Source organism: Micromonospora sp. WMMD956 (genome assembly GCF_029626125.1).
Classification (GTDB): domain Bacteria; phylum Actinomycetota; class Actinomycetes; order Mycobacteriales; family Micromonosporaceae; genus Micromonospora; species Micromonospora carbonacea.
In genome coordinates this window covers 3045476-3102490 of sequence record NZ_JARUBI010000005.1, presented here as the reverse complement: position 1 = coordinate 3102490, position 57015 = coordinate 3045476, and the positions used below count along the sequence as shown (strand labels likewise).

The window sequence follows — 57015 nt, the reverse complement described above, 5'->3', positions numbered from 1 at the left end:
AACGCCTTCTTGCCGGCGGTGGCCGCGCTCGGCCGGCCGTACCAGAAGGAGATCAGCAGGTACGACGCCAGGCCGACGCCCTCCCAGCCGAAGTAGAGCATCACGTAGTTGTTGCCGAGCACCAGCAGGAGCATCGCGGCGACGAAGAGGTTGAAGTAGGCGAAGAACCGCCGCCGCCCCTCGTCGTGCGCCATGTACTCGACCGCGTACAGGTGGATCAGGAAGCCCACCCCGGTGATCAGCAGGACGAAGACCGCGGCCAGCGGGTCGAACAGCAGGCCGAAGTCCACGTGCAGGTCACCGACGGCGATGAAGTCCCACAGGCTCAGCTCCGCCGACTTGTTCTCCAGGCCGCGGAGCTGGAAGAAATAGGTCAGGCCGAGCACGAAGGCGGCCCCGATCGCGGCCACCCCGAGCCAGTGCCCCCACCGGTCGGCCCGCCGACCCAGCAGCAGCAGGACCGCCGCGCTGGCCAGCGGGATCGCCACCAGCAGCCAGAAGCTGCCCAGCAGGCCGCTCGCCGCAGCGTAGGCGACTTCACCTGCCGGCTCAGCCGGGGCGTTCATCAGAATCGTTCCCACCGCAGGGCCCCTTAGTACTTCAGCAGGTTGGCGTCGTCGACGCTGGCCGAGCGCCGGGTCCGGAAGATGGACATGATGATCGCGAGGCCGACCACGACCTCCGCCGCGGCCACCACCATCACGAAGAACGACATGATCTGGCCGTTCAGGTCACCGTTGATCCGGCTGAAGGTGACCAGGGTCAGGTTGGCCGCGTTCAGCATCAGCTCGACGCACATGAACAGCACGATCGCGTTCCGGCGGACGAGCACCCCCACCGCACCGATGGTGAACAGCACCGCGGCGAGCACGAGATAGTAGTCCGGGGTCACCGGTCCGTCCCCTTCAACGTGGTCTCCTCGGCGGTCAGCTCCCGGGCCGGCAGGATCTCCGGGATGCTGCGCTCGGTCAGCCGGCCGTCGGGCAGGCGGGCCGGCGTGGCCACCGAGGACGAGGTGGCGAAGACACCCGGGCCGGGCTTCGGGCCGGGGTAGTTGCCCGGGGCGAAGCGGGCCTTCATGGTGGCGATCTGGTCCATCTTGTCCTCCCGACGCCGCTCGATGTGCGCCAGCACCATCGCGCCGACCGCTGCGGTGATCAGCAGCGCCGAGGTCAGCTCGAAGGCGAAGACGTACTTGGTGAACAGCAGCCGGGCGATGCCCTGCACGTTGCCCTCGGCGTTGGCCTGCTCCAGGCCGACCGCCGAGACGCCGCCGAGGCCCCGGTAGAGGCCGCCGCCGACCAGGCCGGCGAAGCCGAGGCCGAGCACCACGGCGGCGACCCGCTGGCCGCGCAGGGTCTCGATCAGCGAGTCCGAGGAGTCCCGGCCGACCAGCATCAGCACGAACAGGAAGAGCATCATGATCGCGCCGGTGTAGACGATGATCTGCACCATGCCGATGAACGGCCCGGCCTGGAGGACGTAGAACACGCCCAGGCAGAGCATCGTCAGCACCAGCCAGAGCGCCGAGTGCACGGCGTTGCGGGCCGCGATCATGCCGATCGCGCCGAGCAGCGCCAGCGGGGCGAGGATCCAGAAGGTGACCTCCTCGCCGCCGGAGACCCCGCCCGCCGCGGCGAGCACCGTCTGCGTGGTCATGCCTCGTCCCCCTTGCCCGCCGCCGCCCGCTGGGCCTGCTGCTCGGCGCCGGGGAAGGTCACCCCGGGGTGCTCCTCGACCTGGTAGCGACCGGGGCTGTTCGCCGCGTGCTCGGCCCCGGCGGAGGTGCCCGGGTTGCTGAGCGCGCCGACGTAGTAGTCCTTCTCGCTGTCGCCGAGCCGCATCGGGTGCGGCGGCTGCTCCATGCCCGGCAGCAGCGGCGCGAGCAGCTGCTCCTTCGTGAAGATCAGGTCCTGCCGGTTGTCCCGGGCCAGCTCGTACTCGTTGCTCATGGTGAGCGACCGGGTCGGGCAGGCCTCGATGCAGAGCCCGCAGAAGATGCAGCGGGCGTAGTTGATCTGGTAGATCGACGCGTGCCGCTCACCCGGAGACAGTCGGTTCTCCTCGGTGTTGTCCCCGCCCTCGACGTAGATCGCGTCGGCCGGGCAGGCCCAGGCGCACAGCTCGCAGCCGATGCACTTCTCCAGGCCGTCCGGGTGCCGGTTGAGGATGTGCCGCCCGTGGTAGCGCGGCGCCGAGACCGGCGGCTTGAACGGGTAGTCGGTCGTGACGACCTTCCTGAACATGTGCGAGAAGGTGACCCCGAAGCCCTTGAACGTTCCGGTGATCGCGCCCACGTCACACCTCCCTGGAGTCCGAGCCGGCGGCGACGTTGGCCGGCTCCCGCTCGGCGACCACGCGCTTGGTGCGCGGGCTCGGTGGCACTTGCAGGTCCATCGGTGGCAGCGGGAAGCTGCCGTGCGGACGGCTGTTGACCTGCTCCTGGAGCGTCGGCTGCGGCTCCTTCTTGCGGCTCGGCCACAGCAGCGTCACCAGCAGCAGCACGCCCGCGCCGAGGCCCGTGGCGAGCAGCCGGTCCCGGGTCTGCCAGCCCTCGATCGAGCGCAGGCCGGCCAGGACCAGGATCCAGACCAGGTTGATCGGCAGCAGCACCTTCCAGCCGAACCGCATGAACTGGTCGTAGCGGAGCCGGGGCAGGGTGCCCCGCAGCCAGACGAAGACGAAGACCAGCGCCAGCACCTTGCCGAAGAACCAGAGCATCGGCCACCAGCCGGTGTTGGCGTCCGCCCACAGCGTGATCGGCCAGGGGGCCCGCCAGCCGCCGAGGAACAGCGTCGTGGTGACCGCGGACATGGTCACCATCGCCACGTACTCGCTGAGCATGAAGAGCGCGAACTTCAGCGAGCTGTACTCCGTCATGAAGCCGGCGACCAGCTCCGACTCGGCCTCGGGGAGGTCGAACGGCGCCCGGTTGGTCTCACCGACGGTGGCGATGAAGAAGATGATGAAGCTCGGCAGCAGCAGGATCGCGTACCAGCCGGGGGCCGGCACCTCGACGCCGGCGACGGTGAACCGGGTGGCGTCGCCCTGGGCGGCGACGATCCCGCTGGTCGACATCGTCCCGGCGGTCATGAACACCGCCACGATGCTCAGCCCCATCGCGACCTCGTAGGAGATCATCTGGGCGCTGGAGCGCAGGCCGCCGAGCAGCGGGTACGTCGAGCCGGAGGCCCAGCCGCCGAGCACGATGCCGTAGACGGCCAGCGACGAGCAGGCCAGCAGCACCAGCACCGCCACCGGCACGTCGGTGACCTGCAACGGCGTCCGGTGACCGAAGATGCTCACCATCGGGCCGAAGGGGATCACCGACAGCGCGGTGACCGCGCAGACCACCGAGATGACCGGCGCGAAGAAGTAGACGACCTTGTCCGCCGCCTTCGGGAGGATGTCCTCCTTGAAGGCCATCTTCAGGCCGTCGGCGAGGGTCTGAAGCAGGCCGAACGGGCCGACCTGGTTGGGGCCGGGCCGCACCTGCATGTAGCCGACGACCCGCCGCTCGAACCACACGCCGAGCAGCGTGGCCAGCAGGCCGAAGACGAAGGCGAACAGGACCTTGATCAGGACCAGCCACCACGGGTCCTTGCCGAAGTCGGCCAGCGTCGGGTCCTGCGCGAGGTAGACCGCGTTCACTGGGAAACACCCCCGGAGTTGAGGAGGGGACCCGGGCGGCCGGCGACGTCGGCGGCGACCGGGGCGGTCGCGGCGGGCGCGCTGATCCGTACCACCGTGCCGGACGTCGCGCCGAGGCCGCGCCGGACGGTGGAGCCGGGTGAGTTGGTCGGCAGCCAGACGACGCCGTCGGGCATCTCGGTGATCGCCGCCGGCAGGGTGATCGCCCCACGGTCGGTGCCCACCGTCACCGGGTCGCCGTCGGCGACGCCGAGGGCCTCCGCGGTGCCCTTGCCCAGCCGGGCCACCGGCGGGCGGGCCGTGCCGCCGAGGTGCTCGTCGCCGTCGGTCAGGCTGCCCAGGTCGACGAGCTGGTGCCAGGTGGCCAGCACGGCCTCCCCGGCACCGGGCTGCGGCACCGTGGCCGGCTGCACCGACGGCGTGGACGGCCGGTCGGCCCGGGTCGGCGGCAGGCTGCCCAGCTCGCGGCGGACGCTGAGCACGTCGCCGGTGCCGAGCTGCACGTCGAGCAGCGCGGCGAGGGCGTCGAGCACCCGGCCGTCGGTCATCGCGGCGGTGTGCAGGACCGCCTCGAAGGGCCGCAGGCGGCCCTCCCAGTCCAGGAAGCTGCCGGCCTTCTCGACCACCGGGGCGACCGGGAGGACCACGTCGGCCCGGCGGGCCACCGCGCTCATCCGCAGCTCCAGGCTGACCAGGAACGGCACCGCGTCCAGGGCCTGCTCGGCCAGCCGGGGGTCGGCCAGGTCGGCCGGGTCGACGCCGGCCACCACCAGCGCGCCGAGCTGACCGCCCGCCGCCGCCGAGAGGATGGCGTCGGTGTCCCGGCCGGCCTGGCTCGGGATCACGCCGGCCGGGATGTCCCACGCCTCGCCCAGCTCGGCCCGCGCGGCCGGCTCGGTGACCGGACGGCCGCCGGGGAGCAGGTTGGGCAGGCAGCCCGCGTCGACCGCGCCCCGGTCGCCCGCGCGCCGCGGCACCCAGGCCAGCTTCGCGCCCGTACGCCGGGCCACGTCCGCCGCCGCCGACAGGCCGCCGGGCACCTCGCCCAGCCGCTCGCCGACGATCAGGATCGCGCCGGGGGTGCTCAGCGCCTCGGCCACCGTGGCGTGCTCGGCGAGCACGCTCGCCTCCTCGCCCGGCACCACCCGGGCCAGCTTGGCCCCGAGCTTCTCCAGGCCGCGCGTGGCGAACGGCGCGATCGCGTACACCGTCAGCTTCTTCTTCAGGTACGCCTTGCGCAGCCGCAGGAAGAGGATCGGGCACTCCTCCTCCGGCTCCAGGCCGACGAGCACCACGGCGGGGGCGTTCTCCACGTCCGCGTAGGTGACGTCGGTGCGCCCGGCGACCGAGCTGGCCAGGAAGTCGGACTCCTCACGGGAGACCGGCCGGGCCCGGAAGTCGATGTCGTTGGTGCGCAGGGCGACCCGGGCGAACTTCGCGTACGCGTAGGCGTCCTCGACGGTGAGCCGGCCGCCGGTCAGCACCGCCGTGCCCCGGGCGGAGTCCCGGGCCGCGGCCAGCCCCTCGGCGGCGACGGTCAGCGCCTCGCTCCACGACGCCTCGCGCAGCTCACCGGTCTCGGCGTCGCGCACGAGCGGGTTGGTGATCCGGTCGAACGCGCGGGTGTACTGGAAGCCCCAGCGGCCCTTGTCGCAGTTCCACTCCTCGTTGACCTGCGGGTCGTCGCCGGCCAGCCGGCGCAGCACCTTGCCCCGCCGCCAGTCGGTGCGCTGCGCGCAGCCGGCCGAGCAGTGCTCGCAGACGCTGGGGCTGGAGACCAGGTCGAACGGGCGGGCCCGGAACCGGTACTGCGCGCCGGTCAGCGCGCCCACCGGGCAGATCTGCACGGTGTTGCCGGAGAAGTAGGAGTTGAACGGGACGTCGCCGCTGTCCTCGCCGGCCTCCGCGCCGTACTCCTCGTCCCGGTAGATGTTGATCTCCTCGGCGGACGACCGGCCCATCAGGTCGATGAACTTGTCGCCCGCGATCTCCTCGGAGAACCGGGTGCAGCGCTGGCAGAGCACGCAGCGCTCGCGGTCGAGCAGCACCTGGGTGCTGATCGGCAGCGGCTTGGGGTATTCCCGCTTGTGCTCGTGGAACCGGGAGTCCGTGCGGCCGGTGGACATCGCCTGGTTCTGTAGCGGGCACTCGCCGCCCTTGTCACACATCGGGCAGTCGAGGGGGTGGTTCATGAGCAGCAGCTCCATGACCCCCTCCTGCGCCTTCTTGGCGACCGGCGAGGTGAGCTGGGTGCGCACCACCATGCCCTCGGCGACGGTCTGGGTGCAGGAGGCCACCGGCTTGCGCTGGCCCTCCACCTCGACCAGGCACTGCCGGCACGCGCCGGCCGGGGCCAGCAGCGGGTGGTCGCAGAAGCGCGGGATCTCGGTGCCCAACTGCTCGGCGACCCGGATCAGCAGCGCGCCCTTGGGTGCGGTGACCTCGACGCCGTCGATGGTGAGCGTGACGGTCTCGGTCTGCTTGGCTACGTCGGTCATCAGTGCGCTCCCACCAGCTGCTTGTCCGACAGCTTCGGCGCGGTACGTCCCTCGATGTAGTCGAGGTAGTCCTGCTTGAAGTACTTCAGCGACGAGGTCACCGAGCTGGTCGCACCGTCACCCAGGCCGCAGAACGAGCGGCCGAGGATGTTGTCGCAGGTGTCGAGCAGGGTGTCCAGGTCCTCGTGGGTGCCCTGGCCGGCGAGGATCCGCCGGTAGACCCGGACCATCCAGTAGTTGCCCTCGCGGCACGGGGTGCACTTGCCGCACGACTCGTGGTGGTAGAACTCCAGCCACCGGTAGGTCGCGTAGACCGGGCAGTCCTGGTCGGAGAAGAGCTGGGTGGCCGTGGTGCCCAGGATCGAGCCGGCCGCCGCCACCCCCTCGAAGTCCAGCGGCACGTCCAGGTGCTCGGCGGTGAGCAGCGGGGTGGACGAGCCGCCCGGGGTCCAGAACCGCAGGTTGTGGCCCGGCTGCATCCCGCCGGCCAGCTCCAGCAGCTCGCGCAGCGTGACGCCCATCGTGCACTCGTACTGGCCGGGGTTGGCGACCCGGCCGGAGAGCGAGTAGATCATCGGTCCGGACGACTTCTCCGTGCCCATGGTCTTCCACCAGTCGGCCCCGCCGAGCACGATGTACGGCACGCTGGCGATGGTGCCGACGTTGTTGACCACGGTGGGGCTGGCGTAGAGGCCGTGGGTCGCCGGGAACGGCGGGCGCAGCCGGGGCTGGCCCCGGAAGCCCTCCAGCGAGTCCAGCAGCGCGGTCTCCTCGCCGCAGATGTACGCCCCCGCGCCCGAGTGCACCACCAGGTCCAGGTCGAATCCGGAGCCGAGGATGTTGCGCCCGAGGTAGCCCTTGGCGTACGCCTCCTGGACGGCGCTGCGCAGCCGGCGCGCGGCGTGCACCGCCTCGCCCCGGATGTAGATGTACGCCCGGCTGGCCCGGATCGCGTACGACCCGATGATCACGCCCTCGACCAGCGAGTGCGGGTCGTGGGTCATCAGCGGCAGGTCCTTGCAGGTGCCCGGCTCGCCCTCGTCGGCGTTGACCACCAGGTAGTGCGGCTTGCCGTCGCCCTGCGGGATGAAGCCCCACTTCAGGCCGGTCGGGAAGCCCGCGCCGCCGCGACCGCGCAGCCCGGAGTCCTTGATGAGCTGGATCAGGTCGTCCGGGTGCGCCTTGAGCGCCTTGCGCAGGGCGGCGTAGCCGTCGAGCTTCTCGTAGGTGCCGATCCGCCAGGCGTCCGGCGACAGCCAACGCTTGGTGAGCACGGGGGTGAGCTTGGCCAGGGTCTCCGGCCGGGGAGTCGTCACTGCTGGGCCTCCGCTTCCTTGAGGGAGCGCTCCTGGGCTTCGGCGTCGTCGCCGGCGGGCTTGCGGTCGCCGGCCGGCGGGTTCGCGGCGGCGCCCGCGGCCTGGGCCTGCTGGGCGTCGCGCGGGACCGGGGGCGCCCCGTCGACCGGCACCGCCACGCCGGGCGCGGCCGGCGCGGGCTCGGCTGCCGGAGCCGGCTTCGCGGCCTTCGCCTTCTCGGCGTCCGCCTGGGCCTTCGCCTCGGCAGCGGCCTTGTCGGCCTCGGCCTTCGCCTTCTCGGCGTCCGCCTTCGCCTTCGCCTCGGCGGCGGCCCGGTCGGCCTCGGCCTTGCTCCGGATCGGGGTGTTCGGGTCGTAGCCCGGCACCGAGATGCCGTGCTGCTCGGCCAGCCGCAGGCCCCGCAGGGTGGGCTCGCCCGGGCCGCCGTCGGCGACCGCGCCCTCGCGCTCGTCGGCGAAGCCGGCGAGCTGCACCGACATCTCCTTGAGCGTGCAGAGCCGCGCGCCCCGGGTCGGCATCGGCCGGCCGCCGGCCCGCAGCTCCTCGACCACCCCGACCGCGGTCTGCGGGTCGACGCCGTCGAAGAAGTCGTAGTTGACCGTCATGACGGGGCCGTAGTCGCAGGCCGCGAGACACTCGGCGTGCTCCAGGGTGACCTTGCCGTCGGCGGTGGTCTCGTCGTGCCCGACGCCCAGGTGCTCGGCGAGGGTGTCGTAGACCTCCTGCCCGCCCAGCACGTTGCACATCGTGTTGGTGCAGACGCTGACCAGGTAGTCACCGGTCGGCCGGCGCTTGTACATCGTGTAGAAGGTGGCGACCGCGCCGACCTGGGCCTTGTTCAGGCCGAGCACCTCGGCGCAGAACTCGACGCCGGCCGGGGAGACGTACCCCTCCTCCGACTGCACCAGGTGCAGCAGCGGCAGCAGCGCCGACCGGGACCGGTCGGCCGGGTAGCGGGCGATGATCTCGCGCGCCCGCTCCCGCGTCTCGTCAGTGAAAGTCGTCATCGGTCACAACCACCCATCACGGGGTCCAGCGAGGCGCCGCCGGCGATCACGTCGGCGATCAGGCCGCCCTCGGCCATCGCCGGGAGGGCCTGGAGGTTGACGAAGCTCGGCTCCCGGTAGTGCACCCGGTAGGGCCGGGTGCCGCCGTCGGAGACCGCGTGCACGCCCAGCTCGCCCCGGGGCGACTCGATGCCGACGTACACCTGGCCGGGCGGGACCCGGAAGCCCTCGGTGACGAGCTTGAAGTGGTGGATCAGGGACTCCATCGACTGGCCCATGATCTTGGCGACGTGCTCCAGCGAGTTGCCCATGCCGTCGACGCCGATGGCGAGCTGCGCCGGCCAGGCGATCTTCTTGTCGGCCACCATCACCGGGCCCGGCCTGAGCCGGTCGAGCGCCTGCTCGACGAGCTTCAGCGACTCCCGGATCTCGGCGACCCGCACCAGGTAGCGGCCCCAGACGTCGCCGTCCGGGTGGGTGGGCACGTCGAACTCGTAGGACTCGTAGCCGCAGTAGGGCATCGTCTTGCGCAGGTCCCAGGCGAGGCCGGCGGAGCGCAGCACGGGGCCGGTGACGCCCAGCGCCAGGCAGCCCGTCACGTCGAGCACCGCCACGTGCTTGGTGCGCTCGGTCCAGATCGGCTGGCCGGAGAGGAGGTCCTCGTACTCCTTGAGCTTCTTCGGCATCATCTTCAGGAAGTCGCGGATCTTGCGGATCGCGTCGTCCGGGACGTCCTGCGCCACGCCGCCCGGCCGGACGTACGCGTGGTTCATCCGCAGGCCGGTGATGGTCTCGAAGATGTCGAGGATGTACTCCCGCTCGCGGAAGCCGTACAGCATGATCGAGATCGCGCCCAGCTCCATGCCGGTGGTGGCCAGCCAGACCAGGTGCGACGAGATCCGGTTGAGCTCCATCATCAGGACCCGGATCGTGGTGGCCCGCTCGGTCACGTCGTCGGTGATGCCGAGCAGCTTCTCCACCGCGAGGCTGTAGGCCGTCTCGTTGAAGATCGGGGAGAGGTAGTCCATCCGGGTCACGAACGTCGAACCCTGCACCCAGTTGCGGTATTCGAGGTTCTTCTCGATGCCGGTGTGCAGGTAGCCGACGACCGACCGGGCCTCCCGGACGGTCTCGCCCTCCAGCTCCAGGATCAGCCGGAGCACGCCGTGCGTCGACGGGTGCTGCGGACCCATGTTGACGACGATCCGCTCGTCGTTGATCGGGTCCGTGCCGGAGACCACCTGGTCCCAGTCCCCACCGGTGACGGTGAAGACCTTGCCCTCGGTCGTCTCGCGCTCGGTGGCGTAGTTCGACGTCGTCACTGGTACGACCTCCGTCGGTCCGGCGGCGGGATCTCCGCGCCCTTGTACTCGACGGGCACGCCGCCGAGCGGGTAGTCCTTGCGCTGCGGGTGCCCCTCCCAGTCGTCCGGCATGAGGATCCGGGTCAGGTTGGGGTGGCCGTCGAAGACGATGCCGAACATGTCGTACGCCTCCCGCTCCTGCCAGTCGGCGGTCGGGTAGACGGCGGTGACGCTCGGCAGGTGCGGGGCCTCGGCGGAGACCGCGGCCTCCAGCCGCAGCCGGCGGCGGTAGGTCATCGAGGTGAGCTGGTAGACCACGTGCAGCCGGCGCTCGTCCGCGCCCAGGTAGTCGACGCCGGACACCGAGGAGCACAGCTCGAAGCGGAGCGCGAGGTCGTCGCGCAGCACCTGGCAGACCTCGGCGATGCGCTCCGGGCGCACGTGCAGGGTCAGCTCGCCCCGGTCGACCACGACCTTCTCGATCGCGTCGCCGAAGTCCGGGTACGCCTCCTCCAGCGCGTCGCGGACCTCGTCGAAGTAGCCCCCGTAGGGCCGGGGGGTCTCCTCGATCGGCTGCTGCCGGCGGACCAGGCCGCCGAAGCCGGAGACGTCGCCGGTGCCGTGGGTGCCGAACATGCCGCGCCCGGCCGGGCTCGACGGCGGGTGCTCGGCCGGCGCGCCGCTGCTGGCGCCGGCCGGCGTCACCGGCACGGGCAGACCGCCGGTGCTGTTCCTGTCGTTCGGTGCGGTCACTGTGCCTGCCCTCCGATCGCGACTGCGGGGCTCCGCTCCGCTGCACTCCTCGCGCTCACTTGGGGCCCCCGTGCGGGTGGAGGTGGTTCTGCGCGTTCATCCAGTTCTCGATCCGCAGCTGCTCCTCGCGCCCCTCGCGGACCGCCCGGGTCCACTCGGCGCGGCGGGCCTTGTCGTTGCGGTACGACGAGGGCATCGAGCCGTACGGCACGACGGGGACGTCGCCGCGCTCCTGGCGGGCCTGGAGCATCTTGCGGCCGTTCGGGCCCAGCGGCTCATACATGATCTTCTCGCGGAGCTTGAGGATCGCGTCGATGAGCATCTCCGGCCGGGGCGGGCAGCCCGGGAGGTACATGTCGACCGGGACGATGTGGTCGACGCCCTGCACGATGGCGTAGTTGTTGAACATGCCGCCGCTGCTGGCGCAGACGCCCATCGAGAGCACCCAGCGGGGCTCGGCCATCTGGTCGTAGATCTGGCGCAGGACCGGGGCCATCTTCTGGCTCACCCGGCCGGCGACGATCATCAGGTCCGCCTGGCGGGGCGAGGCGCGGAACACCTCCATGCCCCAGCGGCCCATGTCGTAGTGCGGGCCACCGGCGGCCATCATCTCGATGGCGCAGCAGGCCAGGCCGAAGGTGGCGCCCCAGACGGACGACTTCCGCGACCAGTTGACCAGCTTCTCCACGGAGGTGAGCAGGACGCCGGCGGGAAGCTTCTCCTCGATACCCATCTGACGTACCTCCCTCAGTCCCAGTCCAGGCCGCCGCGCCGCCACACGTAGGCGTACGCGACGAAGACCGCGACGATGAACAGGACCATCTCCACGAAGCCGAAGATCGGCAGGGCGTCGAACGAGACCGCCCAGGGGTAGAGGAAGATGATCTCGATGTCGAAGACGATGAAGAGCATCGCCGTCAGGTAGAACTTGATCGGGAACCGGCCGCCCCCGACGGGCTGCGGGCTGGGCTCGATGCCGCACTCGTACGCCTCGAGCTTCGCCTTGTTGTAACGGCGGGGGCCGGCGAAGCGGGCGGCGGCCACGGAGAACAGCGAGAACGCCGCGGCGAGGGCGAACAGCCCGATAATGGGTGCGTAAGGCGAGAGCGTCATCGTGGTCTCCTGCTCGTCCTTCCCTGCCCTCGGCGGTGGTGGGCCAAAATCACACTATTCACGTCCCTCACGACGGCTGTCGGCGGGGGTCGATCTCTGCCTGGCCGGTGTCCTCGTCGACCTCGGCCCGATGGCTCACACGGCGGGTGCCGCCTTCGTCATCGCGTTGATGACCCGGTCCATCGCGTCCCCGCCGCGCGGGTCGGTCAGGTTGGCCAGCAGCTTGAGCACGAAGCGCATGAGGGCGGGGTGCGGCATGCCGTGCTTCGTGGCGACCCGCATGATCTCCGGACGGCCGATCAGCTTCACGAAGATGCCGCCGAGCCGGTAGTAGCCGCCGAAGCGGGCCTTCAGCTCCTGCGGGTAGGCCTGTAGCGCCCGCTCCCGCTCGGTGCCGGCCGGCCGGGCGAGGGCCTGCACCGCGACCTCGGCGGCCAGCTCGCCGGACTCCATCGCGTAGGCGATGCCCTCGCCGTTGAACGGGTTGACCATGCCGCCGGAGTCGCCGACCAGCAGGACGCCCCGGGTGTAGTGCGGCACCCGGTTGAAGCCCATCGGCAGCGCCGCGCCGAGGATCGGCCCCTCGGCGTTCGTCTCGTCGGTCAGCCCCCACTCCTCGGGGGTGTTGGCCAGCCAGTCGGTGAGCAGCCGCCGGTAGTTGGTCTTGCCGAAGGCGGTGGAGGAGTTGAGGATGCCCAGGCCGGCGTTGACCCGCCCGTCGCCGAGGCCGAAGATCCAGCCGTAGCCGGGCAGCAGCTCGCCGTTGCCCTTGCCGCGCAGCTCCAGCCACGACTCCAGGTAGTCGTCGTCGTGCTTGGCGGGCGAGCGGTAGTAGCGCCGGACGGCCACGCCGATCGGCCGGTCCTCGCGCTTGGCCAGCCCGAGGGCGAGCGGGAATCGGCCGGAGACGCCGTCGGCCGCGACCACCAGCGGCGCGCGGAAGGTGGCGGGCTCCTTCTCCGGGCCCACCTCGGCCACCACGCCGATCACCCGGTCGTCGGCGTCGAGCACCGGGCCGGTCACGTTGACGCTGGTGCGCAGCTTCGCCCCGGCCGAGACGGCGCGCTGGGCGAGCAGGTCGTCGAAGTCGAGCCGGGTGCGGACCAGCCCGTAGTTGGGGAAGCTGGCCAGGTCGGGCCAGTCCAGCTCCAGCCGGACGCCGCCGCCGATCACCCGCAGGCCCCGGTTGTGCAGCCAGCCCGCCTCGGTCGAGGTGTCCACGCCCATCCGGATGAGCTGCCGGACCGCGCGCGGGGTCAGCCCGTCGCCGCAGACCTTCTCCCGGGGGAACTCGGTCTTCTCCAGCAGCAGCACCCGCACGCCGTGCCGAGCCAGGTGGTACGCCGTCGCCGAGCCGCCGGGACCGGCGCCCACGACGATCACGTCGGCGTCGTTCTCCACCGCGGTCATCTGCGCCTCCTCCCCATGCTCGTGAAATGCTTCACAAGCCAGTCGGGTGGAGTCTATGACCGACGTGACACGCGCGCCCGGTTAGGTGGCCCTAACTTGCCGAGGTGAGGGCCACCAAGGTCCACTTCGGTCGTCAGCGCGGGACGGGAACGGTGACGTTCAGCCCGGCATCGGCCACGGCGTCCAGTCCGGCGTCGGCCCGGATCGACTCGGGTAGGTGTTCGCGCAGCGCGCCGCCGGCCACCCGGTCGAGCGCGGCCAGCACCTCGGCGACCACGCGGCGCACGTCGGCGGGATCGGCCCCGGCGAGGTCCCGGAGCTGCGCGACCAGCTCCGCCGCGTCGTCGTCGGGCGACACGCCGCCCGCCTGATCTGCTCCGGTCATGCCGCGAGCCTAAGCGGCAAAGTGGACTATTTCCGCACAATTGGGAAAGGTGTGGGCGACTCGGGTCAGGCGCGGCGGGTCGCGCGGTGCAGCGCCACGACGCCGCCCGTGAGGTTGCGCCACGCCACCCGCTCCCAGCCGGTCGCGCCGATCCGCCCGGCCAGGGCCGGCTGGTCCGGCCACGCCCGGATCGACTCGGCCAGGTAGACGTACGCCTCCGGGTTGCTCGCCACCGTGCGGGCCACCGCCGGCAACGACCGCATCAGGTACGACAGGTAGATCGTCCGGAAGGCGGGGTTGACCGGCGTGCTGAACTCGCAGACCACCAGCCGGCCGCCGGGCCGGGTGACCCGGGCCAGCTCGCGCAGGGCGGCGTCGGTGTCCGACACGTTGCGCAGCGCGAAGGAGATGGTCACCGCGTCGAAGCTGGCGTCGGCGAAGGGCAGCCGCAGCGCGTCACCGGCCAGCAGCGGCACCGTCGGGCGGGACCGCTTGCCGGCGTGCAGCATGCCGAGGGAGAGGTCGACGCCGACCGCGTACGCGCCGGGCTGGGACAGCTCCTCCGTGGAGACGCCGGTGCCCGCGCCCACGTCCAGCACCCGGTCGCCGGGGCCGAGCCCCAGGGCCGCCCGGGTGGCCCGCCGCCACGAGCGGTCCTGCCCGAAGGAGAGGACCGTGTTGGTCAGGTCATAGCGGGCCGCCACCCCGTCGAACATCGCGGCGACCTCGTGCGGCTGCTTGTCCAGGCTGGCGCGCTGGCCCTGCGGGGTACGGCTCACCCCTCCACTCTGCCAGCCGCCGCCCGGACGCGGTACGGGCGGGGTGGTCGCCCACCCCGCCCGTACCGTCGTGCCCGGTCGCTGACCGGCTGTCGTGCCCCGGGTCAGTCGGTCGACTTCTCGTCGCCCGGCGTGACCAGCACCACCCGGCGACGGCGGGCCAGCATGAGCAGCACGCCGCCGGCCAGCAGCACGGCCGCGCCGACGCCACCGATCAGGCCGGCCTGCACACCGGTCACCGGCAGCCCGCCGCCGCCACCGCTGCTGCTCGGCGAGGGGGTGACGCCCGGCCCGCCGGAGGGCGACGCGGTCGGCGTGGCGCTCGGCTCACCGGTCGGGGTCGGCGTGGGGGTGGGCTGGGCCGACAGGTCCACGAACACGTCGAAGACGGCCTGGTTGTCGACCTCGTCCGTCTCGGCGAAGGCGCGACGCTGCGCCGAGGAGGCGACGCGCGGCTCCTCCTCGGGCTCGCCCTCCGCCCCGTCCAGCCCGTACGCGAACAGCTCGCCCGGGCGCAGGACCGGCTCGGCCGCGTCCTCGGCGACCTTCACCTGCACGTCGTCGGTGTAGTACTCGCCCGGCTTCACCACCGCGCCCGCGTCCTCGCAGAGCGCCTGGGCCAGCCCGCCGATCTCCTGCTCGACGCAGTTGTCGGGGAGCTTCGCGAAGCTGACCTTCGCCGGCAGGGTGAGCATGTAGAAGATGCCCGTCGCCCGGCGGCTGCCGTCGTTGTAGACCGCCCAGTCCAGCGGGGCGGTGCCGCCGCGCGGGATCGGCTTGAGGTCCGGCTCGCTGTTCTGCGCGCCGTCGACCACGACATTGGCGTACCCGTCCTGCACCCAGGAGGTGAGGTCGTAGCCGGGGCGGGTCACGGTGATGTCGACGGTCTCGGAGTTGTCGTCGGCGTTCGGGTCGGCGGTCGCCGAGGTGATCGTCACCTTCAGCGAACCGCCCTTGCCGCGGAGGCCCGTGCTGAACAGCGGGATGCCGAAGTCCTCGGTGGTGCCCCCGGCCAGGTCGCCGAGCAGGCAGGTGAACGTGGTGCCGGCGACGTCGCAGCCCTGCGGGACGACGAAGCCGACCCGCTGGGTCAGCCCCTTCGTCTCCACGGTGACCCGGACGTCGCGGGCCACGGCCGAGCTGCGGGTGTTGTCGACGGTGAACTTGAAGGGCTTGGCCTTGGCCGCCTGCACGCCCCGGGCCAGGTTCTGGCTGAGCGGGACGAGCGCCAGGTCGGCCTGGTCGGCCGCCTGCGCCGGGGCGGCGGCGGTGGCGAGGCCACCGGCGGCCAGCAGCGCCGCGGCGCCGACACGGGCCAGCGCCGAACGGTGGAACGAGGTCATTGATCCCCCGAGACAGGAAGAGGGAGGTTGCGGAATCGAGCGGACGTTATCCGAGGTAGATCGTTCGCGCCAGCGGCGGCACGGGTTGTTCACCGCTTCGACCACGGCCCGTACCGACAGTGAGGGCGGGATGGTCGCCCATCCCGCCCTCGCTGCGGTGCGTTATGTGAACGGCCCTCATGGGCCGATGGAGGATGTGGCCCGCCGGCCGTTCCACCTCGGCCGACCCGCTCCGACCTGCGTCGGAGGGTGCGCGCCGCACGTTATCGGCCGCTGGGCGACGCCGCCACCCCCCGCGCCGACGATGCCCGGACCATACGTTCGGTCACCTTCAGGGATTGTCGGGATTCGCCGCTTGTGGGGCGGGCCCGCAACCAGGCGCGTCCCCCGAACGGCGACCACTAATGGCCTCCCGACGACCGGTCACGGGACTTTCGGGCGGTCACGCTGCGGACCGCCGTCGACACCGTGCGTCACGGCCGGGTGCGGCCCGGGGATCGCCCTCCCGTCAGCGGGCGTCGACCAGCGGCAGGGTCTTCCCGACCCCGCCGCCCGGCAGCGCGATCGAGGAGAAGTGCGAGACCACCCGGTCGTCGGTCGGGTCGTCGGCCGGGGTGTGGTGCACCGCGAGCCGGCGGTAGAGGGTGTCCCGCTGGGCGGGGATGCGGTCCGCCGACCGGATCATGCCGATCAGCTCGTGCAGGTTGGACCGGTGCCGCGCGCCCGCCGAGGAGATCACGTTCTCCTCCAGCATGATCGAGCCGAGGTCGTCCACGCCCATGTGCAGGGCGAGCTGGCCGACGTCCTTGCCGGTGGTCAGCCAGGACGCCTGAAGATGCGGCACCGTCTCGAAGAAGAGCCGGGAGACCGCAACCAGGCGCAGGTATTCCAGCGTCGTCGCCTGGGTGCGCCCCTTGAGGTGGTTGTTCTCCGGCTGGTACGTCCACGGGATGAACGCCCGGAAGCCCCTGGTGCGGTCCTGCACGTCGCGGATCATCCGCAGGTGCTCGATCCGCTCGGCGGCCGTCTCGCCGGTGCCCATCATCATCGTGGCGGTCGACTCCAGGCCCTGCCGGTGGGCCAGCTCCATGACCTCCAGCCAGCGCGCGCCGGACTCCTTGAGCGGGGCGATCGCCTTACGCGGCCGGTCCGGCAGCATCTCCGCGCCGGCACCGGCGATCGAGTCGAGCCCGGCCGCCTTGATCCGCGCGATCGCCTCGTCGAGGCTCACGCCGGAGACCTTGGCCATGTGCAGGATCTCGCTCGGCCCGATGGAGTGGATGGCGAGCTGCGGGTACGCCTGCTTGACCGAGGAGAACAGCTCCTCGTAGTACTCCACGCCGTAGTCGGGGTGGTGGCCGCCCTGGAGCATGACCTGGGTCGCGCCCAGCTCGACCGCCTCGCCGCAGCGGCGCAGGATCTCCTCGGTCGGGTGGGTCCACCCCTCCTTGTGCTTGGGCGCACGGTAGAAGGCGCAGAACTTGCACGCCGTCACGCAGACGTTCGTGTAGTTGATGTTGCGGTCGATCAGGTAGGTGACGATGTTGTCGGGGTAGCGCCGCCGGCGCACCGCGTCGGCCGCCTCACCGAGGGCGTGGAAGGGCGCCTCGGTGTAGAGCAGCAGGGCCTCCTCGGGCGTGATCCGCCCGCCGTCCGCGCCGCGTTGCAGGATGTCGTCGATCTCCCGGCTCACCGTCACGCCTCCGAGCGTACGTCGCACGCGCCGACAGCCGCCCGCACCCTACCCAGAGCCGTTCCGGTGAGCCACGACACGTGGCTCCATGGGCCACCAGCAGGCCCTGAGCGTCACTTTCTGACGCGCAGGGGGGTGAGAGGAGGTAAAGTATCCACTGTTAGTGGATTGGGGGTGCGGGCGATGCTTCTACGCTTCCGGGTGACCAACTTCGCCTCGCTGCGGGACGAGGCCGAGTTGAGCCTCGTGGCGACCGACCCGCATCCAGGCCTCGCCACCCGCCCGGTGCCGCGAGAGAAGTTGGATGCCCTGCCCGTCGCCGGCATCTTCGGGCCGAACGCCTCCGGCAAATCCAACGTGATCAAGGCCTTGGGGTTCGCCCGCGACGCGGTGCGCCTCTCCCACCAGCGGTGGCTGCCAGAGGAGCCGATCCCGGGCAGGTGGCCGTTCCGGCTCGACGACGACAGCGGAACCCGACCGAGCGAGTTCGTCTTCGACCTCGTCGTCGACGACGTCAGATACGAGTTCGGCTTCGCACTGGATGACGAGGCGATCCAGCAGGAGTGGCTGTACGCGTTCCCCAAGGGGCGGCGGCAGGTCTACCTCGAACGCGAGGGCAGTTCCCTGCACTTCGGCAACCACCTGACGGGGCCACGTGAGCTGATCGCGGAGACGGTGCGGCCCAACAGCCTGTTCCTCTCCGCCGCCGCCACCCACAACCACGCCCAACTCGGCCGCATCTACCGCTGGTTCAGCCCACGGCAGATGATCGCGCCGGGAGACGAGCCGCCTTCTCGGCGTCCGCCGCACACCCTGCCGGACGAGCGGATGCTTGCGCTACTGCGCTTCGCAGACCTGGGCATCGTCGGCGCGGCGGTCGTCCAGAGCGATGCGACCAGGGGGCCTGCGCCGTTCGAGCCGCAGATCGAGTTCCTGCACTCCGCGTCCACCGAGAACGGCAGGGCCACCCTGCCCTGGCAGTGGGAGTCGGCAGGCACGCGCAGTTGGTTCGATCTGCTGCAACTGGCGGTGCGAGCCCTCGACGTCGGCGGTCTACTGGCCGTCGACGACCTGGGCACCGAGCTGCACCCACTCCTCACCGCCGCGCTGATCCGCCTGTTCCATCAGCCGGAAACCAACCCTCATGGGGCTCAGCTCATCTTCAACAGCCACGACGTCGGCCTTCTCGGCCGCCACCGCGAGATCCGGCTCGCCAGGGACCAGGTGTGGCTCACCGAGAAGGACGGCTCCGGGGCAACCCGGCTGTATCCCCTCAGCGAGTTTCGGGTGCGTGGGGGGCTCGACGATGTCGAGGGCAGGTATCTGAAGGGCCGCTACGGGGCGGTGCCCTTCCTGGATCACGAGTTGCTGGACCTCCTGGTCCCGCCGACGCGAGCGGCCTGACCCCCGCGAAAACTTTAACCACTGAAACATCCGACATTGATGCCTAAGGCTAGGGCGCGTAAGGTTAGGGGCATGTCCACCGAACCGTGCCGCTCTCGAACCGTCCGGCAATGACTCGGGCCGGCAGGCCGTTACGACGTCGACCAGGTCGCCGCGACGAGCGGAAGACCTATCTGATCTGCTGCGAAGGCGAGAACACCGAAACCCTCTACTTCAAGGGGTTACGGCGTGAGCTTCGGCCAGCACGATCCGGGTCGAGGTCTTCTCGGGCCGGGGTGAGCCGTACGGCGTGGTCGAGAAGGCCATGGCCGAAGCGGCCCGGGCCGCAGCCAACGGTGACGAGTACGACGAGGTGTGGTGTGTCTTCGACGTGGAAGCTCCCCGCGCGCACTCCCGGCTCGCTCCCGCGCTCGCGTTGGCGGCACGCCACGACATCAGGTGCGCCATCTCGAATCCGTGCTTCGAGGTCTACCTGCTCCTGCACTACGAGGAGCTCACCGCCTACCTGACCACCAGCGAGGCGTCCCGTCGGCTCGAACAGCACCCGTGCGGATACAGCCTGCGAGGCAAGCAGGTGGACTTCGAGGCCCTACGGCCTGGCCGCGCGAAGGCATTCAGCAGGGCGGCCATGCTGGATCGCCTGCACCTGGGGAAGCCGGTGACCGCCCGCAACCCCTCCACCTCCGTCCCAGGCCTGGTGACCGTTCTCATGTCACACACCGGCCTCCACTCCACCAGATGACCGTCGATCAAGAGGAGCGGGCAGTGGCAATGCACAGGATCGAGATCGACGACGAGGTGTACGCCCTGCTGCAACGACACGCGCGACCGTTCGTCGACCGCGAAAACGACGTTCTTCGCAGGTTGTTGCAGCTCGATGCCGGCACCGTGGCGGCAGCTGCCCGGGGTGCCGGCGACCTCGCCGACCTTGTCAAGGCCGGGCTGCTGAAGCCGGGCGACGAACTCGAACACGTGCAGACACGCAAGCGTCTGACTCATCGCGCCGTCGTCACGGCGGACGGGAAGATCAGGCTGCCCGACGGGTCCACCTTTGCCAAGCCATCACCCGCGCTCAAGGCCTGCGTGGGCCACGACATCAACGGCTGGGGGCAGTGGACCCACGTCCGCAGCCGTCGCACCCTCCAGGCGCTCCGCGAAGAGGTGAGGGGTCGATGAGCACGACCTGAGCGTCGCCGCCGGACGGACCTGCCCGAGAGCACAAACCAGGCCCACACGCAGACGGTCAGGCCCGGCCCGGCAGGCCGGCGACGAAGGCGGTCCAGGCCCGCCGGTCGAAGGCCAGCACCGGCCCGGTCGGGTCCTTCGAGTCGCGTACGCCCACCGCCCGCGCCGTCTCCGCCACCTCCACGCAATCACTGTCGGATCCGCTGTGGGACGACTTGCGCCACGTCGTTCCGCGAAGGTCAGGCGTCGTCATCGGAGACTCCCTCTCGCTCGTGCTCCGCCGCGATCCGCGCGACGATGTCCTTCGAATCGGCTGGGCTCAGGGCGACCGCAGCCAAGGCGTCCACCGCCTGGCGGAACACGGCCACCTGATCAGGTTCCTCCAGAAAGATGCCCGAGATCTTGTGCTCCAAGTGCACCACGGATGGATGACGGTGGAAATCGAACAGGACGAACCCGCCATCCAGGCCGGTGTGTCCGCCGCACGCGAGGGGCAACACCTGGAGGCTGAGGTTGGGCCGCTCGGACATCTCGATGAGGTGTCGAAGCTGACGAGTCATCACCTCATGACCGCCGAGCGGCCGGCGCAGCGCGGTCTCGTCGATGATCATGTGCAGCTCCGGCGGCTCGTCCCGAGCGAGGATCGCCTGACGCGCCAGCCGGGCAGCCACGCGGGTCTCCGCCTCCGCCGCATCGACGTTGCAGCCCTTCATCAGGGCGGTGGTGTACTCAGGTAGCTGGAGCAACCCCGGCACCAGCAACGGCTGCCAGCTCACGATCCGCGTCGCCTCGGCTTCGAACAAGTTGAAGGTGCGCGACCAAGCAGTCAGACCCGTCCCGTGAGTCTCCCACCAGCCCTTGTCGCGGGATCGCTCAGCCATCGTCAGCAACCGCTCGCGCTCCTCCCCGACGACGCCGTAGACCGTCAGCAGCGCGGCGACCTCCTCCACCCGAACACCCTGCTGGCCGGTCTCGATCCGGGAGAGCTTCGACGACTGCCAACCAAGTTGGGCAGCCACCGATGCCCCCTTCAGCCGCCTGGCTCGGCGCAGCTGCCGCAACTCGCCACTCAACCCGCGTCCGGCCACCGACGGCACACTCCGCTTCGCCACCGAACCCCTTACCGAGAGCTATTGACACAGAACCCTACGCGAACCATCATAGTCGCAAATTGCGATTCTTAGAAGCAATATGCGATCGATCGCGAAGGAGTCTCGAAGTGGACACTCTCGGCGCAAGGCCCGCCCCGCCCCCTCCCACCTGGCTTCGCCCGTACGATCCGGCGGACTCGCCCGGCCCCATCCCGTCCGTGGTCGAACGCTTCCGCCGCCGACGGCGGGACGAGCCGGAGCCACCCACCGAGGCGGAGCGGGAAGCCGCCCGCTACACGGTGGTGCTGGTGCCGCCCGACGCAGCCGAGGCGCTCGGCGACGACCGGGGCGAGGTCGGCCTGCACCTGTTCTGCGACGACGACTGGGATCACCAGCCGGCACACCTGGACGACGCGGCCAAGATGATCGGGGAGGCTTGTGGCGAGCCGGTCGTCCTCACGGAGCACCACTCCGACCTCACCTACTGGACCGCACACGTACGCAAGGGTTGAAGCCCGCGCCGCGCCTCTCACAAAGAGGAGATCTTGGAAGAATGAGGCCCCTCCGGGGGCCGGAATCTTCCAAGATTCACCCCGACCCCGACCCCGGGTGCGGCGCGGGCCGGCCGCGCCGTCCAGACCTTGGACACTTGCTGTCAGCTCCTCGCAGCAACTGTCCAAGATTCGGAGGGCCACGCCCGGCGTCGGGTCAGGGCGATGATGGGAAAGTCGTACCAGGACAGTTCGAGCAGCGAGCCGGTCGTCCTCACGGAGCACCACCCCGACCTCACCTACTGGACCGCACACGTACGCGAAGGCGCCTGACCACCCGCAGCCTGAAACGCCTCCATGATTCCTGCATGCTGTACGCGACGCCGAGGCTGACCAGCGAGGACCACCGCGTCCTAGCCGAGCTGGAGACAATGCGGGAGGCTCTTCGCTATCAGGCCGCCGAGCCACGCCGGTGGATCAGGCACCTGCGCAGGTCCCTGATCGCCCACGCCATCCAGGGGTCCAACTCGATCGAGGGCTATCAGGTCGGCCTGGACGACGCCGTAGCCGCGGTGACCGGGGAAGACCCGATGGAGACCAGTCCGGGCACCTGGGACCTCATCACCGGATACCGGGACGCCCTCACCTACGTACAGCAACTGGGGCATTCCCGGGAGTTCGCCTGGCATCACATGCTCCTCAACGCCCTGCACTTCATGATGATGCGCAACGAGCTGGCCAAGTGGCCGGGTCGGTACCGCCCCGGTGACATCTACGTCGACGAGGCCCACACGGGCCGACGCGTCTACACGGGGCCCGACGCCGACGAGGTGCCGGGCCTGGTCTCCGAGTTGGTCGACTGGCTCGCCGACGGAGAGCCCGACAGCCCGCTTCTGGTGCGCGCGTCAATGGCGCACCTGAACCTGGTCAAGATCCATCCGTGGCGCGACGGGAACGGGCGCATGTCGCGGTGCCTGCACACCCTGGTCCTGGCCCGCGACGGCGTCCTGGCCCCCGAGTTCTCCTCCATCGAGGAGTGGCTGGGCAACGGGCGGAACACCTACGCCTACTACGACGTGCTGGCCGAGGTGGGTGGTCCGAGCTGGCAGCCGGCCAACGACACCGGGCCGTGGATCAGGTTCTGCCTGAGCGCCCACCACCAGCAGGCGCAGTTGGTCCGGCAGCGCCTCGACCAGGCCGCCCGTCTGTGGGAACTGCTCGACGACCGGGCCCGTCAGGGCGGGCTCCCCGAGCGCGTGGTCAGCGCTCTGCAACTCGCGGCGACCGGCGGTCGGGTCCGCCGCACCGTCTACCAGCGCGACGAGGCCCTTACCGACGACCAGGCAGTTCGTGACCTTCGCGCCCTGCTGAGGGCGGGGTTCCTTCAGCAGCACGGTCAGACGCGCGGCAGGCACTACGTCGCGTCGGCCACGCTGCGCGAACTCGCCGCCCCCGCGCTCCGACCCCAAGGGATTACCGACCCATACCGGCGCTGACGGTCTTCGACCACCCGGCCAAGGTCGCGGTATGCACCGGACATTGGAACTATATTCACATTACCAGAATACGACATCCTTCATAACTTGACATGTTGTTGGCAGCTCGCCAACATAATGCGGTGCGCCGATGGGGGAGGAAGCATGAGCGAGGACATCGCTTCGGGCATTGCTGCCCGATGCCGGGCCAACGGCGGACTAACGGAGGCCACCCTCGGCGAGTTACGGGACGAACTTGGCTACCGAAAGCTCGGCCGTTGGGTACTGGCGGAAATCGCCGAGACGCTCAGGACGACCGGTTTCGGCTTCTTCCCGCCAGACCGGCTCAGAGCAGAGCTGAATACCGAGCCACGTCAGTGGCAGACGGTTTGGATCTACGACCGCGATGGGGGACCACGGGCACGAATGATCGATGCCGTGCTTCAGCCTGACGACTGCGACGTTCGAGGAGAACTTGAAGCCCTCGGCACCGATAACCTGGCGGGGCTGACCCCTCGGCAAAAGCTGGAAAGGATCCGAGACATCGTCAACGCCTGAACCGAGCCTGTCGGCCCACGCAGGGAAAGGCCTGGCCCGGTGAACAGGCACATCTTTGTAGATGAGACGAAGGAGCGGGGCCTCCTCGTTGTCGCCGTCGCCGTGCTCCCGTCGGACCTGACCGCTGCCCGCCGGACGATTCGCAGCCTCATACTGCCCGGACAGCGACGAATCCACTTCCACAAAGAACGAGACGACAGGCGACGGCAGATCATCGACGCCATCGACACGCTCTCCGCCCAAGTTGTCATGTTCGACGCCAAGCGTCACACCAATGCCAGGGCAGCTCGCGAAGCCTGCCTAGTCGAACTTGTGGAACATTCCGCGAAGATCAACGCTGCCCGCCTCATTCTGGAACGAGACGATTCGACCTTCTTGGCCGATCAGCGCCTACTCTTCGAGCAGGTCAGAAGGGCGGGCATATCGGACACGTTCCGCTACGAACAGATGCGAGCGCATGAAGAATGCCTGCTCGCCGTTCCCGATGCGCTGGCTTGGTGCTGGGCCAAAGGCGGACGATAGAGAAGTTCCATCCGGCACATGATCAGTGAGTTGCGGCAGGTCTGACAAGCTTAGGAAGCGCGAAACCCGGCCCACCCACCGTCCGGAAGGCTGCCGGGTCCACTTCCAGAGGCTACTGCCCCTGGCAGACACAGCTTACCTTCAGCCAAAGCTCCCGGACAAGGAAACTGGGTCAGGCACCGCAGTCGATCGTGAAGGTATCAGTGGCCGGGTGCAGCAACCGTCCAGGATTCGGAGAGCCGTGCCCGCCCCGGTGCCGGGTGGCGCGTCAGCGGAGGGTGAGGTCGGTGGCGGGGAAGTCGTACCAGGACAGGTCGAGCGACGAGCCGGCCTGCGGCGCGACCGGGAACACGGCCCAACTGGCCAGGTCACGGCCGGGCGCGAGCTCGATCGACTCGCCGGGCCGGGTGGAGCAGTAGGTGCTCTCCGGGCGCACGGTCCGGCCGTCGGCCAGGGTGAGCAGCACCAACTCGCGGTCCTCGTCGACGGGCGAGCACTCCAGCGCCCAGGGGGCCGTCGCCGAGCCGTTGCGGTAGCGGACGTTCAGCCGCAGCTTGCTCCCGGTCACCTCGGCGCTGACCAGGGTGACCGTCATCGACGACTGGTTGTAGAAGGTCCGGTCGAGGCGGTACGTCCGCGTCCCCCCACCCGACGAACCCGATGAGCCCGAGGAGTCGGAGGAATCGGGCGAGGCCGTGGTGGCGCCGGACGACGGGCGCGCCGGCTGGGCCGGGGCGGCTCCCCCGTCGGCTTCGGGTCCGCCCGTCTGCCGGCCCGCGTCCATGGTGCTGCCGGCGTCCACGGTGCGGTCCGTCGTCGCGCTGTCGCCCCGGGTGGCCAGGTAGGTGCCGCCGACCGCTCCGACGACCGCCACGACAGCCAGTACGACGACCAACGTGCCGACGTGCCTCTTCTCCATCATCGCTCCCAGTCCGACCGACGCTGCTGGCGTGACCGTAACAAAGCCTGGCCAGCCGCCGTCGCGGCCGACTTCACCGCTGCGGCCGATCTCACCGGCGCGCCCGCACGTTCAACACCACCCCGCCGGTACGCGCCAGCGCCGCCATCCGTCGCGGCCGTGAGACGACCGCCGCGCGGGTACGCAGGCAGTCCAGCACCACGTCGGCGGCCTGGTCCACCGACAGCATCATCGGCTTGACCCGCGCCTTGGCCATCTTGGTGTCGACGAAACCGAACCGGACGACGCTGACCCGCACCCCATGGGACCGCAGGGCCCCGCCCAGCCCCAGCAGGTACGACGACAGCCCGGCCTTGCCGGCGGCGTAGCCGGGCGCCTCGGCCGAGGGTGCCACGTCGGCGAGGCTCGACAGGCCGACCACGTGCCCCGCCCCGGCGCGGGCCATGGCCGGCACCACCACCTCCACGGTGCGCGCGGCGCCGACGAGGTTGACCTCCAGCGCCCTGGTCTGCGCGGCCAGGCCGTCCACGTCGAAGAAGTCACCGATCCCGGCGGCGTAGATGCAGACCTCGACCCCGCCGAGGGTGTCCAGCGCCCCGGCGAGCACCTCGCGGTAGCCGGCATCGGTGACGTCGGTGCGGTGGTGGGCGTAGCCGTTGCCCGTCAACGGGCTGCTGCTGCGCGACAGGCCCGCCACCGTCCAGCCGTCGGCCAGCAGCCGACGGGTGACCGCCAGCCCGATGCCGTCACTGTTACCGACCACGATGGCCCGTCGCTTGTCCACGCCGCCTGTCATACCAGCACGGCGGTCACTCCACGAAGCCGCCAGCGGCCCCGCCGCGCCGGCTACGCGTCGTAGTCGACGGTGAGGGTGTCGCTGGTGGGGGTGGACTGGCAGGTCAGCACGTACCCGGCGGCGACCTCGTCCGGCTCCAGGGCGTAGTTGCGGGCCATTGTCACCGCGCCCGAGACCACCTTCGCCCGGCAGGTCGAGCAGACCCCGCCCTTGCACGCGTACGGCAGCTCGCCGCGCACCCGCAGCGCCGCGTCGAGGACCCGTTCCTCGCGGCCCATCGGGAAGGTCGACGCCCGGCCGTCCAGCACGATCGTCACCTCGGCGTCCCCGGTCGGCCCGGCGGGGCGGCGCTGCGTCGGCGCGGGCGTCTCGGCGACGTGGAACAGCTCCGCGTGCACCGCCGACTCCGGCAGGCCCCGCGCGGCGAGCACCGCCTTCGCGTCGACCACCATGCCGTACGGGCCGCAGAGGAACCACTCCTCGATCGCGTCGCCCGGCACGATCGTGTCCAGCAGGCGGCCCAGCCGGTCGGCGTCGATCCGCCCCGACAGCAGCGGCGACTCGCCGGGCTCCCGGGACAGCACGTGCACCAGGTGCAGCCGCGTCGGGTAGCGGTCCTTCAGGTCGGCCAGCTCCTCGGCGAACATCACGGAGTTGGCCGTGCGGTTGCCGTACACCAGGGTGAAGGTGCTGGCCGGCTCGACGGCCAGGGCCGTGGCGACCAGCGCGAGCACCGGGGTGATGCCGGAGCCGGCGGCGACCGCGCCGTAGCGGCGGGTCCGGCCCGGGTCGAACGCCGTGGTGAAGTGCCCGAGCGGCGGCAGCACCTCGACGGTGTCGCCGTGCCGCAGCACCGAGCAGGCGTAGGCCGAGAACGCGCCGCCGGGGACCTCCCGCACCCCGATCCGCAGCCGACCGTGCCGGGCCAGGTCGTCGGGCGTCGAGCAGATCGAGTACGACCGCCGCACGTCCGCCCCGCCGGCCGCGCCGGAGCCGGTAGCGCCCGGGGCGCTGGCGGGCAGGCGCACGGTGAGGTGCTGGCCGGCGGTGAACGTGAAGAGCGCCCGCAGCTCCTCCGGCACGGCGAAGGTGATCGCCACGGCGTCGGCGGTGAGCCGGTCGACGGCGGCGACGGGCAGCGGGTGGAAGGCCGGCCGGCGGCGGGCCGGGCGGGTGATCGTGACAGTCACAGCGCCTTCAGGTGGTCGAAGGGTTCGCGGCAGGCGCGGCAGCGCCACAGGGCCTTGCAGGCCGTGGAGCCGAACCGGCTGACCTGCTCGGTCTCCGCCGAGCCGCAGAGCGGGCAGCGGACGGCGAGGGTCAGCGGCACGACCGTGCCGGCCCCGGCGGCCGGGGCGGCCCCGCCCGGGGTCGCGGGCGGCGGGGCGATGCCGGCGGCGGCCAGCTTGGCCCGGCCCGCGGCGGAGATCCAGTCGGTGCTCCACGCCGGGCTGTAGACCGTGCGGACGTCGGCGTCGGGGTGCCCGGCGGCGGCCAGCGCCCGCCGGATGTCGGCCCGGATCACGTCCATCGCCGGGCAGCCGGTGTAGGTGGGGGTGATGGTCACGGTGACCCGGCCGGTGGCCGGGTCCTTCTCGACCGCCCGCAGGATGCCCAGCTCGTCGATGGTGATCACCCGGATCTCCGGGTCCACCACCGCCGCCACGGCGTCCCTCGGGTCTACCACGTCGCCCCCGGGTGGGCGCGGTGCAGCACCTGCATCTCCGCCAGGAGGTAGGACAGGTGCTCGGTGTGCACGCCGTCCCGCCCGCCGGCCGGGGCCCAGCCGTCCGCCGGCCGGGTCAGGGTCGCCTCGGCCAGCACCGGCCCGACGTACGCGTCGAAGTCGCCGCGCAGGCCGGCCGGGTCGACCGGGGCGCCCGGCCACGGCGCGAACAGCTCGTGCGCGTACGGCCAGACGTGGTCGACGGCGGCCTGCATGCGGCGGTGCGACTCGGCGGTGCCGTCGCCGAGCCGGCGCACCCACAGCGCGGCGTGGTCCCGGTGGTAGGCGGACTCCTTGCGCGCCTTCGCCCCGATCGCGGCGAGCCGCTCGTCGGCGCACCCGGCCAGCGCGGAATAGAGCGGGAGCTGGTAGGCGGACAGGAACAGCAGCTTTGCCATGGTCACCGCGAAGTCGCCGTTGGGCAGCTCGACCAGCAGGCAGTTGCGGAACTCCCGGTCGTCGCGCAGGTATGCCAGCGCGTCCTCGTCGCGGCCCGCCCCCTCCAGCTCGCCCGCGTAGGTGAGCAGGAGCCGGGCCGCCCCGAGCTGGTCGAGGGCGATGTTGGCCAGCGCGACGTCCTCCTCCATCTCCGGGGCGCGGCTGGTCCACTCGCCGAGGCGCTGCGCGGCGACCAGCGCGTCGTCGCCGAGGGCGAGGGCGAAGTCGAAGGGCTGCCTCACAGGTGGGCCACCCCGTCCGGCACCTCGTAGAAGGTGGGGTGGCGGTAGACCTTGTCGGCCGCCGGGTCGAAGAAGGCGTCCTTCTCGTCGGGGCTGGACGCGGTGATCGCGGCGGCCGGCACCACCCAGATCGACACCCCCTCCTGGCGGCGGGTGTAGAGGTCCCGGGCGTTGCGCAGGGCCAGCTCGGCGTCGGGGGCGTGCAGGCTGCCGACGTGGGTGTGCGCCAGGCCGCGCCGGGCCCGCACGAAGACCTCCCACAGCGGGTTCGGGCTGTCGATGCCGCTCATGCCGCCACCACCTCTCTCGCGGCCGACCGCTTCGCGGCGTACGCGGCGGCGGCCTCGCGGACCCACGCGCCCTCGGCGTGGGCGCGGCGGCGGTGCTCCATCCGCTCCCGGTTGCACGGGCCCTCGCCGGAGATCACCCGCATCAGCTCGGCGTAGTCCGGCTCGGTGAAGTCGTAGGCCTGGCGCTGCTCGTTCCAGCGCAGGTCGGGGTCGGGCAGGGTGAGGCCGAGGATCTTTGCCTGCTGCACGCACATGTCGACGAAGCGCTGGCGCAGCTCGTCGTTGGAGAACCGCTTGATCTTCCACGCCATCGACCGGGCGGAGTGGGTGGAGTCGCCGTCGGGCGGGCCGAACATGGCCAGCGACGGATACCACCAGCGGTCCACCGCGTCCTGGGCCATGGCCTTCTGCTCCGGGGTGCCGTGGGCGAGGGTGTGCAGGATCTCGTAGCCCTGGCGCTGGTGGAACGACTCCTCCTTGCAGACCCGGATCATGGCCCGCGCGTACGGGCCGTAGGAGCAGCGGCACAGCGGCACCTGGTTGACGATCGCCGCGCCGTCGACCAGCCAGCCGATCACCCCCACGTCGGCCCAGCTCAGGGTCGGGTAGTTGAAGATCGAGCTGTATTTCTGCCGCCCGTCGAGCAGGAGCTGCACCAGCTCGTCCCGACTGACGCCGAGGGTCTCGGCGGCGGCGTACAGGTAGAGGCCGTGCCCGGCCTCGTCCTGGACCTTGGCCAGCAGGATGGCCTTGCGCTTGAGCGAGGGGGCGCGGCTGATCCAGTTGCCCTCCGGCTGCATCCCGATGATCTCGGAGTGCGCGTGCTGGGCGATCTGTCGGATCAACGTCTTCCGGTACGCCTCGGGCATCCAGTCACGGGGCTCGATCTTCTGGTCGGCGTCGATGACGTCGGCGAAGTATGCCTCCAGGTCGGCGTCGGGGCCGGGGGCGTCGCCGCCCCGCTGCCGGGCCGCCGCCTCGCGCAGCGCCGCCTCCGCCGCCGCCACCTCGCCGAGCAGGCCACCGCCGGGCGCGTCCTCCGGGGCGGAGAAGTCGTTGCCATACATGACCACAAGTGTTACAGCTCGCACCCGTCGACACCAGAGGGTGTCACAGGTTTCCAAACACACCTTCCGTCACGGGTCGACCCCTTTTCGTATTGACCCAGGCCAGCGCGCAGGTATGACATGGGTCACTAAGCAGAGATGAATCCCCCCAAGACCGGCATAACAGGTCACAATCCCGCCTTCATAGCGACTTGACAGGCGTCGGTTCCTGGCGTGTCGGCCATCCGGACGTAGACTTTCCCGGTCACACCGACCGGCTGCGACGACCGCCGGCGTGTGACGCGGGCCACTCCCCCGGCCCCCAGCGATCAGGACGAACCAGTTCGGAAAGCAGTCGGTCCCCCCGGCCCCTGACATCTGGAGCTCACCCACTCATGCGACCTCGCGTGGCCCTGGTGCTCGCCGTCGTGGCGATCCTCGTCGGCAGCGCCATGCTGGTGCCCGCCGCGTACGCCAAGCTCTCCGGCGACGACGACGGATCCGGCGGGGGCGAAGCGGAAGCCGTGGCGGCCCCCGAGCCGACCGCCCCGCCGCCGCCGACCCTGGCCGCCGGCCCCGTCTCGGTGAACTTCACCGGCGAGTTCTTCTCCTGGGCCCTGATGGACCGCGAGAGCGGCAGCATCTCCGGCTCGAAGAACCTGACCAGGACCAGCTCGACCGAGTCGATGATCAAAGCATGGTTCGCGGCCGACTACCTGCGGCAGCTCGGCGGCAGGGAGCTGACGGCCACGCTGAAGAAGACGATCAGCGCCGCCATCCGGGACAGCGACGACGATGCCGCCAACTTGTTGTACAAAGTTGCCGGCCGGGAAGACTCGATCGAACGGATGATCAAGATCTGCCGGCTGACCGACACCGGACCCGGCAACGTGCGCCCGTACATCGGGTGGTGGAGCTTCACCCAGATGTCCCCCCGCGACGCCGTCCGGCTCGGCGACTGCATCGGCGACGGCAAGGCCGCCGGCGCGAAGTGGACGCCCTACCTGCTGGACGAGATGAGTAAGGTGCGGGGCAGCGTCAAGGATCAGCGGCAGCGCTCCGGCGGCGGCAAGTGGGGCATCGTCGACGGCCTGCCCGCCGAGATCAAGGCCCAGGGGCCGGTCAGCATCAAGAACGGCTGGACACCGTTGAACTACGACGGCAACTGGCACGTGAACTGTCTTGCGGTCACCGAGAAGTGGAGCCTCGCCGTCATGTTGCGCTACCCGCAGAAGTTGGGGCTGTCGTACGGTGCGAAGGTCTGCGCCAGCGTCACCACCCAGCTGGTCACCCCCCAGCCCGGCGCCGCCCTGAAGGTGCCGCAGCAGCCGATCGGCAAGCTCTGATGGCGGGCAGCCGCCGCCGGGCCGGCGGTGGAGACCCGGCGCGGGAGGGCTCGGCGCGCAAGGGCCCGGCGCGGGGCGAGGCGTCGCCGCTGCGGCTGATCGCGGTCGCGGCCGTCCTGATCGGGCTCGTGCTGGTGTCGCTGCGGCTGCTGCCCGGCTCGCCGATGGCGTCGACCGCCGCCGCGCAGTGGGGCGACGCGTCCGCGCCCGTCGACCGCGCCGCCGACACGGCCTCGGACCGTAAGTCGCGTCCCACCGCCTCGCCCAGCCCCTCGCCGACGCTTGAGCCGCTGCCGTTCGCCGACAAGCAGATCGACCTCGACATCGAGGGCTGGTACGCCTGGAGCGTCCTGGACACCCGCACCGGCGAGATCATCGGCTCGAAGAACATGGACGAGACCAGCACCACCGCGTCGCTGATCAAGTCCTGGATCGTCGCCGACTACCTGCGACGCACCGACGAGGCGGGGCAGAAGCCCAGCGACGCCAAGCTCGCCGACGCCAGCCTGATCATCCGCGACAGTGACAACACCCGCGCCGAGCAGTTCTACAACTCCGTGGGCCGGTCCGCGTCGATCAAGCGGATGATCTCCATCTGCAAGACCACCGACAGCAGCGTCGCCGCCGACGGCGGCTGGAGCCGGACGAACCTCTCGCCCCGGGACACGGCGCGCCTCGGCGCCTGCATCAAGGACGGGCGGGCGGCCGGGCCGGAGTGGACCAAGTGGCTGATCAACGAGATGCGGCTGGTGCGCGGCTCCGGTGACTTCGGCATCCGCAAGGCGTTCCCGGCGGCCGAGCGGAAGAAGATCGCCATCAAGAACGGCTGGATCGACCGGACCCGCGAGCAGGAGATGCACATCAACTGCCTGGCCATCGGCGACAACTGGACGATGGGCGTGATGGTCCGCTACCCGATCAACATGGGCTACGAGTACGGCATGAAGAACTGCCAGAAGATCACCGAGGCGGTGCTGCGCTCCGGCACCTGACGCGTGCCCCGCGACCGTCTCCTCCCGGCGGCGGTCGCGGCGTGCACCGGACCGGGCGGCGGTCGGTCCCGGCGGACGCCGGGTCGGCTGCCTCAGCCGGCGAAGAACCGGGGGCCGTCCGCCGGCAGCGGCGGGGCCTCGCCGATCTCGGCGGCCCGGCGGGCGAACTCGCGCAGCCCGGCCACCTGCCGCTCGCCGAGCGAGAAGTCCAGCGCCCGGAAGTACGTGGCCAGGGTGGCGGCGTCGAACGACTCCCACCGGGCGGCGGCCTCGGCGACCTGGTCCAGCTCGGCCAGACACAGGTCGCGGGAGCGCAGGAACGCCTCGTGCACCTCCTTGACCAGGCCGGGGTGGGCGGCGGCGAACTCCCGGCGCACCGCCCAGACGGCGAAGACCATCGGCAGCCCCGTCCAGTCCCGCCAGGCCTGCCCGAGGTCGGTGACCTCCAGCCCCCGCTGCGGGGCCTCGTACAGCGCCCGCAGCGCCACGTCGCCGATCAGCACCCCGGCGTCCGCCTCCAGCAGCATCTGCGTCAGGTCGGGCGGGCAGCGGAAGTAGTCGGGGTGGACGCCGTACCGCTCGCCGAGCAGCAGCCGGGCGAGCAGGACGCCGGTGCGCGACGTCGAGCCGAGGGCCACCCGGCCGCCGCCCAGCTCGGCGAGGGGCCTGGTGGACACCATGTTGACCGAGAGCACCGGGCCGTCACTGCCGACCGCCAGGTCGGGCAGGAGCAGCAGCTCGTCGGCGTGGCGCAGGTATTCGACGTGCGAGATCGGCCCGATGTCCAGGTCACCGGCGACCAGCGCGGCGCTCAGCCGGTCCGGCGAGTCCTTGTGCAGGTCGACGTCGATCAGCGCGCCGGAACGCATCAGGCCCCAGTAGATCGGCAGGCAGTTCAGGAACTGGATGTGTCCGACCCGGGGACGGGCGATGCGGTCAGCCATGCTGCGACCGTATCCCCGCCCTGCCGGCCGGGCTCAGCGGGTGGGCCGCGGAGTGGCCAATCCCGCACGGCGTCGCGCCCGTCGCCCCTCCCGTCGACCATGGCGGCCCGCCGGTCATACCACCGCCGGGATGGACAAGTCGGTATGTTTATCCATCGATGACCGTATTCCCAGTCCGTCCCCGGCGGACGAGGATCTCGCTATCGACAGATGCGAGTGCATCTCGTATTGGGGAGGTCATCTTGAGATCAGCCCTGGCGCTGGCCGGCGTCACCATGCTGGTCGGCAGCGGCCTCGTGGTCACCACCACGAGCGCGTCCGCCGCCCCGCCATCCACCCCGGGACCGGCGCTGGTCGCCGCCGCCGACACCGCCCTGAAGGAGCACTCCCGGGCCGTCAGGTCCTCGGCGAAGGACCGCTACACGGTGCACAGCAGCAAGCGGGACGCCGAGGGCCGGGGCGTGGTCCGCTACACCCGCACCTACGACGGGCTCCGCGTCTACGGCGGGGACGTCGTCATCCGCACCGAGGCCGACGGCGACTACGCGGGGAGTTCGGTCGGCCTGGCCGCCCCGCTGAGCCTCGCCACCACCCCGAAGATCAGCGCCGCGAAGGCCCGCAAGGCCGCGGTCGCCGGGTTCTCCGGCAGGGTCACCGGCACCGGCCCGGCGGAGCTGTTCGTCGACGCCAGCAGCGGAACCGGGCGGCTCGCCTGGGAGACGGTGGTGACCGGCTGGGCCCCGGACGGCCAGACCCCCGCCAGGCTGCACGTGATCAGTGACGCGCTGACCGGCGCCCGGATCGGCTCCTTCGACGAGATCGAGTCCGTCGTCGGCACCGGCAACAGCATCTACGCCGGCCCGGTCTCGATCGACACCACCCTGTCCGGTTCGACGTACAGCATGATCGACCCGACCCGGGGCAACGGGCGCACCTGCGACATGAACAACGGCACCTCGACCTGCACCACCTTCACCGACGCCGACAACGTGTGGGGCACCGGCGCGACCTCGAACCGGCAGTCCGCCGCGGTCGACGCGCACTTCGGCGCGGCCACGACCTTCGACTACTTCACCGAGGTGCACGGCCGCAACGGCATCTTCGGCAACGGCACCGGCGTGCCGAGCCGGGTGCACTACGGCAACGCGTACGTCAACGCTTTCTGGGACGGCGCGCAGATGACCTACGGCGACGGCGCGGGCAACGCCCGGCCGCTGGTCGCCCTCGACGTCGCCGGCCACGAGATGTCCCACGGCGTCACCGAGAACGTGGTCCCCGGCGGCCTGACCTACTCGGGCGAGTCCGGCGGCCTGAACGAGGCCACCAGCGACATCTTCGGCAACATGGTGGAGTTCTACGCCAACACCCCGGTCGACCCGGGCGACTACCAGGTCGGCGAAAAGATCAACATCAACGGCAACGGCACCCCGCTGCGCTACATGTACGACCCGACGCTGGACGGCAAGTCGCACGGCTGCTGGTCGACCGGCACCAACAGCCTCGACGTGCACTACTCCTCGGGCGTGGCCAACCACTTCTTCTTCAACCTGGCCGAGGGCTCCGGCGTCACCCCCTACGGCACCTCGCCGCTGTGCGGGTCGGCCCCGCCGGTGACCGGGATCGGCCGGGAGAAGGCGGAGAAGATCTGGTTCCGGGCGCTCGACGCGTACTTCGTGTCGAACACCCGCTACGTGAACACCGCGCAGCCGACCAACACCGCGCGCCTGCACAGCCTGTCGGCCGCCACCGACCTGTACGGCCTGTGCAGCACCGAGTACAAGGCGGTGATGGCCGCCTGGACGTCGGTGAACGTCACCGGCACCGAGTCGTGCGCGGCCAACGACTTCACCGTCTCGGCCACCCCGGCGGCGCTGACCCTGGACCCGGGCACCTCGGGCACCGCCACGGTCGCCACCACGGTCGTCCGGGGCACCGCCGAGCAGGTCACCTTCTCGACCGGCCCGCTGCCGGCCGGGGTGAGCGTGTCGTTCGCGCCGTCGTCGGTCACCGCCGGCGGGTCGACCACGGTCACGGTCACCGCCGCCGCCACCGCCGGCAGCGGCACGGTGGCGATCACGCTGGTGGGCACCTCCCCCTCGGTCGCCCGGACCACCACGCTGAGCCTCACGGTGAACGGGCTGCCGGGCTGCTCCGGCACGAACGGCACCGACGTCGCGATCGCCGACAACACGACGGTGGAGAGCGCCATCGTGATCAGCGGCTGCGCGGCGACCCCCTCGACCGCGAGCAAGGTCGAGGTGCACATCGTGCACACCTACATCGGTGACCTGGTGGTCAGCCTGGTCGCGCCGGACGGCAGCGCGTACGTGCTGCACAACCGCTCCGGCGGTGGCACCGACAACATCGACCAGACGTACACCGTGAACCTCTCCTCGGAGGTGGCGAACGGGAGCTGGCGGCTGCGGGTCCAGGACGCGGCGAGCCTCGACACCGGTTACCTCAACAGTTGGAGCCTGAACCTCTGACCGTGACGACGCGGGAGCGGGCCACCCGGGTTTCCGGGTGGCCCGTTCCGTGGGCCGACACCGGGGCGCGGCAGGAGCCGGGCGGGCCGGCGGCCGTGGTCACCGCCGGCACCGGCCGCCGGGCGTCCGCCGCCGGCCACTACCCTGACGCGATGCGCTACCAAGAGGTCGAGAAGGCCATCCAGCAGCTGATCGACGCCGCCGGCGAGGACGAACTGCACGCCTTCGGCTTGGCGACCATCACCCGCCTGACCACCGCCGACCTGGTGGACGAGGCCGACGAGGAGGACCTCGACGAGGACGCCCGGGCGGCGCTGGCCACCGCCCTGGAGACCGTCACCACGGCCGGCGCGGCCGAACTGCGCGCCCTCCTGGACCGCATCGACGAGGGCACCCTCGCCGACGGCGACATGGACCCCGGCCTGCTGATCGTCCTCACCGCGCTCGAACACTGGACCACCTACCTGGAGGAGCACCGGCGCGGCGAACTGTACGAGCTCGCCATCCGCTCCCTGGAGGAGGTCGACTACCGGGTCTCGGCCGAGCTCGACGACTTCCTGGCCGATCCGGAGATGGCCGCCGAGTACGCGCGGATCCGGCAGTCGCTCACGGCTTAGCACCCGCCGCGCGGGCCGCCCCGCGCCGCTGCCCCGGGCCGTCCGCGGCCCGGTCGGCGCGGGCCGCGCGGAGGACCGGGACGGCGAAGGCGGCCACCGCGAGCAACCCCACGGTGCCGCACGCCGCCACCAGCGGCCGGGGGTCGGCCAGGTCGAGCAGCAGGCCGCCGACCGCGAGACCGACCATGCCCGCGCCCTGCACGGCCGCGCCGAGCACGGCGTACGCCCGGCCGCGCGCCGCCTCGGGCACCCGGCGGGCCAGCAGCACGTTGCTGACGACGTTGTTGCCGCCGTTGAGCAGCCCGCCGAGCAGCCAGATCGGCACCAGCAACCAGGCGGACGGCACGGCGGCGGAGACCAGCACCGCGAGGCAGCACCCGCCGAGCAGGAGCAGCCCCACGCCGAGCAGCCGACCGTCGTCGGTGAGCCGGCGGGTCAGCGGGGCGAGTGCCCACGCCCCGGCCACGATGCCCAGCGGCCAGGCCCCGGTGACGAGCCCGTAGACGGTGGTGGAGCTGCCCAGCGTCTCCCGGATGAAGAACACCTCGATCACGTTGATCGCCCCGACCGCGCCGACCACCCCGGCGAGCGAGGCCACCATGGCGAACAGCAGCCGGTCGGGGCGCAGCCGCCAGCCCCGGGCCGGCCCGTCGGGGGCCGGCGTCGGGTGGGCGTCGGCGGCCGGGCGCGGCTTGGCGGTCGGTTGGGGCTTGACGGCCGGGCGGGGCTTGGCGGTCGGTTGGGGCTTGGTGGCCGGGCGGGGCTTGGTGGTGGCCGGGCGGGCGCCGCCCCGACGGGTGCGGATCAGCAGGCCGGCGGCCACCAGGGCGAGGTAGCTGACGGCGTCCAGCAGCAGCGGCACGCGGGTGCCGAACTGCCCCACCAGCAGCCCGGCCAGCGCCGGGCCGGCCAGCGCGCCGAGCGTGCCGGCCGTCTGGTTCAGCGCGCTGGCCCGGGGCAGGTCCCCGGGCGTGACCATCGCCGGGACGAGGGCGGCGAGCACCGGCTGGGTGACCGCGAGCCCGGCGGCCAGCAGCGCCACCAAGGCGATCACCAGGGCCGGGTGTCCGGCGTACGCGAGGGCGAGGCAGATCGCCGCCTGGACCACGCCGGCCGCGACGAGCAGGGTGCGGGAGTCCACCCGGTCGGCGAGCCGGCCGGTCAGCGGGGCGAGGGCGACGAGCGGCAGGCTGGCGGCGATCAGCAGCCCCGCCACGGCCGGGCCGCCGGCCCCGGCGGACTGGAGGGCGAGGGTGAGCGTGCTCGCGGCCAGGAAGTCGCCGCAGCTGGAGATGCCCCGGGCGGCAGTGGCGAGCCAGACGTCGGGCCAGCGCGACCGACCAGATGCGAAGGACATACTTCGAAAATAATCCTTCACACCCGGTGTGGGCAATCCCCGTCGCCGCCCGTTCAGTCCACGGGCACCGACCGGTACTGGATGGCCACGGAACGCGCCCCGGCCGGCGGATCGGTCCGCAGCCGACGCCGGTAGGGTGCCAGCAGATCCTGGACCGCCTCGTTGAGCGCCGACAGCTCCTCGGCGGTGAGCAGCAGCACGGTGTCGCTGAACGACCCGGCGCGATACCACTCCGTCGGCTCCCCGGCCATCCGGCGGAACCACTCCCGGGTGCGCTGCGCGTCCCGGGCCAGGTGCGCCTCCACGAGAGCCAGCTCGGCGGCCCGCGCCTCGGAACCGGCCTCCTGCCCCGCCTCCACGTCGTACGACGGGCTGAACGCCCGCCACACCCGCTCCCGGGCGTCCCCCCGGCTCGGGGCCTGCTCGATCAGGCCGAACTTCGCCAGCTCGCGCAGGTGGTAGCTGGTCGCGCTCGGCGACAGGCCGGCGATCTCCGCGCACTCGGTGGCGGTGGCCCCCGACTGGATCGAGGCGAGATGTTCCATGATCGCGAGCCGCGCCGGGTGGGCCAAGGCGCGCATCACCTGCGGATCGCTGATCGTCACCCGCTGCCGCTCGGGCGGTGCCTCGCTCATGCCCCCATGATCCCGCCCGCCACCCGCGCCTGCCATCGGCCCCGCCGCTACGCTCGACGGCGGCACCTCGACGGCGGCGCGGAGCGCGACCGCCGGCACGGCGACGAGCGAGGCCCCGTGATGGACACCGCCACCCCCGGCGACCCAGTCGCCCCCGGCGGTCCCGCCACACCGGGCAGCCCGGCCCACTCCGACGGCCCCGCCGCGCCCGGCAGCGCGGCCTGCTCCAACGGTGCCCCCGTGCCCGGCGGCCCTGCCTCCTCCGCTGATCCCGCCGCACCCCGGAGCGCCGTCGAGATCGCCGAGCTGGTCAACGCCGGCCGGCTCCGCCCGGTCGACGTCGTCGAGGCGGCCCTGGCCCGCATCGGCTCCGCCGACGGCACGCTGCGGGCCTTCCGCGAGACCTGGCCGGAGCGGGCCCGGCACGCCGCCCGCGAGTTGGAGCGCGCCCTCGCCGCCGGACCGCTGCCGCTGGCCGGCGTGCCGCTGGGCGTCAAGGCCACCGAGGGGGTCGACTCGCTCCAGGCCCGCCGGCTCGTCGCCGCCGGCTGCATCCCGGTCGGGGCCACCGCCGTACCCCGGGGCACGCCGTGGCAGACGTGGGGCCACACCGACCGGGGCCCCACCGCCAACCCCTGGCGCGCCGACCGTACGCCCGGCGGGTCGTCGGCCGGGTCGGCGGCCGCCGTCGCCGCCGGGCTCGTGCCCCTCGCCACCGGCAACGACGGGGCCGGCTCGGTGCGCATCCCCGCCGCCTGGTGCGGCGTCGTCGGCATCAAGATCACCAACGGGCTGCTGCCCGCCTCCGACGCCGCCGGGCTCAACGCGCCGGGCCCGCTGGCGCGTACGGTCGCCGATGCCGCCGCCTATCTCGACGCCCTTCTCGGCACCCGCCTCGCCGGCCAGGCTCGCGGCGGCCTCCGCGCAGCCGTCGGCCGGCACGACCTCGACCCTGCCGGCGGCGGGCCGCTGCGGGCGGTCTGGTCGACCACGCTCGGCCACGCCGAGGTCGACCCCGCCGTCGCGGGGCCCGCCCGTGCCGCCGCCGGCCGGCTCGCCGACGCGGGCCTCCTCCGATGGGTCGCGCACGACCTGACGCTCGCCGACCCCGCGCCCGCCTGGCGGGCCCTGCGAGCGCCCGACGACCGGGCCGCCGCCGCGCGCCTGCGGGCCGGCAACGACGCGCGCCTGGCGCGGCTCTTCGCCGTCGCCGACCTGCTGCTCACCCCCACCACCCCCGACCCGGCGCACGGCCACGCCGGGCCGGGCGACCGGATGAGCGTGGCGCTGACCTGGGCGTTCAACCTCAGTGGACACCCCACCGCAAGCGTCCCGGCCGGGTTCGCCCCCGACGGCACCCCGGTCGGCCTCCAGATCGTCGCCCGCCACCGCCACGAACACCTGCTAGTCCACACGGCCGCCGCCCTGGAGGCGCTGCGACCCTGGCCGGATGCTCAGGTCAGAGGAATCGTCAGGGGGTGGCGGCTCAGCCGGGGCGCAGGTTGGCGGCCCGACGGCCGGGCTGGACGATGACGCGACGCGCTGGCGGGTTCACCTTTCGGCGCGTTGTTCCTGCTCTGCGCCGAGGGCCTGACCGAGGCCGCCGAGAAAGGGCACATTCGTGCTCGCCCCCGCGAAACGACCCACCCCACCCCCACCCCACCCCCACCCCGAGCCCAGCGATCAAGAGGTTTGCGTCATCGCAGAGATCGACTCTGACGCTTTTCTCTTGATCACCGGGCTCGGGGTGGGGTGGGTGGGTGGGGTGGGTGGTGGGTGGGTAAAGCGGCTGAGCCGAGTGGGTGGGGAGGAGTAGGCTGTTTTCCCCGCCGACGGCCGAGGTGTCGAGCACCGCAGCGGACGTCCCCGCGCCGGCCATCGTTGCCGGAAACGCGAGCGGCAGTGTTGTCCCCCGCGCCGAGGAGTAGGTCGGATGACCCCGCACGCCCCCATGTCCCTGGACACCGAGCTGGCCGCCGAACGGGCCCACCTGGACGCGTCCCGCGCCGCGCTGACCCGCATGCGCGAACGCACCGAGGCCCTCTTCGCCACCGGCCACAACGTCGCCGGTGACGCGTACACGGCGGAGACCCTGGGGCGCACCCTGTCCCGCCGCGTCGCCGAGCTGGCCGACCAGCCCGACACCCCGCTGTTCTTCGGGCGGCTCACGTTCGGCGACGAGGAGCACCACATCGGCCGCCGGCACGTCACCGACGATCTCGGCGAGCCCATGGTGCTCGACTGGCGGGCCCCGATCTCCCGGTCGTTCTACCGGGCCAGCGCCCGCGACCCGCAGGGCGTGACCGTGCGCCGCCGCTTCGGCTTCAGCGCCGGGGCGCTGACCAGCTTCGAGGACGAACACCTGGACCGGGGCGAGGAGCTGGGCACCGCCAGCCGCATCCTCACCGCCGAGATCGAGCGCCCCCGCGTCGGCCCGATGCGCGACATCGTCGCCACCATCCAGCCGGAGCAGGACGAACTGGTCCGCGCCGATCTGGCCGCCTCGATCTGCGTCCAGGGGGCGCCCGGCACCGGGAAGACGGCCGTCGGCCTGCACCGGGCGGCGTACCTGCTCTATCTGCACCGGGAGCGGCTGCGCCGGTCCGGGGTGCTGATCGTGGGGCCGAACCGGGCGTTCCTGTCCTACATCGCGGCGGTGCTGCCGGCGCTCGGCGAGGTCGAGGTCGAGCAGGCGACCGTGGAGGACCTGATCGCCCGGGTACCGGTGCGGGCGGTGGAGGACCCGACCCAGGCGGCGCTCAAGCACGACGCGCGGATGGCCGAGGTGCTGCGGCGGGCCGTCGAGGCCCGGATCGCCGCCCCGACCGAGCCGATCATGGTCTCCGACGGCTCGTTCCGCTGGCGGATCGGCCTCGACCCGCTGCATCGAGTGGTCGAGGAGACCCGCCGGGAGGGGCTGCCGTACGCCACCGGCCGGGAACGGGTCCGGGCCCGGGTGGTGGGCCTGCTGCAACGCCAGGCCGAGGCCCGCCGGGCCGAGTCGCCCGGCGACGCCTGGCTGCGCCGGATGGGCAGGTGCCGTCCCGTCGCCGACTTCCTGGACGCGGTCTGGCCGGCGCTCACCCCGGAGGGGCTGGTGCACGGGCTGCTCGCCGACCCGACGGCGCTCGCCGCGGCCGCCGACGGCGTCCTCACCGGGGCCGAGCAGGCGCTGCTGACCTGGGCGAAGCCGCCGCGCACCCCGAAGGCGACGAAGTGGACGGCCGCCGACGCGGTGCTCGTCGACGAGGCCGCCGGGCTGCTGGAGCGCCCCGCCGGCTTCGGGCACGTGGTGGTCGACGAGGCGCAGGACCTCTCCCCCATGCAGTGCCGAGCCATCGCCCGGCGCAGCGAGCACGGGTCGATCACGCTGCTCGGCGACCTGGCGCAGGGCACCGCCCCGTGGGCCGCCCGCGACTGGCGGGAGTCCCTGGCCCACCTGGGCAAGCCGGACGCGACGGTGGTGCCGCTGAGCGTCGGCTTCCGGGTGCCCGCCGCCGTGGTGGCGTTCGCCAACCGGCTGCTGCCGGCGCTCGCGGTGGACGTACCCCCGGCGGAGTCGCTGCGCCGCGACGGCGAGCTGGACGTGCGTACGGTGGATGACCTGGTGGCGGCGACGGTGGACGAGGTGCGGGCGGCGCTGGCCCACGACGGCTCGGTCGGGGTGATCGCCGCCGACGACGCGGTCGGCGCACTGCGGGAGGCGCTGGCCGCCGGCGGGATCGACACCGCGACCGCCGACGACGTGGCGGCCTCGGCGCGGGTCACGGTGGTCCCGGCGACGCTGGTCAAGGGCCTGGAGTACGACCACGTGGTCACCGTGGAGCCGGCGGCGATCGTGGCGGCCGAGCCGCGCGGGCTGCACCGGCTGTACGTGGTGCTGACCCGGGCGGTCTCCCGCCTGACGGTGCTGCACACCGCCCCGCTCCCCGCCCCGCTGTAAGGAAGGGCCCCCTGTTAACGCATACGGTCGAGAAGGGTCCCCTTCTTACCGCCGAGACACCATCGGTGGGGTGGGTTGTGGCGGTCGGTGATGATGGGTGCACCTCGTCCGCCTGGGAGGCAGCATGCACCTGTCACGCCGCGATCTCCTGCTCGCCGGGGCCGGCACCGCGCTGGCGGCCACGCCCCTGCTGGCCGCCGCCCCGGCGACGGCCGCACCCGCCGGGGCCGCCACGCCCGCCGGGCCGGCCGCAGCCGACGGATCGGGCGCGGCCACCGGGTCGGGAGCGGCGGCGGGGCGGCTGCCGGCGGACGCGCTCGACGCCGGGATCGGCGCGATCACCGACACCGGCATGGTGGGGGCGTTCGCCGAGGCCCGCGACGGCCGGGACCGGTGGCGCGGCGCGAGCGGCGTCGCCGACCTCGACACCGGCCGGTCGATGCGGCCCGGCTTCCAGCACCGGGTCGGCAGCATCACGAAGACGTTCGTCGCCGCCACGCTGCTGCGCCTGGCCGGCGAGGGCCGGGTGGCGCTGGACGCCCCGCTCGGCCACTATCTCCCGCAGTACGCCGTGCCCGGGGTCACCGTCGCGATGCTGCTCAACCACACCAGCGGCATCGGCGACTACGACACCGTGCTGTTCACCAGCGGCTACGACGTCGAGCGGCTCCGGTTCACCACGTTCCCCCCGGACCAGCTCGCCCGGATCGGGCTCGGCGAGCCCCGCACCGGGGCGCCGGGGGCGGGGTTCGCGTACTCGAACACCAACTACATCCTCGCCGGCCTGGTCGTCGAGCGGGTGACCGGCCGCAGCGCGGCCGACGAGGTGCACCGGCGGGTCATCCGGCCGCTGGGGCTGCGCCAGACGTACTTCCCGGGGCGGCGCACCCGGATCGCCGGGCCGCACAGCAAGGCGTACCTGCCCTGGTACGACGGCCAGCTCCGCGACTTCAGCGTGGCGAACATGTCGTGGGCGTGGACGGCCGGCGCGCTGGTCTCCACGGCGGAGGACCTCAACCGGTTCTTCCGCGCGCTGCTCGGGGGCCGGCTGCTGCGCCCGGCCGAGCTGGCCCGGATGCGGACCACCGTGCCGCTGGACCCGGCGCAGCCGGAGGCCGGCGGGTACGGCCTCGGCCTGCTGTGGCTGGCGCTGCCCGGCGGCCGGTTCTGGGGGCACGACGGGGTGGTCTTCGGGCACGCCACGATCTCGCTGCACGCCCCCGACGGCTCCCGCCAGGTGACGCTCGGCACGAACGTCACACACTACCAGGTGCCCGGCCAGCCCGACCCGATCGGGGCCGCCACCGGCGCGTTCCTGGTCACCGCCCTGTCCGGTCCGGCCGCCGCCCGGTCCCGGGGCGCGACCGGGGAACTCCCGGCGACCCCGACCCCGGCCCCGGGCGGCCCGGCGCTGGTCCGGCCCGCTCCGGCGCTGGTCCGGCCGCCCCGCTGAGCCGGGGCCGGTCCGACCGACCGCTGAGCCGGGGCCGGTCCGACCGACCGCTGCGCCCGCGCTGGTCCGACCGACCGCTGAGAAGGAGCGTTCATGATCCTCGCCCGCGCCGACCAGGCCACCCGCCGGTACGGCGACGTGCTCGCCCTCGACCGGGTCGACCTCGACGTGCGCGCGGGTGAGCTGGTCGGCCTGCTCGGGCCGAACGGCGCCGGCAAGAGCACCCTGCTCAACCTGCTCGTCGGGCTGCGCCGGCCCACCGCCGGCCGGGTCGAGCTGTTCGGCGGCGACCCCCGCGACCCCGCTCACCGCCTGGCGGTCGGCGTCACCCCGCAGGAGACCGGCCTGCCGGCCACCCTCCGGGTCGGCGAGGTGGTCGACTTCGTCGCCGCGCACTACCCGGACCCGGTCCCCCGGGGCGAGCTGCTCGACCGGTTCGGCCTCGCCGACCAGGTACGCCGGCAGACCGGCGGGCTCTCCGGCGGCCAGCGCCGGCGGCTGGCCGTGGCGCTCGCCTTCGTCGGGCGGCCCCGGCTGGTGCTCCTCGACGAGCCGACCACCGGGCTGGACGTCGAGGCCCGGCACACGCTGTGGGAGGCGATCCGCGGCTTCCACGCCGACGGCGGCACGGTGCTGCTGAGCAGTCACTACCTGGAGGAGGTGGAGGCGCTGGCGCACCGGGTGGTGGTGATCGGGCAGGGGCGGGTGCTGGCCGACGACAGCACGGCGGCGATCCGCTCGGTGGTCGGCGTACGCCGGGTCAGCCTGGTCGCGGGCGACCTGCCCGACCTGCCGGGCGTGGTCCGGGTCGAGCGGGTCGACGACCGCACCCACCTGCTCACCAGCGACTCCGACCGGCTGGTCCGGGAGCTGGTGACCAGCGGGGTGGCCTTCCGCGACCTGGAGGTGCGCCCCACCTCGCTGGAGGAGGCGTTCCTGGCCATCACCTCCCCCGGCGGGCACGGGCCAGCCACCCCCGGAGGACACGGGCCAGCCACCCGGGGTGGGCAGGGCACCGCCACCCCGACCGCCGCGTGAGGAGACCGCCCCCGTGAGACTCGCCCTCGTGCACGCCCGCTACCAGCTGTTGCAGACGCTCCGCATCCCGGTGGCGGTCTTCGGCAGCGCCTTCTTCCCGGCCGTGGCGATGCTCTTCTTCGTGGTCCCGTTCGCCGGGGACGACCCGACGGGCGCCACCTACGCCACCGCCGCGATGGTCACGTTCGCGGTGATGAGCGCCAACATCTTCCAGTACGGCGTGGGCGTGGCCGAGGACCGCGACCAGCCCTGGAACCCGTACACCCGGACCCTGCCGGCCGGGGCGGCGCCGGCCTTCGCCGGACGGGTGCTCGCGGGCCTGGCGCTGACCTTCCTCTCCCTGCTCCCGGTGGTGGTGATCGCGGCGCTGTTCACCGACGCCCGGATCAGCCCCGGGGCGTTCGGCCTGGCCGTGGCCGTGGTCGGGCTGATCTCCGTGCCGTTCACGCTGATGGGGCTCGCCATCGGGTACGCGCTGCCGAGCAAGGCGGCGATCGTGGTCGCGCAGATCGTCTTCTTCCCGCTGGCGTTCGGCGGCGGGCTGCTCTCCGCCCCGGACGCCGCGCCCGCCTTCGTCAGGGCGATCGCGCCGTACCTGCCGACGCGGGGCGCGGTCGAGCTGATGTGGGCGGCGGTCGGCGACTGGCGTCCCGCGCCGGTGTCGGTGCTGATGCTCGGCGTCTGGGTGGTGGCGCTGGCGGCGCTCGCCGGCTGGGCGTACCGGCGCGACGAGGGCCGCCGCTTCCGCTGAGACGCCCGGTCAGGTGGCCGGCGAGCGCCCGTGGGCGCGGGTCGGGGCCGGCGGCCCTGTAACGGACGGGGCCGGCGGTCGCCGGCAAGGGACCGGGCCCGCCGCCCGGCCGGGGCGTTTCGTCCCGTTCCCGCCCGTTCCATCGGGTGACGGTGCCAGGATGCGGGCAGGGCGTCCCGCCGGGCCGCCACCTGTGGAGGGAGGGCAGCGTGAGCAGCGTCCCGCCGCCGCCGGGCACGCCGTGCTGGGCCGACCTGGCCACCCCGGGCCTGGCGGACGCCCGGCGCTTCTACCCGGAGCTGTTCGGCTGGACCACCCGGATCGCCCCGCAGCCGGAGGCCGCCGGCTACACCACCTTCCTGCTCGGCGGGCGCGCGGTGGCCGGGGCCGGGCCGCCGGCCGCGCCCGACCAGGTGCCGATCTGGTCGACGTACGTGGCGACCGACCATGCGGACCTCGTCACGACCCGGGTCGAGGCGGCCGGGGGGCAGGTGCTGGTCGGTCCGTTCGACGTGTTCGACCAGGGGCGGATGGCGGTCTTCGCCGACCCGGCCGGCGCGGTGTTCAGCGTCTGGCAGCCGATGGCCCACCCCGGGGCGGAGCTGTTCGACACCCCCGGTGCGATGAGCTGGAACGAGCTGGTCACGCCCGACCCGGAAGGCGCGAAGGTCTTCTACGAGCTGGTCTTCGGCTGGCGTCCGGAGGAGCAGCCGGCGGGCCCGGTCCCGCCGGAGACGGGCGGGACCACCCGCCCCTCCTACACCGGCTGGCGGTGCGGCGAACGGATCGTCGGCGGGATGATGCCGCCGCTGGCCGACGACTTCCCGGCCGACCTGCCGGCGTACTGGACGGTGTACTTCGCCGTGGCCGACGCCGACGACGCCGCCGCCCGCGCCACCGGGCTGGGCGGTTCCGTCCTGGTGCCGCCGCACGACACCCCGCAGGGCCGCCTCGCCGCGCTGCGCGACCCGCAGGGCGCGCTGTTCTCCGTGATCACCCGGCCCGCGCGCGGCTGACGGCCGGCGGCTCCGCAAGGCGGGCGGCTCCGTTCCGGCGGGCGGCTGCGCAAGGCGGGCGGCTTTGATTGCAGGGGCCCCTTCCTATACAGAATGCGTTAACAGGGGGCCCTTCCTTACACCTCAGCGGGGGCGGACCGGGACCACCAGGGGGCCGTGCTCGCCGGGCAGGACCCGGACCGAGGCGCGGTAGTGCCTCGCCAGCAGGTCCTCGGTGAGCACGTCGCGTGGCGGGCCGGCGGCGGCGACCCGGCCCGCCGCGAGCAGGACCATCCGGTCGGCGTACTCGCCGGCCAGGGAGAGGTCGTGCATGGTGGCGAGGACGGTGAGACCGTGCGCGCGGCGGAGCTGGTCGACCAGTTCGAGCACCTCCTGCTGGTGGCCGATGTCGAGCGCGCTGGTCGGCTCGTCGAGCAGCAGCAGGGTCGCCCCCTGCGCCAGCGCCCGGGCCAGGAAGACCCGCTGCCGCTCGCCGCCGGACAGGGTGGCCAGCTCGCGACGGCCGAAGCCGTCGAGGTCGAGGCGGGTCAGCACGTCCCGCACGGCGGCGAGGTCGGCGGCGGACTCCCGGCCCAACGGGGGGACGTACGGGGTGCGGCCGAGCAGCACGTAGTCGAAGACGGTCATGCCGGCCGGGACGACGGGGGACTGCGCGACGGTGGCCACCACCCGGGCCCGGTCGCGGCGGCGCAGCGCCTCGCTCGGCGTACCGAAGATGCGGATCGCGCCCGGCGCGGGCAGCAGGCCGCCGAGGGCGCGCAGCAGGGTCGACTTGCCGGCGCCGTTCGGGCCGATCACGGTGACCCACTCGCCCCGCTCGACGGTCAGGTCGACGCCGGCCAGGATCGGCGTGCCGTCCAGGCTGACCCGCAGGTCCCGCACCTCGACGGCGGGCGGGGCGCCCGGTGGCGGACCGGCGGGCGGGGAGGCCGATGCGCCCCCGGTCGACGCGGCGGTCACGTCAGCACCCGACGGGCGGTGCGTAGCACCAGGACGAAGAACGGACCGCCGAGCAGCGCGGTGACCACGCCGATGGGCACCTCGGCGGGCGCGGCGGCGGTCCGGGCGACCACGTCGGTCAGCGCCAGGAACGCCCCGCCGAAGAGCAGCGACAGCGGCAGGATCACCCGGTAGCTGGACCCGGCGAGCAGCCGCACGGTGTGCGGGACGATGATCCCGACGAAGCCGATCAGCCCGGACGCGGAGACGGCGGCGGCGGTGCCGAGCGAGGCGGCGGCGATCAGCAGGTAGCGGGAGCGCTGCGGGTGCAGGCCGAGGCTGCGGGCCTCGTCGTCGCCGACGGAGAGGACGTCCAGCTCGCGCCGGTGCAGCAGCACGACGACCGTGGTGAGCAGGAAGTACGGCAGGACCAGCCGGACGTCGTGCCAACCGGCGGTGGCCAGCCGGCCGAGCAACCACGAGTAGACCTGCTGGATGCTGTCGGAGTTGCGCTGGAGCAGGTAGGTCTGCCCGGCGGAGAGGAACGCGGAGACGGCCACCCCGGCCAGGATCAGTGTGGCCGTGGAGCGCCCCCGCCCGCCGGCGACCCCGAGCAGGTACGTCATGGCGACCGCGCCGAGCGAGCCGACGAACGCGGCGAGGGGGACGGTGAGCGGCAGCCCGGTCGGCGCGCCGCCCGCCACGGCTCCGAGGGAGATCACGGCGGTGACGGCGAGGCCGGCGCCGGCCGCCACCCCGAGCAGGTACGGGTCGGCCAGCGGGTTGCGGAACACGCCCTGGTAGCAGCCGCCGGCCAGGGCGAGCAGGCCACCGACGAGCAGCCCGAGCACGACCCGGGGCAGCCGCAGCTCGGTGACGATGGCGATCTCGCGTTCGCTCAGTCCACTGTCGAGGCGTACCCCGGGCAGGAGGTTGAGCAGTTCGGCGGCGACGCTGCCGGGGGGCAGGCTGACCGGGCCGAGCGACACCCCGGCGACGAGCGCGACCAGCACGGCGGCCACCCCCGCGGCCAGCCAGCCGGGCCGCAGCCCGGCCGGCCGGTGCGCGAAGGAGGGGCCCCTTGTTAACGCTTTCTGCATAGCAGGGGCCCCTTCCTAACGCCCCTCAACGCGAGCTGCGAGCCGCTCACCGCGAGCTGCGCGCCGCTCACCGCGAGCCGCGAGCCACGCCGGCAGCGACGGCAGCGGCGGCAGCGGCGGCAGCGACGGATGGGCAGCCGCGCGCCGAGGAGAGCACGCCGAGGGTCACGCCGGCACCTTGGCGACGGCGTCGACGACGGCCCGGAGCAGGTCGACGACCCGGGGGCCCCAGCGCGAGGCGATGTCGTCGTCGAGCGCGACGACCTGGTTGTTCTTGACGGCGGTGACGCCGGCCCAGCCGCTGCGCGCCTTGACGGTCTCGGGGCTCTGCTTGCAGCACTTGGTGTCGGCCAGGAAGACGAAGTCGGGGTTCGCCTTGACGATGATCTCCTGGGAGAGCTGCGGGTACCCGCCGTTCTTGCCGTCGGCGTCGGCGGCGTCGGCGATGTTCTCCAGCCCGGCGAGGGCGTAGATCGAGCCGATGAACGTCTTGCTGGTCGCGCTGTACAGCTCCGGGCCCAGCTCGTGGTAGTAGGTCAGCTTCGCCGACCGCTGCGGCAGGTCCTTGGTGAGCTTGGCGATGTCGTCCTTCATCCGGGTGACGACGTCGGCGGCCTCGTCCGGGTGGCCGGTCAGCGTGCCGAGGTCGGCGAGCTGCCGGTAGGAGTCCTCCAGGGTGGTCGCCGCCGGGGTGACCAGCACCGGGATCTTCAGCGTGGTGAGCTGGTCGACGATCTTGTTGGTGTCGTTGGAGAGCACCACCAGGTCGGGGCTCTTGCCGGCGATCGCCTCGGCGTTGGGCTGGAAGCCGGACAGATCGGTCTTCGGCGCGTCCGGCGGGTAGTTGGACTGGTCGTCGACGGCGGTGACCTGCTTGCCCGCGCCGATGGCGAAGAGCATCTCGGTGGCGGTCGGCGAGAGCGAGACGATCTTCTCGGGCCGCTTGTCGAGCGTGAGCTTGCCGACGGTGGCCGGGAAGGCGGCGGCGGCCGAGCTGCCACCGGGGGCCGGGGCGTCGTCGGAGCTCTTCTCGGCGCACGCACCGAGCGCGAGCGCGGCCACCGCGAGGGTCGCGGCGAAGAGCCGGGGGGTACGTCGGAACACTGGTCCTCCTGTCGGTCGAGGAGCGTGGTGCTTCGCCGACAGGAGCCCGGTGGGTGCCCGTCCGCGAGGCGCCCTTCCTCGAGAGCGCGTGTCGCGACCGTGCCGCAGGCGACCTGGCTCGCCCCACACACGTCGGCGTCGGCCGGCGGGCCGACGCCTGGTCGACGGCGGCCGGGGGCCGACGCCGCGGGTGGGGCATCACAGTTGCGGGACAGCGCCGGATTCGCACCGGCTTCGCTGCGGTTTGGTCGGTGCCACCGTAGCGCACGCCCCGCCGGCACCTCGTTGATCTAGGGACTACGTCTCAGCGTGACGATGCCGACACGGGTGCGGGGCCCCGGGCGGGGCCCCGCACCAACGGGCGGTCAGGAGCAGTACTGCGCCTGCTTGTTGATGACCCGGTACGGGCAGTCGGCGTACTCGGAGAGCAGCAGGACCGCCTCCTTGTTGCGCGACGTCTGGGCCGGGATGACCTCGTCGGGCGGGTAGAAGCCGCCGCCGGCGCCGGACGAGCCGGGGTACATCTCGAAGGTGTACGCCCAGATGCCGTGCGTCGCCCACATCCAGTCGAGGCTGTCGCCGTCGGTGATGTAGAGGTCGCTGGACTGCTCGGGGGTGTAGCCGTTGGTGGCGGCCATCCGCTGACCGAGGGTGGCGAAGGTGTTGTACTGGTCCGCCGTCATGCCGGTGGTGGTGTTCGCCGTCGTGTAGCCGAAGGGCCAGAGCACGAGCTGCGAGTACGTGTGCCAGTCGATGTTGGCCTTGATCTGCTGGACCCCGCCGACGACCCGGCTGTTGACGAAGTCACGCAGCGCCTTCGTCTCGGGGGCGGAGAAGGCGGACGGCCCGCGGTAGGTCGACGACGACGGCACGCCGGACGACCCGCCGCAGCAGCCCCAGTTGTAGCCCCAGTTGCGGTTCAGGTCGGTGCCGACCGCGGCCGCGCCGCTGTTGGGCTGCCGGTTCTTGCGCCAGGACCGGTACGAGCCGGTGGCGATGTCGTACTCGCTGCCGTCGGGGTTGACGGTGGGGACGATCCAGATCTCCCGGCTGTTGACGATGCTGGTGATCCGGGAGTCGCTGCCGTAGCTGTCGGTGAACAGGTCGAGCAGGTAGATCGCCATCTCGACGGTCAGGTGCTCGCGGGCGTGCTGCTGCGAGTTGAACAGGATCTCCGGCTCGGCCTCGTCGGTGGCCACGTTGTCGGAGATCTTCACGGCCATCAGGTCGCGGCCCTCGTACGACTTGCCGATGCTGATCTTGCGGGCGATGGTCGGGTGGTCGGCGACCACCTTGTTCACCACCGTGGTCAGCTCGGCGTAGTCGTGGTAGTTGGAGTCGGCCGACGGGAAGCCGGTCGTGCCGACGCCGTCGGAGTGGACGGGGGCCGCCTGCTTCTCCACCTGGTAGCCGAGTCGCCGGATCGCCGCCGCCTCGGCGTCGGTCGCCGTGACGTGCAGGATGCCGTGCTCGGCGGCGTCGACGGCGGCGCCGGTGCGGGCGACGGCGTTGCGGGCGGCCAGGGTGCGCACGCCGAGCACGTCGTACTCGGCGGCGACCGGCTCGGCGGCGGGCTCCGGGGCGGGGCGCGCGGAGACCGGCCCGGTGGCGACGGTGAGGCCCAGGCCGGCGGCGGTGGCGAGCACCAGTGCGCGACGCAGGCGGGTCGAGGTGCGGAAGGCCATGGACAACCTCCTGGGGGTACGGGGATATCCCGTCTCGTGGTCAACACTTCACCACTTGTCACATGGTCAGATCAATATCTTTCACTATGTGATCCATCCCGACCGCATCCTCACTCCGGCAAGGAGTTTCCTGACGCGAACATCTGGCGAAACTTCCCGACGGGCGGGATAGTGACCGGCAAGCATGCCCCGACCCGCCTCACCCCGCGGAGATCAGATGGCCAGCACAGCCCTACGCGCGCTCGCGCTCACCGGCGTCGCCGCGCTCGCCCTCGCCGGCACGGCCGTTCCCGCCCACGCCGGCCGCCACCGCCCGCCCGTCGAACACGACGAGCAGATCACGTTCCAGGAGTGGTCCCGCCACCCCGACTGGCGTACCGGCACCCACCGGGGCACCCGGGCCGTGCCCGGCCACCGCGCCGGGATCACCATCGGCCGGCCCGCCGGGACGACCGAGTTCACCGACGAGCACGCCGGCACCACCGGCACCTGGGAGTACGCCACCTGGACCTCGCCGGCCACCCGGATCGGCTTCGACGCCACCGAGCTGGTCGCCTCGTGGAACGCCGACACCCCGGCGGGCACCTGGCTCCAGGTCGAGCTCCAGGGCACGTACAACACCGGCGACCGGACCCCCTGGTACGTCATGGGCCGGTGGGCCTCCGGCGACGCCGACATCAAGCGGGCCACCCTCGACGGTCAGGGCGACCCGTGGTCGAGCGTGTGGACGGACACGTTCGCCATCGACGACGCCGACGCCGGGGTGCTGCTGCGGTCGTACCAGCTTCGGCTCAGCCTCTACCGCAGGCCCGGCCAGACGGCCTCGCCCCGGGTCCGGATGCTCGGCGCAATGAGCTCGAACGTGCCGGACCGGTTCACCGTCACGCCGAGCCGGGGCGGCATCGCCTGGGGGAGGGAGCTGCCCGTTCCGGCCCACTCCCAGATGATCCACAAGGGCAACTACCCCGAGTGGGGCGGCGGCGGGCAGGTCTGGTGCAGCCCCACGTCGACCACGATGGTGCTGGAATACCACGGCCGGGGCCCGTCGGCCGAGGACCTGGCCTGGGTCACCCCCGGCTACACCGACCCGCAGGTCGCCCACGCCGCCCGGATGACCTGGGACTACGAGTACGAGGGCGCGGGGAACTGGCCGTTCAACACCGCGTACGCCGCGAGCTTCCCCGACATCGACGCCCGGGTGACCCGGCTGCACTCCCTCGACGAGCTGGAACGCTTCGTCGCCGCCGGCCTGCCCGTCATCACCTCGCAGTCCTTCCTGGACACCGAGCTGGACGGGTCGAACTACGGCACCTCCGGGCACCTCTTCGTGGTCGTCGGCTTCACCGCCGACGGCGACGTGATCGTCAACGACCCGGCGTCGTCGTCGAACGCCGAGGTACGCAACGTCTACCGGCGGGAGCAGTTCGAGCAGATCTGGCTGCGCACCAAGCGCTACCGCGCCGACGGGACGGTGGCCAGCGGCTCGGGCGGCATCGCGTACCTGATCAAGCCGGCGGACCAGCCGTGGCCGGTGGTGCCGGGCTCGACCAACTGATAGCCGTCAGCTCTTGTCGACGGGCTGCTCGTCGTCGCCGGCCAGGGCGGAGCGCAACCGCTCCTTCTCGGCCCGGCGGCGCTCGGCGGCCCCGGCCATCTCCCCGGCCATCTCGTCCCGCCAGCCCCGCAGCAGGAAGAACGAGAGCGCGGCGGAGAACGCCAACGCCAGCATGAGCTTCAGGAAGATGTTCAGGTCGACCGGCCAGAGCGCCGCGACGACCACCACGAACAGACCGATCCGGCCCAGCGTGTACTTGACCGCCGCGCTCACGTCGCACTCCGTTCTCCGCCGGCGGGGCCGGCCGTAGGATTCGCCCCGGCTGGCCCCGCCGGGCGGGGGTTTCAGCCCGTCCGGCGGGCCAGCCAGTGCACCCCGGGAAACCAGACCACCGCGTAGACCACGGTAAAGGCCGCCGCGCCGAGCCCGCCGCCCAGCAGCGGCGGCAGCCCGTCGGCCAGGCCCGCCACCACCAGGCCGGCGACCACGGCCAGCCCGGCCGCCGCCAGCGCGGCCACCACCCGGGCCGCGCCGAACTCCCAGGCCCGGAAGTCCTCCCAGTAGAGCCAGGCCGGCAGGATGATCGCCAGCCAGCCGTTGGCCCGGCCGAAGTCGCCCGCGCCCACCGTGGCGAAGCCCCAGTCGAACAGCAGCAGGGCGAGCAGGCCGATCACCAGACCGGCGAGGCTGATGCCCAGCAGGTCACCGAGGGCGACGATCCGCCCGTCGGCGTCCCGCCGCGGGAACCCGCCCTGACCCTGCCGGCTCGACTCGCTCATGACCCACCAGGGTACGGGCTGCTCAGGCCCACACCTGCTGCGGCTCGGACCGGCGCTCCGCCAGCGACGGGGGCCCGTCGTACTCGCGGACGATCTCGTAGCGGGTGTTGCGCTCGACCGGGCGGAAGCCCGCGTCCCAGATCAGGTGCAGCAGGTCGTCGCGGTGCATGGTGTTCGGGGTGCCGTACGAGTCGGCGTCGTGGGTGATCTTGTATTCCACGACGGAGCCGTCCAGGTCGTCCACGCCGAAGTTCAGCGAGAGCTGGGCCACCGACAGGCCGTGCATCACCCAGAAACACTTCACGTGCGGGACGTTGTCGAACAGCAGCCGGGAGACCGCGAACGTCTTCAGCGACTCGGCCGGCGAGGCCATCGTGGTCCGCGCCTGGATCCGGTTACGGATCTTGCCGTCCGCCGAGTCCACGAAGTCGTGCTGGTAGCGCAGCGGGATGAAGACCTGGAAGCCGCCCGTCTCGTCCTGCAACTCGCGCAGCCGCAGCACGTGGTCGACGCGGTGCCGGGGCTCCTCGATGTGGCCGTAGAGCATCGTCGACGGGGTCTTCATGCCCTTCGAGTGGGCCAGCCGGTGGATCCGCGACCAGTCCTCCCAGTGGCAGGCGTGGTCGACGATGTGCTGGCGGACCTCCCAGTCGAAGATCTCCGCGCCGCCGCCGGTCAGCGACTCCAGGCCGGCGTCCATCAGCTCGTCGAGGATCTCGTCGGCGCCCAGGCCGCTGATCTTCTCGAACCACTGCACCTCGGTCGCGGTGAACGCCTTCAGGTTGACCTTCGGCAGCGCCGCCTTCAGCTCGCGCAGCACCTTCGGGTAGTAGCGCCAGGGCAGCGTCGGGTGCAGGCCGTTGACGATGTGCAGCTCGGTGAGCTGCTCGTCCTCCATCTCCTTGGCCTTACGGACCGCCTCGTCGATGCGCATCGTGTACGCGTCCTTCTCGCCCGGCTTGCGCTGGAACGAGCAGTACGCGCAGGAGGCGCTGCACACGTTGGTCAGGTTGAGGTGCCGGTTGACGTTGAACATCACCCGGTCGCCGTTGAGCTCCGTGCGCCGGTGGTGCGCCAGGCGGCCCAGCCAGGTCAGGTCGTCGCTGTCGTAGAGGGCGATCCCGTCCTCTCGGGTCAACCGTTCGCCCGCGTACACCTTCTCTTCGAGCTCGCGCTTGAGTCCGGCGTCCATCGAAAGCCACGTCCCTTCCACCTGCGGTCCCGTCGAGCCTACGTCGGGTCGTCGACCCGCCGCCGGTCCGGTCGGCCCCAGCGACGTACCTCACCGGACTCTCAGCCGCTCGTGACCTGTTACGCCATCGACATCACTGCCCGGGTGCGGTAAGACAGGGTGGGGCGCGCCACATTCGGGGCCGCCCCCGCCGTCGCGCCACCCGAGCGCGGCGCCCACCCACGCCGGACGGGGAGCGGAATGGTGCAGAGCACGCGACGACAGCGACGGCAGCGACGGAGGGCGCCCCTGTTCTCGCCGGTGCTCCGGCCAGCGCTGTGGTCCGCCCTGCTCAGCGCCGTGGCCACGGCCGCGCTCGCCACCCCCGCGTACGCCGAACCGCCGCTGCCCAACGTCGTGCCCGACACCGGTTCCCGCCCTGTCGCCGTCGGCGGGCTCCCGGTGCCCGGCCTGAACGGCCCGACCGTCCCCGGTGCCGGCGCGCCGGTGACGCCGCTCGGCACCGGCCCGCTCGCCGCCGCCATCGCGGCCGCCGAGGCCCAGGTCGGCCTCCTCGGTGACCAACTGCTCGGGCTGCGCCAGACCCGCACCGAGGCGGAGGGCCAGCTCGCCGCCGCCGACCGGGACCTGAAGGCGGCCCGCGACGCCCTGGCCCGCGCCCAGGAGGGCGCCGACGCCGCCGCGGCCGGCGCGCTCAAGGCCGCCGCCGCGCTGCCGCCCGGCGAGTTCGCCGAGGACCTGCACGGGCTCAACATGCTCCAGCAGATCACCCGCGGCGAGGAGGCGGAGGGGGCGACGACCGCCGCGGCCGGCGAGCTGACCCGCGCCCGCGCCGCCGAGCAGGTCGCCTACCAGGCATGGCTCGCCGCCGACACCCGGGTGCGTTCGGTCCGGGACCAGTACGCCGCCGTGGAGAAGTCGCTCCGCGAGCAGGAGAAGAAGCTGCTCAAGCTGCGCAAGGACAACGCGGCGCAGATCATCGAGCTGGAGCGCCAGCAGGAGGCCCTGGAGCAGCAGCTCGGCGCGGGCTACGTCGACGGGCAGAGCAGCAACGGCCTCACCGCGAGCCCGACCGCGCTGGCCGCCGTCCGCTACGCCCTGGCCCAGCTCGGCGACCCGTACGTCTGGGCCGCCGAGGGCCCGGACGCCTTCGACTGCTCCGGGCTGATGTGGGCCGCCTACCGGTCGGCCGGCTACAACCAGCTGCCCCGGGTCTCCCGCGACCAGTACTACGCGACCCGGGGCCGCACGGTGAGCCGCAGCGCGCTGCTCCCCGGCGACCTGCTGTTCTTCGCCTCCGGCAGCAGTTGGACGACGATCCACCACGTCGCGATGTACATCGGCAACGGCAAGATGGTGCAGTCCCCCACCACGGGCCAGACGGTGAAGATCAGCACGGTGGGATGGTCCCGGCTCTACGCCGCGACCCGCGTGGTCGGCGCGGTGCCCGCCCCGACCCCGACCCCTACCCCGGCTCCGACCACTCCCAAGCCCACCGCCACCCCCAAGCCGACGAAGACTCCGACGCCGAAGCCGACCACCCCGACGCCGAAGCCCACGACGCCGACGCCGAAGCCGACCACGGCGAGCCCGACGCCGACGCCGACGCCGAGCCCGTCGGACACCCCGTCCCCGTCACCGGCGCCGACCACCCAGGCCAGCAGCCCGGCACCGGAGGACAGCGCCTCGCCGGACGCCTCGGCGAGCGTGGCCGGCTGACCATCCGTCCGCTCCGGCTGTGCTGCCGGGCGGGAATGTGGCACCGTGACACCCATACACTTCCGGCCCGACGCCTCGGGCCGGAGGCGAGCGTGGGCACGGAGGACGACCATGGGCGAGCAAGAGGTTCCGGCGGGAACGACCGACCCCGGATCCCGGCTTGACCCCGGATCCACACCCGCCCCCGGCGGTGGTCCGGCCGGCTCCACACGCACCCCGGTCGGCACCGCGCCGGCCGAGGGGTCGCCGCCCGGGTCGGCAGGGCGGGCAGCGGTGCCCGCCGCGACGGCACGGGCCCGGGTGAGCGTCACCGGCGTGACCGCCCCACCCGACGGCGTCGCGTTGCCGGTCGCGGGCAGCAGCGGGACCACGTACCGCGCGGGTGCCCCGGCGGTCGATCCCGTTCCGGGCCAGCCGTCGACACCGCCCGCCGGGGCGGCCGGGGGCGTCGCCAGCGGATCGACGCCGGGCCCGGGGGACGGGGCACGCCCGTCGGGCAGCGCGCCCGTGACCGGCGGGTCGACCGGGCCGGACGCCCGGGTCACGCCGGATCCCGGCGGCGCGGCAGCCGCGTCGGGAAACGCCCGGCAGGGCGTCATCGTGCCGAGCCAGCGGAGCGGCGGCACCGGCGCCGCCCGCGCCAGCGCCTCGGTGCCCGGCCTGAACCGGGTCTCCGCCGGTGAGGCGGCCGGCGTCGTCGGGGCGGAGGCGGCAGGCGGCGCGAAGCCCGGCAACGCCAGGGTGTACCGGTCGGCCCCGGTGAGCCCGGAGCCGCCCGAGCCCGCACGGCCCCCGGGGCCGGCCGAGCCCCCGACGCCGACCGAGCCCCCGACGCCGACCGGGCCGCCCGCGCCACCGGAGCCGGAGCCCGCCCCGGCACCCACCCCCGTTCCCGGGCCGAACCCACCCACACCGCCCGTGCCGGGTCCC

Annotated in this window: 55 protein-coding genes and 1 pseudogene (2 of these 56 only partly in view); 20 read left to right on the top strand and 36 right to left on the bottom strand. The window is 72.4% G+C overall.

The features are described 5' to 3' along the window. From nuoL to mqnC, 17 genes are all read right to left on the bottom strand, one after another. A protein-coding gene (nuoL, locus tag O7628_RS14340) for an NADH-quinone oxidoreductase subunit L (protein ID WP_178067032.1) crosses the window boundary here: on the bottom strand, positions 1-566 show its start. It extends 1378 nt beyond the left edge of the window; only the first 566 of its 1944 coding nucleotides appear in the window; it begins with the start codon at positions 564-566; the stop codon falls past the left edge of the window. A gap of 26 nt (positions 567-592) precedes the next feature. Then, on the bottom strand, positions 593-892 hold the full coding sequence (nuoK, locus tag O7628_RS14335) for an NADH-quinone oxidoreductase subunit NuoK (protein WP_007074133.1): 300 nt from the start codon (positions 890-892) through the stop codon (positions 593-595). Then, entirely contained in the window at positions 889-1659 is a 771-nt protein-coding gene (locus O7628_RS14330) for an NADH-quinone oxidoreductase subunit J (RefSeq protein ID WP_278131023.1), read from the bottom strand. Before O7628_RS14330 ends, nuoK begins: the two co-directional genes overlap by 4 nt. Then, positions 1656-2297, bottom strand: a complete 642-nt coding sequence (gene nuoI / locus O7628_RS14325; RefSeq protein ID WP_074475428.1) for an NADH-quinone oxidoreductase subunit NuoI — start codon at positions 2295-2297, stop codon at positions 1656-1658. The genes O7628_RS14330 and nuoI overlap by 4 nt, the downstream gene beginning before the upstream one ends. A gap of 1 nt (position 2298) precedes the next feature. Continuing rightward, positions 2299-3651, bottom strand: a complete 1353-nt coding sequence (gene nuoH / locus O7628_RS14320) for an NADH-quinone oxidoreductase subunit NuoH (RefSeq protein ID WP_278131020.1) — start codon at positions 3649-3651, stop codon at positions 2299-2301. Then, positions 3648-6149: an NADH-quinone oxidoreductase subunit G gene (locus O7628_RS14315; protein ID WP_278131018.1), complete on the bottom strand. Its 2502-nt coding sequence runs from the start codon at positions 6147-6149 to the stop codon at positions 3648-3650. The genes nuoH and O7628_RS14315 overlap by 4 nt, the downstream gene beginning before the upstream one ends. Continuing rightward, the gene (nuoF, locus tag O7628_RS14310) at positions 6149-7465 is read right to left on the bottom strand and encodes an NADH-quinone oxidoreductase subunit NuoF (RefSeq protein ID WP_043961427.1); all 1317 of its coding nucleotides are present in this window, start codon (positions 7463-7465) and stop codon (positions 6149-6151) included. The genes O7628_RS14315 and nuoF overlap by 1 nt, the downstream gene beginning before the upstream one ends. Continuing rightward, complete coding sequence (nuoE, locus tag O7628_RS14305) at positions 7462-8472, bottom strand: NADH-quinone oxidoreductase subunit NuoE (RefSeq protein WP_278131014.1); 1011 nt, start codon at positions 8470-8472, stop codon at positions 7462-7464. The genes nuoF and nuoE overlap by 4 nt, the downstream gene beginning before the upstream one ends. Next, entirely contained in the window at positions 8469-9794 is a 1326-nt protein-coding gene (locus O7628_RS14300; protein WP_278131012.1) for an NADH-quinone oxidoreductase subunit D, read from the bottom strand. The genes nuoE and O7628_RS14300 overlap by 4 nt, the downstream gene beginning before the upstream one ends. Further along, complete coding sequence (locus tag O7628_RS14295; protein WP_278131010.1) at positions 9791-10528, bottom strand: NADH-quinone oxidoreductase subunit C; 738 nt, start codon at positions 10526-10528, stop codon at positions 9791-9793. The genes O7628_RS14300 and O7628_RS14295 overlap by 4 nt, the downstream gene beginning before the upstream one ends. Before the next feature lie 55 nt (positions 10529-10583). Beyond that, positions 10584-11261 (bottom strand): NADH-quinone oxidoreductase subunit B, encoded by a 678-nt coding sequence (locus O7628_RS14290; RefSeq protein WP_007074124.1) that lies wholly within the window; start codon positions 11259-11261, stop codon positions 10584-10586. 14 nt (positions 11262-11275) lie between these two features. After that, complete coding sequence (locus O7628_RS14285) at positions 11276-11641, bottom strand: NADH-quinone oxidoreductase subunit A (RefSeq protein ID WP_043961418.1); 366 nt, start codon at positions 11639-11641, stop codon at positions 11276-11278. A gap of 135 nt (positions 11642-11776) precedes the next feature. Further along, entirely contained in the window at positions 11777-13051 is a 1275-nt protein-coding gene (locus O7628_RS14280) for a geranylgeranyl reductase family protein (protein ID WP_278131005.1), read from the bottom strand. 133 nt (positions 13052-13184) lie between these two features. Beyond that, positions 13185-13436, bottom strand: coding sequence for a hypothetical protein (locus O7628_RS14275; protein ID WP_278131004.1), 252 nt, complete (start codon positions 13434-13436; stop codon positions 13185-13187). Positions 13437-13501: 65 nt separating this feature from the next. After that, a complete protein-coding gene (locus O7628_RS14270) occupies positions 13502-14215 on the bottom strand; it encodes a demethylmenaquinone methyltransferase (protein WP_278131002.1) in 714 nt (237 codons plus the stop codon). A 104-nt stretch (positions 14216-14319) separates the two neighbouring features. Beyond that, positions 14320-15558: a cell wall anchor protein gene (locus tag O7628_RS14265; protein ID WP_278131000.1), complete on the bottom strand. Its 1239-nt coding sequence runs from the start codon at positions 15556-15558 to the stop codon at positions 14320-14322. A 508-nt stretch (positions 15559-16066) separates the two neighbouring features. Beyond that, positions 16067-17257 carry a cyclic dehypoxanthinyl futalosine synthase gene (gene mqnC / locus O7628_RS14260; protein ID WP_278130998.1) on the bottom strand — a complete coding sequence of 397 codons (1191 nt, stop codon included), beginning with the start codon at positions 17255-17257 and terminating at the stop codon, positions 16067-16069. Between the two features lie 195 nt (positions 17258-17452). On the opposite strand from mqnC, the gene O7628_RS14255 reads away from it, so the two are divergent. The 3 genes from O7628_RS14255 to O7628_RS14245 all read left to right on the top strand — a co-directional run bounded on the left by O7628_RS14255 (position 17453) and on the right by O7628_RS14245 (position 19831). Further along, a complete protein-coding gene (locus tag O7628_RS14255; RefSeq protein WP_278130996.1) occupies positions 17453-18655 on the top strand; it encodes an ATP-binding protein in 1203 nt (400 codons plus the stop codon). A gap of 247 nt (positions 18656-18902) precedes the next feature. Continuing rightward, a complete protein-coding gene (locus O7628_RS14250) occupies positions 18903-19397 on the top strand; it encodes an RloB family protein (protein ID WP_278136310.1) in 495 nt (164 codons plus the stop codon). Next, entirely contained in the window at positions 19394-19831 is a 438-nt protein-coding gene (locus O7628_RS14245) for a hypothetical protein (protein ID WP_278130994.1), read from the top strand. Before O7628_RS14250 ends, O7628_RS14245 begins: the two co-directional genes overlap by 4 nt. 67 nt (positions 19832-19898) lie before the next feature. Here the strand turns inward: O7628_RS14245 and O7628_RS14240 are convergent, their stop codons facing one another. Both O7628_RS14240 and O7628_RS14235 read right to left on the bottom strand, forming a co-directional pair. Next, entirely contained in the window at positions 19899-20093 is a 195-nt protein-coding gene (locus O7628_RS14240; protein WP_278130993.1) for a DUF397 domain-containing protein, read from the bottom strand. Further along, positions 20080-20928 (bottom strand): helix-turn-helix transcriptional regulator, encoded by an 849-nt coding sequence (locus O7628_RS14235; RefSeq protein ID WP_278136309.1) that lies wholly within the window; start codon positions 20926-20928, stop codon positions 20080-20082. The genes O7628_RS14240 and O7628_RS14235 overlap by 14 nt, the downstream gene beginning before the upstream one ends. A 221-nt stretch (positions 20929-21149) precedes the next feature. Here O7628_RS14235 and O7628_RS14230 point away from each other — a divergent pair, with 221 nt between their 5' ends. The 4 genes from O7628_RS14230 (at position 21150) to O7628_RS14215 (ending at position 23977) form a co-directional block, all read left to right on the top strand. After that, the gene (locus tag O7628_RS14230) at positions 21150-21443 is read left to right on the top strand and encodes a hypothetical protein (RefSeq protein WP_278130991.1); all 294 of its coding nucleotides are present in this window, start codon (positions 21150-21152) and stop codon (positions 21441-21443) included. 347 nt (positions 21444-21790) lie between these two features. Further along, on the top strand, positions 21791-22918 hold the full coding sequence (locus O7628_RS14225) for a Fic family protein (RefSeq protein WP_278130990.1): 1128 nt from the start codon (positions 21791-21793) through the stop codon (positions 22916-22918). A 144-nt stretch (positions 22919-23062) separates the two neighbouring features. Next, positions 23063-23455 (top strand): hypothetical protein, encoded by a 393-nt coding sequence (locus O7628_RS14220; protein WP_278130988.1) that lies wholly within the window; start codon positions 23063-23065, stop codon positions 23453-23455. A gap of 39 nt (positions 23456-23494) precedes the next feature. After that, complete coding sequence (locus tag O7628_RS14215) at positions 23495-23977, top strand: hypothetical protein (protein ID WP_278130986.1); 483 nt, start codon at positions 23495-23497, stop codon at positions 23975-23977. Between the two features lie 268 nt (positions 23978-24245). Here the strand turns inward: O7628_RS14215 and O7628_RS14210 are convergent, their stop codons facing one another. From O7628_RS14210 to paaA, 7 genes are all read right to left on the bottom strand, one after another. Continuing rightward, positions 24246-24896, bottom strand: coding sequence for a hypothetical protein (locus O7628_RS14210; RefSeq protein WP_278130984.1), 651 nt, complete (start codon positions 24894-24896; stop codon positions 24246-24248). Between the two features lie 91 nt (positions 24897-24987). Then, positions 24988-25680 carry an SDR family NAD(P)-dependent oxidoreductase gene (locus tag O7628_RS14205; protein WP_278130982.1) on the bottom strand — a complete coding sequence of 231 codons (693 nt, stop codon included), beginning with the start codon at positions 25678-25680 and terminating at the stop codon, positions 24988-24990. A 62-nt stretch (positions 25681-25742) separates the two neighbouring features. Further along, positions 25743-26882: a 1,2-phenylacetyl-CoA epoxidase subunit PaaE gene (gene paaE / locus O7628_RS14200; protein WP_278130980.1), complete on the bottom strand. Its 1140-nt coding sequence runs from the start codon at positions 26880-26882 to the stop codon at positions 25743-25745. Further along, positions 26879-27379 carry a 1,2-phenylacetyl-CoA epoxidase subunit PaaD gene (paaD, locus tag O7628_RS14195; RefSeq protein WP_278130978.1) on the bottom strand — a complete coding sequence of 167 codons (501 nt, stop codon included), beginning with the start codon at positions 27377-27379 and terminating at the stop codon, positions 26879-26881. The genes paaE and paaD overlap by 4 nt, the downstream gene beginning before the upstream one ends. Continuing rightward, positions 27373-28098, bottom strand: a complete 726-nt coding sequence (gene paaC, locus O7628_RS14190; protein ID WP_278130976.1) for a 1,2-phenylacetyl-CoA epoxidase subunit PaaC — start codon at positions 28096-28098, stop codon at positions 27373-27375. Before paaC ends, paaD begins: the two co-directional genes overlap by 7 nt. After that, complete coding sequence (gene paaB, locus O7628_RS14185) at positions 28095-28388, bottom strand: 1,2-phenylacetyl-CoA epoxidase subunit PaaB (RefSeq protein WP_278130974.1); 294 nt, start codon at positions 28386-28388, stop codon at positions 28095-28097. Before paaB ends, paaC begins: the two co-directional genes overlap by 4 nt. Beyond that, on the bottom strand, positions 28385-29455 hold the full coding sequence (gene paaA, locus O7628_RS14180; RefSeq protein WP_278130972.1) for a 1,2-phenylacetyl-CoA epoxidase subunit PaaA: 1071 nt from the start codon (positions 29453-29455) through the stop codon (positions 28385-28387). The genes paaB and paaA overlap by 4 nt, the downstream gene beginning before the upstream one ends. Positions 29456-29829: 374 nt before the next feature. On the opposite strand from paaA, the gene O7628_RS14175 reads away from it, so the two are divergent. Next, on the top strand, positions 29830-30780 hold the full coding sequence (locus tag O7628_RS14175) for a hypothetical protein (RefSeq protein ID WP_278130971.1): 951 nt from the start codon (positions 29830-29832) through the stop codon (positions 30778-30780). After that, entirely contained in the window at positions 30780-31772 is a 993-nt protein-coding gene (locus tag O7628_RS14170) for a hypothetical protein (protein WP_278130970.1), read from the top strand. The genes O7628_RS14175 and O7628_RS14170 overlap by 1 nt, the downstream gene beginning before the upstream one ends. Before the next feature lie 92 nt (positions 31773-31864). On the opposite strand, the gene O7628_RS14165 is transcribed toward O7628_RS14170, so the two are convergent. Next, complete coding sequence (locus O7628_RS14165) at positions 31865-32716, bottom strand: menaquinone biosynthesis protein (protein ID WP_178062961.1); 852 nt, start codon at positions 32714-32716, stop codon at positions 31865-31867. 242 nt (positions 32717-32958) lie between these two features. Between O7628_RS14165 and O7628_RS14160 the strand changes: the two genes are divergently transcribed. Both O7628_RS14160 and O7628_RS14155 read left to right on the top strand, forming a co-directional pair. Beyond that, positions 32959-35202 carry a M4 family metallopeptidase gene (locus O7628_RS14160; protein WP_278130967.1) on the top strand — a complete coding sequence of 748 codons (2244 nt, stop codon included), beginning with the start codon at positions 32959-32961 and terminating at the stop codon, positions 35200-35202. Between the two features lie 2 nt (positions 35203-35204). Next, entirely contained in the window at positions 35205-35819 is a 615-nt protein-coding gene (locus O7628_RS14155; protein WP_278130966.1) for a hypothetical protein, read from the top strand. On the opposite strand, the gene O7628_RS14150 is transcribed toward O7628_RS14155, so the two are convergent. Together O7628_RS14150 and O7628_RS14145 are read right to left on the bottom strand one after the other, a co-directional pair. Next, entirely contained in the window at positions 35809-37176 is a 1368-nt protein-coding gene (locus O7628_RS14150; RefSeq protein ID WP_278130964.1) for an MFS transporter, read from the bottom strand. The two genes, O7628_RS14155 and O7628_RS14150, sit on opposite strands and share 11 nt — an antisense overlap. Before the next feature lie 53 nt (positions 37177-37229). Continuing rightward, the gene (locus O7628_RS14145; protein WP_278130962.1) at positions 37230-37811 is read right to left on the bottom strand and encodes a winged helix-turn-helix domain-containing protein; all 582 of its coding nucleotides are present in this window, start codon (positions 37809-37811) and stop codon (positions 37230-37232) included. 6 nt (positions 37812-37817) lie between these two features. Here O7628_RS14145 and O7628_RS14140 point away from each other — a divergent pair, with 6 nt between their 5' ends. From O7628_RS14140 to O7628_RS14115, 6 genes are all read left to right on the top strand, one after another. Then, a complete protein-coding gene (locus O7628_RS14140) occupies positions 37818-39344 on the top strand; it encodes an amidase (protein ID WP_278130960.1) in 1527 nt (508 codons plus the stop codon). 400 nt (positions 39345-39744) lie between these two features. Continuing rightward, the gene (locus tag O7628_RS14135; protein WP_278130957.1) at positions 39745-41754 is read left to right on the top strand and encodes an AAA family ATPase; all 2010 of its coding nucleotides are present in this window, start codon (positions 39745-39747) and stop codon (positions 41752-41754) included. 124 nt (positions 41755-41878) lie between these two features. Further along, positions 41879-43207, top strand: a complete 1329-nt coding sequence (locus O7628_RS14130) for a serine hydrolase domain-containing protein (protein WP_278130955.1) — start codon at positions 41879-41881, stop codon at positions 43205-43207. A gap of 93 nt (positions 43208-43300) precedes the next feature. Further along, a complete protein-coding gene (locus tag O7628_RS14125; RefSeq protein ID WP_278130953.1) occupies positions 43301-44245 on the top strand; it encodes an ABC transporter ATP-binding protein in 945 nt (314 codons plus the stop codon). 13 nt (positions 44246-44258) lie between these two features. After that, the gene (locus O7628_RS14120; RefSeq protein ID WP_278130951.1) at positions 44259-44996 is read left to right on the top strand and encodes an ABC transporter permease; all 738 of its coding nucleotides are present in this window, start codon (positions 44259-44261) and stop codon (positions 44994-44996) included. Positions 44997-45205: 209 nt separating this feature from the next. Beyond that, positions 45206-46012, top strand: a complete 807-nt coding sequence (locus tag O7628_RS14115) for a VOC family protein (RefSeq protein WP_278130949.1) — start codon at positions 45206-45208, stop codon at positions 46010-46012. 123 nt (positions 46013-46135) lie between these two features. Here O7628_RS14115 and O7628_RS14110 read toward each other — a convergent pair whose 3' ends face one another. From O7628_RS14110 to O7628_RS14095, 4 genes and pseudogenes are all read right to left on the bottom strand, one after another. Then, positions 46136-46894 carry an ABC transporter ATP-binding protein gene (locus tag O7628_RS14110; protein WP_074475463.1) on the bottom strand — a complete coding sequence of 253 codons (759 nt, stop codon included), beginning with the start codon at positions 46892-46894 and terminating at the stop codon, positions 46136-46138. A 74-nt stretch (positions 46895-46968) separates the two neighbouring features. After that, complete coding sequence (locus O7628_RS14105) at positions 46969-48051, bottom strand: iron ABC transporter permease (protein WP_278130947.1); 1083 nt, start codon at positions 48049-48051, stop codon at positions 46969-46971. Between the two features lie 165 nt (positions 48052-48216). Next, on the bottom strand, positions 48217-49155 hold the full coding sequence (locus O7628_RS14100; RefSeq protein ID WP_278130945.1) for an ABC transporter substrate-binding protein: 939 nt from the start codon (positions 49153-49155) through the stop codon (positions 48217-48219). A gap of 371 nt (positions 49156-49526) precedes the next feature. Continuing rightward, positions 49527-50840: pseudogene (locus O7628_RS14095) on the bottom strand (M14 family metallopeptidase); the annotation flags it as partial. A gap of 217 nt (positions 50841-51057) precedes the next feature. Between O7628_RS14095 and O7628_RS14090 the strand changes: the two are divergent. Next, positions 51058-52395, top strand: a complete 1338-nt coding sequence (locus tag O7628_RS14090; RefSeq protein WP_278130943.1) for a peptidase C39 family protein — start codon at positions 51058-51060, stop codon at positions 52393-52395. Between the two features lie 6 nt (positions 52396-52401). On the opposite strand, the gene O7628_RS14085 is transcribed toward O7628_RS14090, so the two are convergent. From O7628_RS14085 to mqnE, 3 genes are all read right to left on the bottom strand, one after another. Further along, positions 52402-52668, bottom strand: coding sequence for a DUF4229 domain-containing protein (locus tag O7628_RS14085; protein ID WP_278130941.1), 267 nt, complete (start codon positions 52666-52668; stop codon positions 52402-52404). 71 nt (positions 52669-52739) lie between these two features. Then, positions 52740-53174, bottom strand: a complete 435-nt coding sequence (locus O7628_RS14080; protein ID WP_074475469.1) for a hypothetical protein — start codon at positions 53172-53174, stop codon at positions 52740-52742. Between the two features lie 22 nt (positions 53175-53196). Next, complete coding sequence (gene mqnE / locus O7628_RS14075; protein WP_178062951.1) at positions 53197-54366, bottom strand: aminofutalosine synthase MqnE; 1170 nt, start codon at positions 54364-54366, stop codon at positions 53197-53199. Between the two features lie 240 nt (positions 54367-54606). Between mqnE and O7628_RS14070 the strand changes: the two genes are divergently transcribed. Together O7628_RS14070 and O7628_RS14065 are read left to right on the top strand one after the other, a co-directional pair. Further along, entirely contained in the window at positions 54607-56085 is a 1479-nt protein-coding gene (locus O7628_RS14070; protein WP_278130938.1) for a C40 family peptidase, read from the top strand. Positions 56086-56400: 315 nt separating this feature from the next. After that, positions 56401-57015, top strand: partial view of a hypothetical protein gene (locus tag O7628_RS14065; RefSeq protein ID WP_278130936.1) — the 5' portion only. 1164 nt of this gene lie beyond the right edge of the window; the window shows 615 of its 1779 coding nt (coding positions 1-615); its start codon is at positions 56401-56403; its stop codon lies beyond the right edge, outside the window.

Bases quoted from the DNA above. Each gene is read 5' to 3' on its own strand.
- mqnE (WP_178062951.1), bottom strand. From the start codon at position 54,366: ATGGACGCCGGACTCAAGCGCGAGCTCGAAGAGAAGGTGTACGCGGGC.
- O7628_RS14170 (WP_278130970.1), top strand. From the start codon at position 30,780: ATGGCGGGCAGCCGCCGCCGGGCCGGCGGTGGAGACCCGGCGCGGGAG.
- paaB (WP_278130974.1), bottom strand. From the start codon at position 28,388: ATGAGCGGCATCGACAGCCCGAACCCGCTGTGGGAGGTCTTCGTGCGG.
- O7628_RS14105 (WP_278130947.1), bottom strand. From the start codon at position 48,051: ATGCAGAAAGCGTTAACAAGGGGCCCCTCCTTCGCGCACCGGCCGGCC.
- O7628_RS14330 (WP_278131023.1), bottom strand. From the start codon at position 1,659: ATGACCACGCAGACGGTGCTCGCCGCGGCGGGCGGGGTCTCCGGCGGC.
- O7628_RS14130 (WP_278130955.1), top strand. From the start codon at position 41,879: ATGCACCTGTCACGCCGCGATCTCCTGCTCGCCGGGGCCGGCACCGCG.
- O7628_RS14145 (WP_278130962.1), bottom strand. From the start codon at position 37,811: ATGAGCGAGGCACCGCCCGAGCGGCAGCGGGTGACGATCAGCGATCCG.
- O7628_RS14280 (WP_278131005.1), bottom strand. From the start codon at position 13,051: ATGACCGCGGTGGAGAACGACGCCGACGTGATCGTCGTGGGCGCCGGT.
- O7628_RS14245 (WP_278130994.1), top strand. From the start codon at position 19,394: ATGACCGTCGATCAAGAGGAGCGGGCAGTGGCAATGCACAGGATCGAG.
- O7628_RS14275 (WP_278131004.1), bottom strand. From the start codon at position 13,436: ATGACCGGAGCAGATCAGGCGGGCGGCGTGTCGCCCGACGACGACGCG.
- O7628_RS14080 (WP_074475469.1), bottom strand. From the start codon at position 53,174: ATGAGCGAGTCGAGCCGGCAGGGTCAGGGCGGGTTCCCGCGGCGGGAC.
- O7628_RS14090 (WP_278130943.1), top strand. From the start codon at position 51,058: ATGGCCAGCACAGCCCTACGCGCGCTCGCGCTCACCGGCGTCGCCGCG.
- paaA (WP_278130972.1), bottom strand. From the start codon at position 29,455: ATGTATGGCAACGACTTCTCCGCCCCGGAGGACGCGCCCGGCGGTGGC.
- O7628_RS14240 (WP_278130993.1), bottom strand. From the start codon at position 20,093: ATGACGACGCCTGACCTTCGCGGAACGACGTGGCGCAAGTCGTCCCAC.
- O7628_RS14290 (WP_007074124.1), bottom strand. From the start codon at position 11,261: ATGGGTATCGAGGAGAAGCTTCCCGCCGGCGTCCTGCTCACCTCCGTG.
- O7628_RS14220 (WP_278130988.1), top strand. From the start codon at position 23,063: ATGAGCGAGGACATCGCTTCGGGCATTGCTGCCCGATGCCGGGCCAAC.
- O7628_RS14125 (WP_278130953.1), top strand. From the start codon at position 43,301: ATGATCCTCGCCCGCGCCGACCAGGCCACCCGCCGGTACGGCGACGTG.
- O7628_RS14315 (WP_278131018.1), bottom strand. From the start codon at position 6,149: ATGACCGACGTAGCCAAGCAGACCGAGACCGTCACGCTCACCATCGAC.
- O7628_RS14210 (WP_278130984.1), bottom strand. From the start codon at position 24,896: ATGGAGAAGAGGCACGTCGGCACGTTGGTCGTCGTACTGGCTGTCGTG.
- O7628_RS14225 (WP_278130990.1), top strand. From the start codon at position 21,791: ATGCTGTACGCGACGCCGAGGCTGACCAGCGAGGACCACCGCGTCCTA.
- O7628_RS14285 (WP_043961418.1), bottom strand. From the start codon at position 11,641: ATGACGCTCTCGCCTTACGCACCCATTATCGGGCTGTTCGCCCTCGCC.
- O7628_RS14070 (WP_278130938.1), top strand. From the start codon at position 54,607: ATGGTGCAGAGCACGCGACGACAGCGACGGCAGCGACGGAGGGCGCCC.
- O7628_RS14140 (WP_278130960.1), top strand. From the start codon at position 37,818: ATGATCCCGCCCGCCACCCGCGCCTGCCATCGGCCCCGCCGCTACGCT.
- nuoE (WP_278131014.1), bottom strand. From the start codon at position 8,472: ATGACGACTTTCACTGACGAGACGCGGGAGCGGGCGCGCGAGATCATC.
- O7628_RS14150 (WP_278130964.1), bottom strand. From the start codon at position 37,176: ATGTCCTTCGCATCTGGTCGGTCGCGCTGGCCCGACGTCTGGCTCGCC.
- O7628_RS14175 (WP_278130971.1), top strand. From the start codon at position 29,830: ATGCGACCTCGCGTGGCCCTGGTGCTCGCCGTCGTGGCGATCCTCGTC.
- O7628_RS14135 (WP_278130957.1), top strand. From the start codon at position 39,745: ATGACCCCGCACGCCCCCATGTCCCTGGACACCGAGCTGGCCGCCGAA.
- O7628_RS14165 (WP_178062961.1), bottom strand. From the start codon at position 32,716: ATGGCTGACCGCATCGCCCGTCCCCGGGTCGGACACATCCAGTTCCTG.
- O7628_RS14265 (WP_278131000.1), bottom strand. From the start codon at position 15,558: ATGACCTCGTTCCACCGTTCGGCGCTGGCCCGTGTCGGCGCCGCGGCG.